Source organism: Okeania sp. SIO2B3, from assembly GCF_010672525.1.
Lineage (GTDB): Bacteria > Cyanobacteriota > Cyanobacteriia > Cyanobacteriales > Microcoleaceae > Okeania.
In genome coordinates this window covers 26,726-84,396 of record NZ_JAAHGH010000014.1, presented here as the reverse complement: position 1 = coordinate 84,396, position 57,671 = coordinate 26,726, and the positions used below count along the sequence as shown (strand labels likewise).

Genomic DNA, 57,671 nt, shown 5'->3' with positions numbered 1-57,671 from the left:
ATTTTTCCTAATTTCTCAACTTTTACAAAATTAATATCTGTGGAAATATAGAAATATTTTTCTCAGTTCATATCTGCTCGTATTTTCCGGTAATAGTCGCCTCTGAAAAATTCTCAATATACTCATTATTAGACATCTCCTCCAAAAGAGGGAACAGGCAACAAGGAACAGGGAGAAATAATTGATAATTTATAGATAATAATTGATTTAATTTTTGATTTTTGGAGATGTCTATTTACCAGATACACTTACTATTTATTGCCATGTTATTGTGCTGGAGTTGAGACAACTTCTGATTTTTTCTCCTCTGGCAAAATATGACTCATTACCTGAGTTACAAAAGATTTTAAGAAATTATTTTGTTGAGTTTGGCTAAATACACTTTGTATAATTTTGCTTAATTTATCTATATTCATAGAATTACTATTTGTTTGAGTTTGAAAATATTCTACTAAACTAATACCTGCAACTCTTGTTAGATAAGCAGCACTTACAGCTTGAACTGCACCGCCAGCTACAAAAGTTACAGTATTACTTTTCAGAATAGTAGTTAATGTTTTTGTCGAAAGTTCTACTAAGCCTAATTTTAGCATTAGCTCTGCAATAGTTCCTGCTACTTGTTTGCCTTGTTCGAGGGAAAATTTTTGCTCATATATAGCACTTAAATCTACTATTAACTGAGAATTTATAGCTGCCGTTGCTAATAAGTCTAAAGCTGGAACTGGATTAGCAAATGCTGTTGCTGCAGCGATCCATTGATACTGTTCAATTATCGGAATAGCACGTTCTCGCCTGACCTGATTTAATATACTCTTGGCTTCCAGTGTAACTATTTGTGCTTTTCTTTTAGTAGTTGCCCAGACTAATTTTTCTGTTTCTTTTTCTAATGTTTGATTCAATTTTTCTATCAATCCAGATATTTCTGGTAATGGTTGTTCTGTAGATTCTTGAATACTCCCATCTGGCTGATGTTTGCGGACTTTAACAGAGTTAGGTTTAGTAGAAATTCCTACTAAATTTTCTTCTGAGTTAATAGTAGATAAAGTCTCTTTCAGTTTCTGTAATATCTGGGGTTTTTGGTCTGGTAAATATTGGTCTTGTTTATTCCAAACTAGGATAAAACTTTGACCGAGAGATGTTAATTTTGATAATGCTTGATATTCTGAATCTGTTAAGTCACCTGTAATAACAAATAAGATGAGGTCGTAAGGTGAAAGAGGATTAAGTTGAATATTTTCATCTTTTGTTATCCATTCTTCCTGCCATGTTAAATCGCTAATTTCTAACTTTTTAGAATTAGTGGATAGCCATTGAGAATTCAATATTTCAGTTAAAGAAGTTTTACCTACTCCTCGATAACCAGTCACTACCATACTTAATTCTTTTCTTTCTAGTTCATTAGTAAGTGTGGTTGCTTGCTGACGTAATTGGCTAATTTTTTCAGATTTATTAGTACTTTTAATTTCCTGAAAAACCTTATCTATAGTAATAACTGATAAAGCGATCGCTTCCTGTGCTGCTTCTTTTGTTGGTGGTGCAATTAGAGTTTGTCTCTGGAGTGTTTTAGACTGTGGTTTTTTTAACAACAAAACTCCTAGACCTGCTGCCATAATTCCTAACATAGTAGCTCCGCCAAATTCTGCCACGGAATGTTGGACACTATCTAATAACCATAACAGTAGAGATAATCCGATGCCTCCTACTAATATTGGTCTTTGTAATTTTATAGTCATTTTTATTATCCTCAGAAACTTCCTTAGTTATTCATTTTATCATGTTCAACTTATTACTATATTAACTCTTCTTCTTCGCTATTTTTATAATCAATCTATGATTAAGTTATTTAGCTGTATTGATAAATGTTTACTAAAAATAGCTAGGGTATTTCTTAGAAGTCAACCCACCCCTACTGCTCCCACGAGGGGAAGTCAGGAGTCAGAATGAAACTTCAGTACCATTTTTTAGGTAGGAATTCTCTTTTTTGTCAAAGAGACATCTCCTGCACTTGTCTTTATAATCACACTTAATTATTCGTAAAATTCTTTTTTCATACAGGGTATTAGTTTAATTTTAACAAGCTCATACCAAGCACAATAAATGTTTGTTACAAATTGTAGGGACGTTGCATACAACGTCCCTATAGATTAGGGGGAAAGAATTTATGTATAGAAGCTATTTGATAGCTATTTAAAAAGATATCAGGAGTATTTTTTTCCCTTGTACCTTCCCTCCACCTTCTGACTCCTGACTTTGTCCTCCTGACTCCTGACAAAAAAACTGAATCGCCGACAAAGATACTAAATTGGTTCTATAATTCTCCGTCCCTCCTGACTCCTACCCTTACCACTCATACTTTTTCAGCAAACCCTAATTAATGGTAAATGGGATATATATCATCTATTTTTTATGGTTGTTCTTAATACCAATTATCAAAAATCATCCAAGACTTTCTTCAAGACTTCAGTTATTAAAAAATAAGTCATAAACGGCAATGTTTTTAACGATTTATTTGCCAAGATTTAAGATATCTTATTCGGTCAAACTCTGCCCCTACTCTCAAGAAGATGTAGCAAAAATGTTGAAATTTGGTATTAATAAATAAAATCTATAGAACAACCTACTCAACTATCTGCAAATATCCCTTTTAATTGTGATATCTCCCACACTATAGCGTCAGCTATAGTGTGGGCTTCTCGTTTGGTAGCCCCGGTATCCCGTCGGGCAAGGGCGTGCTTTAAGGACGTCTGGGCCCTACCGCCCTATTTTTTATATTTATCGCCGCATTTAAGTCGCGGTCTATTACTATGCCGCAATCTAACCAAAATAAGATGGCTCATTACCTGGTTTCCATTTAATATTACAACCTATACTTGGCTTTTGTTCTTCACCTGCAGATTTTCCTGCTAAAACTGCATCTAAAGCTGCTCGTAAATCACTTCCTGTGACTGGTTGATTATTAGTAGGACGACTATCATCTAATTGTCCTCTATATACTAATTTAAAATCAGCATCAAATAGGAAAAAATCTGGAGTACAAGCAGCAGTATAAGATTTTGCAACTTCTTGAGTTGCATCGAAACAGTAGGGAAAATTAAACCCTAATTCTAATGCCATTTCCTTTAGTTTATCTGGAGAATCATCAGGATGAGTTTCAGTATCATTGGAACTAATAGCTACAATTCCTAAATTTTTTGGAACGTAATCTTCTCCAATTTTAGCAAGTTCTAATTGAACGTGTTTCACAAAAGGACAATGACGGCAAATAAACATAATTAAGAGTGCTTTTTTTCCCTCAAATGTTGATAGGGAAATGATTTGCTCGGAAACTACATCTTGTAACTGAAAATTTGGAGCTGGAGTTGCTAATGTCAGCATTGTAGAAGCGGTTAAAACCATAGTTATTCCTGTATATTTTTCTTTCTAAAAAAACTATAGCAGGTAACAGGCAACAGGCAACAGTGGGAAAAGCATTCCTTTGTCTAAGGTTCATCATCAATATAAGTCAAACACCAACTCGTTTCTTGGCATACCACATTTTTAGCAACTTAATCAAAACTAGACAATTTTTATCTTGAGAACTACTGAAATTTTTTTCACTACAACAAATCTCTAATACCAATTATTGCCCCATAAATTCCACAAAAAATCTACGAGAGATTTATTTTGATAAAAACCAGTATCCATCATATTTCTATCTGTAATTTATAGATTTACTCACTTTATTTCTTATTGCTTATTACTTGAAAAATATTTGAGATAATTAAGGTACTAAGCTATTCCTTCTTCCTTCCTCCTTACTTCTTCTTCCTTACTTCTTCCCCCTTACCTCTTACCTCTTCCCTCTTCCCTCTTCCCTCTTCCCTCTTCCTTCTTCCTTCTTCCTTCAAGATACTCTTTGTAATGGAATTTCAACTCTGAAAGTAGTTCCTTTGCCTACTTCAGTTGCAAAATCTATTGTTCCACTATGAAGCTCTACACACTGTTTAACAATTGCTAATCCTAATCCTGTTCCTGCTATTTTACCTACATTACTTGCTCTGTAAAAAGATTCAAACAATTTTTTTTGATTTTCAACTGGAATACCTATTCCTTTGTCTTCGATCAGAAAAATAGCTCTTCGATCATTTAAAGTTAACTGAAAATTAACCTCTCCTCCTCTAGGCGAATACTTAATAGCATTTGATAATAAATTATTTAAGATATGCCGAATTAGTTTCTCATCTATTAAGAAAAATATCGCATCATTCTTGTTCGACTTAGGTGGAGATTTCTGTTTGAATTTTTTGTTAATTGTTAAACTTATTATATGCTTATCGCTAGCAGTAACTTTGATAGATTCAGTAATATGAGAACAGACTTTAATCAAATCAACAGGTGCTGGTTTATATTTCAGTTTTCCAGCATCTGCTTTACCAATAAATCGGACATCATTTAGCAATTCAAGCATTTCTTGTGTAGACTCTTCAATATACACTAAATATTGATCTTTTTCAGCTTCAGTAATTTCAGATTCATAGGATCTTAGTAATTGACTAGATAATAATACTGTATTTAGAGGATTACCAAATTCGTGAGTAACCATTGAAAAAAAACGACCCCTTAGTTCTCTTAAATCTCGTTCTTGTTCTAAAGCTTGACGTATTTCCTCTTCCTCTTTTTTGCGTTCTGTAATATTTCGACCTATATAAACAAAATTATGTATTCCTTCTACATTTGTTTGAATCACTGAACAAGAAAGTTCAACAATAATTTTATCACCTGTTTTATTCTGACAAATTAATTCTACATCTTGAGAAATTTGTTCTTTTAAAAATAAATATTTTTGGCGTGCTTTATGTAGTAATTCTTCCTTGGGAATAACCATAGAAATATTTTGACCTACCAATTCTTCTTTTGTATAATCAAACAAAATTTCGGCTGCACGGTTAACAGTTTTAATTACCCCCGAACTTGTTGTTACTAATAAAGCATCCGCCATAGAAGTAATAATTTTATTGATATAATCCTCAGAAGCAGCTAAAGAACTTAATAAAAGATTAGATTCATTTGAATTTTGAACTAACTGCTGCTGCATTACCATTTTTTCCGTTACATCTTCGACGAATACAAATAAGTTTTTTTCTCGAATATTTTCATTAAAATCTGCAATTATAGATATATTGATATACAGAGGAGATTTCTTTTCCAAAGACCTAGCAACTCCTTCATATTCAAAACTTTCTCTCTGCCCATTAATCACTTCCTCCAGAAATTCTTCAACTCCTGCTAATTCTGGAAAGCTATGACGAATATCTTCACCTAAAACTGCTAATTTTGGAGGAGCGGCAAATCTGTTTAACCCATAAGATACCTCTAAAATTTTTAACTCGGAATTAATTATCAAATACTCAGTTTGACGAGATGCTAAAAGTTTTTTTAATAGGTTAATCATGGGTCTTATCAGTTATCAGTTATCAGTTATCAGTTATCAGTTATCAGTTAGCCTCCTCTGGAGGAACTACACTAACAGTACCTCTGCAATAAGGAGGCTTGATATCAGGAATATTCTCTTTTTTTTATCCCCTTCAAAAGGGAAACTTTAGACCACAATTTCTCAGTAATTTCTATTATTTATTTTTGCATAGATAATTTTATCAAAATAATTGGGTCGCGCAACCCCGTCTTTTAAGGCGAAATATTTTTGGAGAGTTGCTGAAATACCCGTTACAAAAATAACTTCTGACTTCTGACTTCTAACTTCTGACTTCATTAATCATCCTATTTTTTCCAGCATTCTATATGATAATTTTTCAAATATCTCATCTACATTCTCCCCAGTTTTAGCCGATGTAGAATATGTTGCTATAACCCTTTCATCTTCCTGAACCTCGAATTTTGATAATAGTTGATTGATTATTTCTGCATCAACTAAATCAGATTTATTTAAAGCCAATATAACTACACTTTTAGGATTTACTGATAAAAATAAATCTAATCTTTCCGAAAGATTTTCGATAGTTTCTTGGCGAGTGACATCTGCTACAACTATTGCCCCACTAGCTCCTTGTAAATAACTAGGAGCGATCGCCTTAAATTTAGTATGACCTTCTAGATCCCAAATTAATAGCTGCAAAAAATTATTTTTTTCTACTTCTATTTTGGGTAAATCAACTTTTTTACGAGAAATTTTTACCCCTACCGTAGAAAGATATTGGTCACTAAACTGTCGATCGACAAACTTACGAATAAGACTAGTTTTTCCCACACCAAAATCACCAACAAGACAAATTTTTTTCGATATCATATTTCTAGCTAGTTGTCTTTTTCACTTGGTTCAAACAAATCAAATGTTACGCACCTACTCAATAATAATGGTTGATTGTACTCCACACCTTGAGGAGAGTTTGTTTGTCCAGTTACTTCTAATCGTCTGGCATCTACTCCCTGTTTTACCAAAGCATCCCTGACTGTATATGCTCGTTCAAGGGCCAATTCCTCGTTGATATTGGGATTGCCAGTACGATCTGTATGACCTACTATCCTAAGATGTTTTTGAGGATATTGGGTAAGAAATTCTTGAATCTGGGCCATTGTGTCTATGTATACAGGCTTAAGTTGGGCTGAATCAAGCTCGAAGTAGATGCGGGTTTTCAGTTTGAGTGGGCTGAGTTTAGTTGTGCCGATTACTGATTGTACTCCAGGAACTTGCTCAATTTTACTAATAATCATTTGAGAATCTGCCATATCCATCACTGTTCCTTTGACTGTAACTCTACCTTTTCCATATTCAGTGCTGATGGACACACCTTCCATTTGATTTAATACTCTTGTAAGTCTATCTACCTCATCGCTGATTTCTGAAGGTCTTCTCACAGCTATTATTTGATTGTTTACTTCTATTTGATTATTTACTTCTAAATTGTAGAGACTAGCTTCTTCTTTAGCTATTTTTGCTGCTTTATTTCGTAGATTTTTATTTGGCAGTTGTCCAGTTAAAATTAAGGAACCTTGCTCTACTTTTGTATCTATTCTATAAATAGCGAACTCCGGAATATTAGACCAAGCTTCCTTAGTTCTTGCTTCAATACCACGATAAAGTCTACTGTAATATTGATGGATACCCCAAGGTATGAATATTAAGCCCAAAATTAATCCACAAACCATTAACAAAGCAGTGGGAGTTTTGGAAACTTGTAATTTCTGATTTTCTTGTACATCTTCTGTTTCAATTAATGACTTTAATAACAACTGAATTGAGGGAGGAATAGTATCAGAGTCTCCTGCAAAATTTTTAATATATTTACCATAATCAATAATAATGTTACTCAAGACTTGTCGTAATTTTTTGATAAATGATTTGTTTGTTTGCCCTCTTATTACTACTGCTAAATAACAATATCCTGCAACTTCTAAGATGATTTTTGAATCCCCATATTCAATTTCATTTAGTTCAGAAATATCTCCAGACTGAGCAATACAATCATTCACAAAACTCTGAATAGCTGTTAACATTCCTGCTAGCATTTCTGATTCCAATCTATCTCGTCCAGAATGTTGAACTTCAGAAATTACTAAGCCAGATTCTTTGTGGATGAGAAACACTGCTTGGACAGTAAAAATCATTACTTCTGATATTATTAATTCTGCCTCTGAAACTCCTTGTAAAGTTGCTTGAATTTTGCGTCTTATTCCTTTGAAACTAAAGGTATCTGAAATTTTGTCGTTAATTTCTCGAATTGCTTCTGCCATATATTTAGAAATGGTACTGCCAATTACAGGATATAAAGCATCTACTATAGAATTTTGCTCTAAGGTGATTTGATCTTTAATTGCTCTACCCATTTCTGGTGCTAATGCTTGAGAAATTTGTCGCCTATCTATTCTAATTTGTTCTCTAATTGCTGCTCCCATTTCTGGTGCTAATGCTTTGGCAATTTCTTGGGGATAATTCTGTATGGCAGCAGAAATTGCTACTGGCAATAATGGTGCTAATACTTCACTAATTGCCTGTTGGTCTTGCTCTGCTTTTTTGGTAATAATGATGTCTATGATTGGTGCTATTGCATCTGCTATTACTTGAGGTTCTTGTTTGATTTGTGTTTCTATTGAAGGTGCTAATAGTGGTGCTAATGATGAAGTTATGGACTGCTGGTCTTGCTCTGTTTTTTTAGTAATAATGATGTCTATAATTGGTGCTACTGCATCTGCTATTACTTGAGGTTCTTGTTTGATTTGTGCTTCTATTGAAGGTGCTAATAATGGTGCTAATGATGAAGTTATTGCTTGTCGATCTTGTCTAAATCTTTTTTGTATAGCTTGCTCAATAACTGGGGCAATTGTCTCTATAACTTCTGCTTCTGTTTGGCCTAAATTTAAGTTTTCTGATAATAAAGGAGTTAGTACATTATTGAATTCATCTTGATTAGAATTAAAATTTTTTACTCCCTGGCTAGTATTTAGTTTCCGAATTAACCTAGCTAACTGAGAACCAAATAAAATATTTTGTAAAGTTTCAAATGCTTCTAGCTCTGTATCATATTCTTGGCGATTATCTGATAATTCTGACAATTTTTGCGGGACAATTAGTTGTTTTTCTATACCTAGTCCTTGTCCTTGATTATTAGCAGATTTACCTTCTACATCAATAACATTATGCTGATTTGACTCTGGTTCTTTTGTGATGCCCTGATAGATTGAATTCTGATTATTTTCTGTTTGATTAACTTCAGTAATTTCCGGATCATCTATATTTTCTTGAGAGGTAATAAATTCTTCTATTAATTCTAACTGAAAATCAATAACATTATGTTGATTTTGCTCTGGTTCTTTTGTGATGCCCTGATAGATTAAATTCTGATTATTTTCTGTTTGATTAACTTCAGTAGTTTCCTGATCATCTATATTTTCTTGAGAGGTAATAAATTCTTCTATTAATTCTAACTGAAAATCAATAACATTATGTTGATTTTGCTCTGGTTCTTTTGTGATGCCCTGATAGATTAAATTCTGATTATTTTCTGTTTGATTAACTTCAGTAGTTTCCTGATCATCTATATCTTTTTGAGAAGTGATAGATTCCTGAAAATCAATAATATTGTGCTGATTTTGCTCTGGTTCTTTTGTGATGCTCTGATGGATTAAATTCTGATTATTTTCTGTTTGATTAACTTCAGTAGTTTCCTGATCATCTATATCTTTTTGAGAAGTGATAGATTCCTGAAAATCAATAATATTGTGCTGATTTTGTTCTGGTTCTTTTGTGATGCTCTGATGGATTAAATTCTGATTATTTTCTGTTTGATTAACTTCAGTAGTTTCCCGATCATCTATATCTTTTTGAGAAGTGATAGATTCTTCTGTAAAATCAACTAAGTTTAAATCCGCCAATAAATTCAGCAAGCGTCTTAACTGTTCAACCGTTTCTGTATTCAGTTCAACAGATTGATTATTATTTATATTTTGTGAATTATTAGTTGATTTTCCGTTTGAGTAAGCCATCTATCTTCTCATCTCTATCTGATCATCATTGATGATGCTTTTATGATGTTAAAAGCTCTTTTTCTAAATCTTTATCTGCTGCTTTTTTGAGTTCACTGACAAACTCAGTTTTTTTCATTCTCATGCCAACTTCAAACATAATTTCTGCTAAGTCGTCCCGTGATACTTTCACATCATTAAGTAAAGAAAAGCGCTTTTCAAGTTCTTCAAATATTTGGGTTTTCAAATAACTAACATCATTCTGTAATTTCTCTCTTGTTTGTGATAAATCTTCCCGTAGAGAACTTGTTTGATGATCAATAATTTCATTTAATGCTTCTTTAGTCGTAAGAATTTTGCGATTTACTCGCTCAATTTGTTGCTTAGTTTCAACAACATCTTCTTGAGTATTTTGAATATTCAAATTAATATTACTAATCTTTTTCTCTATAGAATCTACTTTAGCCTGAAGTTCCGTAGAAAAAACACTTTTAACCTGTTCTATTTGATTTTTAGTTTCTTGTTTCGCTAAAGATAATTCTGATTCTAGCTTTTCAAAACGATTTTCGTACTCTCTGAGCTTAGAACCAAAGATTATATCACGAATTTTGTCAATATTTCCTAGTCTCTCACGCATTTCTTCTTTGCTTAATTCGGCCATATTTTCCCCTTATGTTACGAACTGCAAAAGTTCTGGATAAATGTTAAAAATATACTTTCTGATTTTACCACTTAGTTTAGTCTTTTACCGGATTGATCTATTTACGATATTATATTAAAGTTAGTCATACTTTTAACTTTAACTGTACAGCTTAATAATGACCAGGAAGAATGAAGAATAAAAAATAACAGGAAAAAAGGTGAAACTTTTACATCCATATCAATGTCTATTTCCAATACAATTTTTTGACAACCTATGAGACAGACGCAAGCGGTCGTTTTGCTGGCCCAGAGCTTTCCTATCGGAATACCACCAACGCTAAAAGCTGGCGCATAACTATGTTAACGGTGAGCTTCTTACAGAGGATCTCAAGCGATCGCCGATGTGGAAAATTCCACATGACAAACTGAGAAATAAGAGCTTCTCATAAGGTGGGAGAGAGAAAATATCAAATCTAAATGATTCTTAGCTTAATGGTCCTGCAAGAGAATGATAAAAAGTATACCAACAATAGTATTGAATTAACGGTTGTAGTTGAAAAATGTCCAAAAGAATATTTGTATATTTGAGACATCTAAATAAGAAATCAAATTAATATATCGCACTATTATTTATCAATTCTTTCCACCTACTAGACTGATACAGCTAAAACCGTGAACTCTTATTTTTGTTTCTAGGTGTCTTTATCCCCCCACCCTCCCAGGGCTAATTCTTTGTCGTAGCGAGAATATTTACAACCCTATATTTTTTTAAGATCCTGTGCTTCCCACACTCCCCACACTCCCCACACTCCCCACACTTTCCACACTTTCCACACTTCCCACACTTCCCACACTTTCCACACTTCCCACTCTCCCCACACTCAACATCTAATCCACCATTTGCACCATTTAAGGTGTGTCAGTCCACTACTCCCTCAGACATCAATCAGTCAGAAGTCAAAAATTAGAAGTTAGTTGGCAATTATCCGATGAAAAATTCGGCTCGCTGTAAACTAGAACTAATGTACCTTTAAATTTTCAATAGCAGTCAGCAGTTAGATGTCAGCGGTCAGCATTAGGACTTTTTTTTATGCCTTGGGGATATCAACCCCGACTCAACTATCCAGCGTATTAGTTGCCGGGGTATAAACCCAAGGTCAAAAAGCTGATAGCTGTTTGCGGAGCATTCCGGTACGGAAAATGCTGAAATGCTGACCGCTAGTTAACTTTTGACTTAATTCAAAAATCTATGACTACAACTGTACAAGTAAAAACAGAGTATGAAGCAATTATTGGTCTAGAAACCCATTGTCAACTTAGTACCCAAACCAAAATTTTCTCCGCTTCATCCACAGAATTCGGTGCCCCACCAAATAGCAATATTGACCCAATATGTATGGGAATGCCTGGAGTATTACCCGTACTTAATCAAAAAGTTCTAGAATATGCGGTAAAAGCAGGACTGGCCCTCAATTGTCAAATAGCACCCTATAGTAAATTTGACCGTAAACAATATTTCTACCCTGACTTACCCAAAAATTATCAGATTTCTCAGTATGACCTACCCATTGCCGAAAATGGTTGGCTAGAAATAGAAATAGTAGAAGAAGATGGCACTGCAACCCGCAAAAAAATCGGCATTACCAGACTACACATGGAAGAAGATGCAGGTAAGTTAGTCCATGGAGGAAGCGATCGCCTATCTGGGTCAACCTATTCAATGGTGGACTATAATCGTGCAGGTGTACCATTAGTAGAAATTGTATCAGAACCGGATATACGTTCTGGACTAGAAGCTGCAGAATATGCTCAAGAGCTACAGCGAATTGTCCGCTACCTTGGTGTGAGCGATGGTAATATGCAGGAAGGTTCTCTACGATGCGATGTGAATGTTTCTGTACGACCTGTGGGCCAAAAAAAGTTTGGTACAAAGGTAGAAATCAAAAATATGAATTCCTTTAGTGCTATACAACGAGCGATCGAATATGAAATTCAACGGCAAACTGAAGCTATTGAAGCAGGGGAAAAAATTGTTCAAGAAACTAGACTCTGGGAAGAGGGTTCTCAACTTACTATTAGTATGAGGGTTAAGGAGGGTTCTAGTGATTATCGTTATTTTCCTGAACCTGATATTCCACCTATTGAAGTTTCGACTCAGCAGTTAGATGCTTGGAAAGTAGAATTACCAGAGTTACCTGCACAAAAACGTCATCGTTATGAGAGTCACTTAGGTTTATCTGCTTATGATACTCGCGTGCTTACTGATGACCGCAAAGTAGCAGAATATTTTGAAGCAACAGTTGCAGCGGGAGGAAATGCAAAACAAGCTGCTAACTGGGTAATGGGGGATATTACTGCTTATTTGAAAAATGAAAAAATTAGCATCACTGATATTGGCCTTAAACCAGAAAATCTGGCCGAGCTAACTACAATTATTGAAGATGGTACTATCAGTGGCAAAATTGCTAAGGATATTCTGCCAGAATTATTATCAAAAGGTGGTTCTCCTAAAGAATTAGTTGAGAAAAAAGGTTTGATTCAAATATCAGATACTAATGCAATAGAAGCAATTATTGATGAAGTTTTAGCAGCACATCCAGAAGAGTTAGAAAAATATCGTGGTGGTAGAACTAAACTTAAAGGTTTCTTTGTTGGGCAAGTGATGAAGAAAACTCAAGGACGTGCCGATCCAAAGATGACAAATCAATTAATTTCTAAGAAGTTAGAAGGGTAAATATTAATTAATAATTAATAATTAATAATTAATAATTAATAATTAGGGTTTGCTGATTAAATCTAAAAGTATTGACATATAAAGGCAAGTGTCTTTTTGGGATCGAAAAAAGTGCAAATTTTTCAGCTTTTTATGCTTAAAAAGTTAGTATTTTAGGCGCATAGTTGGGCAGAAAAATCATTCTTACAATTCTTACTCCTACCTCCTCGCTCCCGAGCCTTTTCTCCTGTCTTCCCCTCCCCTCCTGGGAGGGGCTAGGGGTGGGTTGTCTCCTGTCTCCTACCCTCACCCATAAGACTAGTGAAGCGCAAACCCTAATTATTGCTCTGCTGATTAAATATCAAAGCATTGACTGATATTGCTTTGAGGCAATTTATGTCTGGAAAAAGTATGAGCTTTTCACAAGCTATTGTGAAAAAAGTGAGGATTTTCACTGAAGCAAAAGCCGAAAAATCACTCTGACTATTTTTTTTGCCACTGACTCTGTAATTCCCATTTATTCTACGCCCTAACTACTCCCTACTCCCTACTCCCTAACCCAGCAAAAAGACTTTTTCAGCAAACCCTAATTAATACTTTCTTCTAAAGCCTTTTTCGCTAGTCGGGTTAAATAAATAGTTACTAAAACTGTGGAAATTAAACCAACAATATTAATTATCCATTTAGTTACTTCTACAGTAAAATTTGTGGGTTGTTGAGACGTACCAATTAAAGTAATATCTCCTATTATAGAACCAATATAAACATACATTATTGTTCCTGGAATCATCCCTAAAGAACCCAAAATATAATCTTTTAAAGAAACCTGCATGACACCAAAAGCGTAATTCAAAAGATTAAAAGGAAATAAAGGACAAAGTCTAGTTAAAAAAACAATTTTAAATCCTTCTTTAAGCACAGCTAGATTGACGACTTGAAATTTTGGATGTTGATGTAATTGTTGGTAAACCCAATCGCGAGATATATACCGTCCGATAATAAAAGCTATTGTAGCGCCTAAAGTTGAAGCAAAAAAAACATAAATAGCTCCCCAGATAACTCCAAATATTACTCCTCCTCCTATAGTTAAAACCAAACCAGGAATTAATAGTAAGGTAGCTAAATTATAAATAATTATGAAAGCGATCGGACTCCAAATACCTAGATTTTCAATCCAGATTAATATATTTTTTAAAAGTTCCGGTAGGTTAAAATATTTGGCTACAATAATTAAGCTTATAACTACAAGAAATAACAAAAAAAACTTGCAAAGTTTTTTGAATTTTCTCTGGGCATGAGTATTTCTAAATATATTCATTTCTAAATATTACCGAAAAAATCCATGAATATTTCTGAATATTTTCCCTAAATGTCTTGATGAAGTTTCCCGACTTTACTGATTTTTTATTCCTTCTTCAATAACTCATAACCAAACTTTTAATGTGAATAAATTATAAAATATCATGCTCAAATTATTCTTGTCTTAGTTAACTATGAATTTTTACTGAGAATAATTACTGGAGGAATAAATAACTAAAATCATCCCTCTCCATAGCTTAGTTTCATAAAAATACAATTGCTATACCTAAAATAATTATCACTACCTGTGCAAAATTAGTTGAAAATTTGTAAGTAGGGAGGAGGGAGTAGGGCATAAAAAATATGCTTAAATACTGAATTTTAAGAATATTTGATTAGCGATCGCCTGCCTAAAAATTGTCAATTAAAATACATAAATATAATTATAATAAATCTTTAACCAAAACTTAAATTGATTTTAATTATTATCTGTTACTCTTAACAAAGATTTTTTTTTACAGATTGAAAAAAACTTAACTCAATGAATTTATATTATCGTATTTTCTGGAGTACAGTCTTAATATTAGCTAGTATCTTAACTACAAATAAAACCATCTTAGCTTCTACCAAAAATACCAGCCTTTTGATTGACTCTAATAATAATAACTCTTATAAAAGTCTTGTAGAAAAAGCAGAAAATTTAGCCAAAAATACAATCAATCAAGAATTTAAAAATAATCCCGAAATCACAGAAATTACTATCACTATATTAGGAGAGCGTCAGAGTCAAATAGTACCTATTCTACGTTCAAAAATATCTCGTGCTGAATGGCAAAAAAATGCAGAAATTGACAATTTGACTAGATATTTTGCCGATGCCAAATATTTACTAAAATTTGATAATGATAATCAAGATACACCCAAAACTCAACCTCAAACTCCTGACTCTTCTCCTCAAATTCCAGCCCCACCTCCACCATCACCCAATACTCAACCTATAGTTCCTCAGCCTTCAAAAAAATCTCCCACACCACCTACATCTAAACCTCCAATATTTCCTTCTGATGAAGAAGACTCCGAAATAGATGATTAATAGCAGGAAAGTATTCAACAATTAATAATTAATAATTAATAATTACCTCTTCTTTTCAAGGAGAGGATTTACTCAAAGGAAAAATTTTTATTATTTCTCTTTTAAATAAAGGAAAGGCTTTAAATCTTAATTATTACTCTGCTGATTAAATCTAAAAGCATTAACATATAAATACAAGTGCTTTTTTAGTGTCGGAAAAAGTGCGCCTGTTTCAGTCTAAAACAGTCAAAAAGAAGCGTATTTTAGGCGCATAGTTGGGCATAACAATCTTGGGAAAATTCTTACTCCTACCTCCTAGCTCATTCCTATTTCTCCTGTCTCCCTCTCCCCTCCTAGGAGGGGCTAGGGGTGGGTTGGGAGGTGTTAGGAGTGGGTTGGGAGGTGTTAGGAGTGGGTTGTCTCCTACCCCTACTAAAAGACTGATTTAGCAAATCCTAATTATTAGGTAAACATCAGAATAATATACACTTACTGGCTAAATAATTGCTCAAATTCATTCTCTCCTCAATAACTAAAACCTTCTTCAATTAAGTTCAATAATTAGACTCCATATAACTTTAATCACTCGATAAAATTGAAAGAAAATATAATCAAATATCTTCCCAATACTTGCTCAATTAAATCAATTAACCAAAAATTAAACAAGACTTTAACCAAACTTAAACAAACAATAAACTAACTATAAATTTGTTTAGGTAAACTTCTGAAGGCAGTATAAAAAAAACAACTATATAAACACAATTTCTAGGTAAAAAATACTGCTAGCAATAGATTTAGAAACCGTAATCTACCACCTCTTGCACAGAAGAGAACTCAATAAAATTTTATGTCCAGACTAACTCGTAGAAAACTATTAATGTTTTTCGGATGTAGTGCAGCAGCGACAGCACTATCACCAAAAATTGGCAATTTTTTAGGTAGTAACTCCGAAATAGCTCAAGCTCAAACCGGGGGTCTGAGTTTCACACCACTAAAACTGGCACATCCTTTAGAAGCTTATGAAAATAACCCTAGCTTTGTACCTTTAGGAATAGGTGGAGAAGGAGGTACTATAGAAGCAGGTGTAGATGTAGCACTACAATCCTATCAATACTTCGATGATGTCATAGTACCCCCCGAATATGAAAGGTACGTAATAGTTAGTTGGGGCGATCGCGTATTTCCTAACCCAGAAGAATACTTTGGTTATAACTGCGACTATGTAAGCTTTATCCCTATTAATGGTAATCCTGATGATGGCTACCTATGGGTTAACCATGAGTATGTCTCTTATCCCATATCCTCATTACTAGGCGGTGATGACCTAGCTGGTTTCCCCACAACAGACCAACTTGTACTAGGTTTAGATTTATCTCAAGAGAGCTCCTTCACCCGTGGGGAATTTGCTTATAACCAAGGTGGGTCTATTGTCCGTATCACTAAAGGCGGTAATGGTCGTTATGCTACTGTCGCAGATGATGCTAACCGTCGAGTACACCTCTTATCTGGACTAGGAATTAACTCTGAACGTTCAGATGGTTATCAAAGCGTTACATCTTGGGGTTCAGCTAGCTATCAGACTGGAGACCAAAACTTCTTAATAGGTACTGGACCTGCTGCTACTGATGTATTTCCTCTAAGTTCTGATGGACTAGGTAATAGAATCATTGGTACAGCATTCAACTGTTCTGGTGGTACAACTCCTTGGGGCACAATCTTGACTGCTGAAGAAAACTTCCAAGGTAGCGTTACAGAAGGCGTATTACCTAACGGTACTCAAACTGGTTATGATGAAGATCAAGAGATAGGTTTTATCTTTGGTTTAGTCGGTGAAAAGTATGGCTGGATGGTAGAAATTTCTCCAGCAGACCCAAGTTTCCCAAACAGGAAACATACAGCTTTAGGTCGTTTCCGCCATGAAAATATTGCATTTAGAGTAGAAGCAGGCAGACCATTAGTAGCATATATGGGAGATGACCGTCGTGGTGGCCACACTTGGAAATTTGTGAGTAGTGGTATAGTTTCTAATCCTACTGACCCAAATAATAGCCAATTATTTGAGAGTGGGACCCTTTATGCTGCACGATTAAATCCTGATGGTTCTGGTCAGTGGATACCCTTAGTTCCTAGCACTCCCACTAATCCTCTATCACCAAGCGAGATTGCTCAAGCTGAATTAAACGCTTTTGGTGAAGCTCAAAGAGATGGCCGAATTCGCCTACCTCAACGTGCTGGTATTCCTGGAGCAGAACAGGATGGTGGGTCTTTCATTGTAGACCTGACAAATGAAAGCGTATTATCTAATTATCAGGGAAGGACTCTAGGAGATTTTTACACTAGCCAAGGCGCTATTTTATGTGATGCTTTCTTAGCTGCTAATTTAGTAGGAGCTACTCCTACTTCTCGTCCTGAAGATGTGGAAGTTCACCCTGGTGATGGAAGTGTATTTATTGCCTATACAGATAATGCACCTGGTGGAGATGGATATCCAGATTCCAGAATATTTGTTGTGAGTAAATACTCAGCAGATATTAATGCCGTTCAACAATTTGGCGGTCTGTACCGAATTATTGAAACGAACAGCGATGCTACAAGTCTCACCTTTAGTTGGTCAGTTTTTGAGCAAAGCGGAGAAGATGGTGCTATTAACGGTGCAGGTTTTGCTAATGTGGATAACCTAGAAATTGATACTCTGGGTAATATCTGGGGTGTAACAGATATGTCTACCAGTAATCATAATGGTTTCCGAACTGGTGCTGCTGGAGAGCTAAGAGATATTGACCATACTGCTACTGGAAATGTTTCTAGCCTAACAGGGGTATTTGGTAACAACTGGTTGTTCTATATCCCTGTTGTTGGACCGAATGCTGGATTAGTTGTACCTTTTGCTTATGGTCCTCCTCGTTGCGAAATGACTGGACCATACTTTATCAGAAATGGAAATGTAGATGAGACTCTACTATTAGCTGTACAGCATCCTGGGGAAAGCGCACCTATTGGAGATGGAGTTCAACTAGGTCGGGATATTGAAATGTTAAGTTTGGATGGCACAAGTTTATTCACTCAGCAGCGAAGTGTACCTCGTGGTAGTAATTGGCCTAGTAATACAGGGTACGTAGGTAACCCTGGAGGTAGTTTTAATGGTTTGCTACCGCCAAGACCTTCTGTAATTGGTGTTACTCGTAGGAACGGTGGTGCGTTTGTTTAATATTTTAGCTTGACCCTAGAAGGTCTAGTAGTAGACCGACACAGTTGAAATAGCACTCAGACAGTCAGCGGTCAGCTCTCAAGGCGTATGATGGGGGATTCTCAAGAGAAGCCGCTCCGCGTCTACAAACCTCCATCAACGCACACCACGCCCTTTTTCAAATAAGCTTGGGGGATGTCAAACCCGCCGATTTTAGCTGTTTGCGTAGCATCCCGCAGGGAAGCGCTGATAGCTTGTTAAGCTTGACGCGCCAGTAGTCTCAAACTTATTCCTGGAGATATTTAATCAAAAAAAATATATATATGATTATTTCACTAAAAGTAGTATCATATTAAGATTGATAACTTGTAACAGAAGGAAAAACAAATGGAACTATCTGATTTCATTGAGAAGAAATTGAATGATTATGCAAAATCTATAATTGAGGGAAGTGCAAAAAAAGATGAAATTGCCCTAGGTGAAATGACTTTCTACATGACTTTACGTAGAGCATTAACTGGAAAGGCAACCCTTCAAGATATTGGTATGTTGGATGCTATTAACGATACCTTACAAGAAAAAGGAGTTATCGAACCAGGAAAATCTTTCTACAAATAAAATTTTCAAAGGTTTTATCTGCTGGGGGGAATTTAGAGATTAATAATGCCACTCCTTGAATTTTGCATTAGACATCTCCTCCAAAAGAGGGAGTAGGCAGTAGGCAGTAGGGAGAAATAATTGATAATTTCTGTGTGAGAATTGATTTTATTTTTGATTTTTGGAGATGTCTATTAGAAAAAAGTGGTGAAATTTTGCCATTGCCCAGTTTTAACTTTGTCAGTCCGCTACTTTTGACTTTAAGCACCTAACTAAAATATATTATTTATCCTTAACCTCTTCTTTCATAGGTACAGGAAGTTGAGAAAAATCTGGTAATCTCACAAGCTCCTTTTCCTTTTCTGTAATTGCCAATGGCAGACGTAGAGGTTCAGATTTTTCTTCAATTAAATAAGTAGCTACAGGTAATGTTCTTTCTAAATCATCCAATGCTCTAGGAATTACCATTACAGCATTTAAATCTCCAATTCTTTCTGCTTCGTGCATTCCAGCTTCCACTGCCACTGCCACATTAGAAACCGAACCTCGGACAATAGCAGTACAAAAACCTGCGCCTGTAGTTTCATAAGAAGTCAACTGTACATCGCCAGCTTTGAGCATTGCGTCACAAGCTCCCACCATTGCAGGAAAACCTTTAGTTTCTATTAGACCCACTGCCTTATTTTTAAACTGAGCTGATACTCTACCTTGAGACAATTGAAATAAAAGACTGCCAATAGGTAGTACAGCTTCTAAATTAGCTAAAGGTCGAGGAATCACAGTATGAGAAATCAGTTGTCCAAATTCTTTGGCTGTTTCTGCTCCAGAGTCTATTGCTAAACGAACATCAGCAACACCACCGCGCACTACTGCAGTACAATATCCACTACCAATTTTTTCGTATCCTACCAGAATAACTCCAGATGACTTCAGCATCATATCAGCAGTACCAACTATGGCAGGAAAACTCCGAGTTGTGATTAAACCAAGAGCTGAATCTCCAAAGTTGATTGGGGATTCAAGAGATTCTAGGTTATGGTTATTGTGGGTTTGTATTTTCATTTTCTACCTCTTTATTTCGGCGTAGCAGTGAACCCACCTAAACTCTCTTCAAAATTCTAGCTGATGGTCTTTAGAGCTACTTCAGGAAATTTTTATATGAAATCAAAAATATAAATTAATATAGTTTATCTGATTAGACTTCACTTGAAAAAGACAAAGAGACTTTAAATAATTTTTTGTCCCTGAATGAGAGTCAAGTTTTATCAGTTAGGTCTCTAGGTTTATCAAATTATATTATATTTTTTTTGAAATTAGCAAGCCCTCTATTATCAAAAAATAGTTATATTGTCAACCATCCAATCACTGTTTATCTGCTAAAAATATGCTGCCCTAATACCATGTTCTCAAAAACTTTTCTAAATTGTTTTGAACTGGGGAGTAGGGGAGTAGGGGAGCGGGGGAGAAGTAAACATCAGAATAATTAACATTAAATTTGCTTAAATTAGCAAAAAGGTGTTCAACCTGTGTTAATTACTTAATAACTGAAGTCCTACCTAAGTATAGCATTAATGCATGAAAATTGGTATAAATCATATTGTTTAGTATATCTCAACTAGCATTAATAAACAGTAACAAAAATTGCTATGGCTTTCGGCATCTGCCGCCTCTGTGTTTCTGTTCTTGCTATTAGTTGTCTAATCTTCTTCATCGGGATGAGAGCTAAGAGAATTTTTATGAGGAAATAAAGTTTTCATCATCCTATTTACATGATCTTGTCCGTAGATTGGAGTTTTTGTGGTTTCAGGTGCTTCTTCTTGTAGTTTAGTTTTAGCCTGCTCAATTTTATTTTGAGTTTCTTCTTCATTTTGAGTTTTTTCTTGGTCTGGTGATGAAGAAGTATTTGTTAATTCTTGATTAACAAGGGCATTAGAATTATCATTTTCAGGTTCAGTTTTTTTGAAAAATTGATAATTACTGTTTAGTCCTTGATTATTAACTGGATAATTAAAAGTACTTTTCTGAGCAATATTTTCTTCATCCAATTCATAACTACTGCCTAATTCCTGATTATTATCTGGATAATTAAAAGTACTTTTCTGAGCAATATTTTCTTCACTCAATTCAGAACTACTGCCTAATTCCTGATTATTATCTGGATAATTAAAAGTACTCTTTTGAGAGATTTCTTCCTCACTCAATTCAGAACTACTGCCTAATTCCTGATTATTAACTGGATAATTAAAAGTACTCTTTTGAGAGATTTCTTCCTCACTCAATTCAGAACTACTGCTTAATTCCTGATTATTAACTGGAAGATTAACTGGATAATTAAAAGTACTCTTCTGAGAGAGATTTTCTTCATTCAATTCAGAATTACTGCCTAATTCTTGATGATTATCTGGATCATTAAAAGTACTCTTTTGAGAGATTTCTTCCTCACTCAATTCAGAACTGCTTCCTAATTCCCGGTCTACTGAAAAATCATCATTGCTGTTAGTAGTAGTTGTTATTTGTGGTGTTAAAACTGTTTGAGATAGAGCTGTAGTAGAATTTCCTAAGATTTGTCGTCCAGACTCTCCTATAATAGAAGTCGGTGGTACAACTTGATTTGGTTCAACATCATGTTCTATAATTGTTGTCACTGAACCAATACAGGCATTAGCCCCTATCTTACTCTTACCAACGACTAACACTCCTGCACCAATGGTGACTCCTGACTCGACTTCAATATTGCCCTGGTAAGCATGGAGAATAACCCCCATACCAATACAAACTCCTGTAGCAATAACTATCTGACAATCAGCAGCAGCTTGGAGAATGACGCCAGATGCGATCGCCACATTCGGCTCAATTTTTACATCACCACTAACAAAAGGCTCAGTATTTTCAATTGGTTGTAGTGGTGTAAACTGCATAAATACTGCTCCATAAAACTCCTTTCAAATATCCGACTGAAAGCCATTTCAGTTATCAGTTATCAGTTATCAGTTATCAGTTATCAGTTATGAAAATAATATGGGTCGCACAACCCCGCCTTTTAGGGCGCAATATTTTTGGAGCCTTGCTCAAATCCCCGTTACAAAAATAACTTCTGACTTCTGACTTCTGACTTCTGACTTCGTTAACAGTACCTCATGCAATAGGGAGGCAAGAAAATACTGAAATTGACTTTCTCTTGGTCTCATGGATATGGCGAGGTTTCCTCGCCATCCCTAGACCGCTTTTCATCCTCTGAAAAGGCGAGGATATTGACCTTACTTTTTGGTCTAAAGTTCAAAAAAGTTGTTACTTTTGACTTTTTGGTTTTTTCTTTACTTCGCTTTACCGTTAGGTTGCTGAATAATCATTTCTAAAACACGGCGTTTAGCTTGAGGATCGATACCAATTAAGCGGACATATTCTCCCTCGTGTTGAGCTAGAGTTTCCTCAATAGCTGGGAAAACATCAGCATCACGTTTGCCATTAATTTGAGTATCAGTTTTCCAAGAACTGGTCTTGAAACGGCGTTGGTCTGCATACTCTGTACCTATTTTGTAGCCACTCGCAATCAAAGAGCGAACCTGTTCTACAACCTCTTGAGTTAGCTTCTGGGTACTAGCAGTAGCTGTAACACTACTATATGGTTGATAACTATTACCTACTCCATTAGAAGTTGTAGCTTGAGCGGTAGGAACTACTTGGCGTTTGCCATTTGGCTCCTGAATTAATACTTCTAACACCCGACGTTTGGCTGCGGTATCAACACCAATTAAACGTACATATTCCCCGCTATACTGTGTCAAAGCTGCTTCTAATTCCTCTATTGCTTGTGCAGTAGTCTGTGCCGAAATGGGAGCACTCTGCCAAGAGCTAGTCTTAAAGCGACGTGCATTAGCGTGTTCTATGCCGATGCGATGTCCTTGATTAAATAGTGAACCTACTTGAGCTAAAACTTCCTGACTTAATCCTGTATTGACTGCACTACCTTGACTCGACAAACTGGTTTGAGCAGTATTATAAATAGGAGGCTTACTATTGCCTGCTCCATTAGATGTAACTCCTTGGCGTTTGCCATTTGGTTCCTGAATTAATACTTCCAACACCCGACGTTTGGCAGCAGGATCGACACCAATTAAGCGTACATATTCCCCACTATACTGTGCCAAAGCTGCTTCTAATTCATCTATTGCTTGTGCAGTAGTCTGTGCGGATATGGGAGCGCTCTGCCAAGAGCTAGTCTTAAAGCGACGTGCATTAGCGTGTTCTATGCCGATGCGATGTCCTTGATTAAATAGTGAACCTACTTGAGTTAAAACTTCCTGACTTAATCCTGTATTGACCACACTACCTTGGCTATTTGCAGGAGTTTTAGCAGTGAAAGAGGCAACAGCAGATTGTTTAATTGGGCGATCGCCTGGTTGTTGAACTAATGTTTCTACAACACGACGCCTAGCTACAGGGTCAACGCCTATCAAACGTACATATTCACCGCTATGTTCTGCCAAAAACTGTTCTATAGCTGGCAATACTTGTGAGGCACTGGTTTCTGAAATAGTTGGACCATTTTGCCAAGAGCTAGTTTTAAAGCGACGTTCATTGGCATACTCAGTGCTAATTTTGTATCCTTGAGATAGCAAAGAGTTTACTTGGTCTGCAATTTCTGGAGTTAATCCTGTGGTATTTGTTGTAGCAGACTGACCTCCAAAAGCAGCGGGAACACTATAGTTACCAGTAGTCGATTTTTGAGCAATTTTTTTACCATCAGGCCGTTGAATCATAATTGGAGAAATTCGGCGTTTGGCTTTGGGGTCAATACCAAACAGACGTACATACTCTCCAGCGTGTTCTTCGACACAAGCTTCTAGAGCTGCTACTACTTCTGAGGAATTTTTACTTTGAATTGGAGAACAAGTTTTCCAGGAACCAGTTCTGAAGCGACGAGCATCAGCGTGTTCTGTGCCAATATCATATCCTTGGGATACTAGCTGTCTTACTTGAGCAACTACTTCTGGGCTTAGGGAGCCAGTTGCTACAGAAGATTTGTAACTGTAACCGTTACCGTTACCGTAATTACTATTCATTTCAGTTTTAATAGGTGTAATACAGGAGACATTGTCTGCACAGAGATAACCTTGTCGTAAAGATTCGTTAATTCCCACCACATGATGGCTAAATTCCAGATCTGCTGGTTGTACGTCTGGCAAACGGTCTGCTTGCTGTTGATTTGTAATAATTGCTCCTGAAGGTACATACTTACCAGGAGCAATTTCTACGTCTTGGATGAGAGCATGAAGCATCACGATGCAGCCTTCACCAATACGGGCATTAAATACTGTAGAGCGAAAGCCGATAAAAGACTCATCCCCGATATAGCACGGGCCGTGAATTAGAGCTTTGTGAGTGATAGAAACATCTTTACCTATCCATACAGAATAGTGTTGGTTGTCGTCTCCTACTACTCTTCCTTGTTCTAGGCCGTGGATCACTACTCCATCTTGGATATTGGTTCCTGCACCGATAAAGAAGGGAGTTCCTTCATCAGCACGAATTGATGTACCGGGAGCTACTAATACATGGGAACCGACACTAACATCTCCAATTATGTTAGAACAGTAGTGAACGTAAGCTGTCTTATCAATCTTGGGCTTCGCCAAGTCTTGTGACCAGGGGGTCGGTGGAGCCGCTTCCTTGCGGTGTGGCATATTTTTTTTTCTCCTTAAGCTAAATGTTGGGTGTTGGTATATTTAAGTAAATGTCTTGCAGTTCAAGATTTCAACATCCAACTGTTAAGTTTTAGACAGCATTTTCCTAGACATTTATCGACAACTGTGGACAAAATGTAACGGAAAACGTCTAAATACAGAAGCTCTGCCCGAATTTAGCAACCTACGAGCAACAGTTGGTGTGCAAGGTTGTAATGGTTTTTTGTTTGTATCTATGACAAAAACGTAATTAGTATTAGACATTGTGGTGTCTAGTCCTTTTCAGTAAAGTGTTCCTCGATCATGTTGGCCAGGCTTGTTCATGCTTCTGACACTATCGGTACAAAACCCACTTCCGATTATCGCTATTAAACGATTTCCTTAATCAGGAGCGACTATGAGTATGTTGGAGTTCGCATACGGTAGTCGTGACCTGCCAACGTAGTCAGTACTGACTCGATCTGCAACCTTTGAGAGACAATCTTAGAAATGTCCTTTCTTTGGCTAGGTTTTTCAAAGGTGTTTAACGATATTGGTCTTTTTTACCGTAGATCATGCTATTGTCCACTGTGACTGTGTCAATAATTGCAACTACTCTGGCATCTATAGGCAGTTGTTCGCTACGAGGTATTTCACGAGCTGCTCCGCCGCGACTAACCAGCACCCATTCATCTATTCCGGCTCCGACATTATCGGCAGCTACTTCATATTTAGGCAGTGGATGGCCTTCTTCGTCTATAAATTGCAGCAGAAGTAGCTTTGTTCCTTGTAAACTAGGCTCTTTTTGGGTGCTAACAACAGTGCCACGAACTTTGGCAATTTGCATGATCTCTAATTTAATTACATGATTTCAGATATTAGATTTTAGATTGAAACTTCAAAAGTTGTTTTTCACTCTCAGTTTGATTATGTGCTAGAATTTATTCACTAATATTTCCTGCTTCTACCCAGAAGTTCCAAATTTTTCTAGTCTGTAGGAAGTCATGGTCATGCTTGACTGCCATAACATACCTTTCAGCTTTCAGTCAATATTGACTAATAATCACTGAAGGGTTTGATATATTAATAGCTGCATCCTTAAGATATTTATCACATCTGAAAAATTGCAGCTTTCAGCGATCAGACTAAAAACAGAAACTATTTTACAATTCTACAGTCAGGATTGAGGATTTAATAAACTCCAGAAGTTCACTAATGGAATTATATCTGTTGAAGGTATACTCCATTTAACTCTTGTAGATAATAAAATCCTCATTCCCAGGAATACAGCTTTTCAAAGTAGGAAACTAATCTACTACTGTTTTTCTCTAGGAAACACTTTCTAGGTAAATTATCTTTTTCAGTTCAATCTCAAAACCTGCTATCCACAATCAAGTTATGTTCTGTTTACTGGACGAATAGAAGATGTGCTGTCACGAAATTGTTCTACTTCTTCTGTATAACGAATAGGTAAAACATACTCTAGGTTTTCATGGGGACGAGCGATGATATGGGTAGACATTGTTTGGCCTCCATTCACCCGCTTGACGTTATCAACTCCTGCTGCTACTGAAGCTTGTACTTCAGATACATCTCCGCGAATGATTACAGTTACCCGACCACTACCAATTTTTTCATAGCCAACAAGGGTGACTCGTGCAGCTTTCACCATTGCATCTGCTGCTTCTACGACTGCTGGAAAGCCTAGGGTTTCTACCATCCCGACGGCAATTGACATTATTCTTACTCCGTGATATTCTTTGACTTTACTTGTATATGTATTGACTTTTCCTAGCTATAGTTATTTGGAATAATAATTGCTTTTCCAAATAATACCTTAAGTTGGGGAGCGATTAATTCCTAAATTTACTAGAATTTTAGATGATAATTTTTGCAGGCTTTCCCTGGAATGGGCAATCTCTTGATAATGATTGCCCTAAAATCTTAGGGTAAAGTTGGTGTTTTTTTCTCACAGAACCTAAAGCACGATCTTAAAGCTTGTGAAACTCAAGCATTTTTAGTTACAGATGTATATGTTTTGATCTGCAAAATTACTTAGCTCTAAGACTTTAATCATTATTTTTACTTTTATCTGCAAAAAAAATTTTTTATCTACACAGTTCTAGTCAAAATATTTGTAGTAATTCTCCCTGCCTCAAATGAGTCTTTCTCACTAATAAGTTCGGAACTGATCGACTTCCTCAGTATATCGAATTGGCAATACATATTCTAAGTTTTCGTGGGGACGAGCAATGATATGAGTTGATACTACCTCTCCACCGTTAACTCGTTTGGCTGATTCTATACCTGCAGCAACAGAAGCTTGTACTTCCGATACATCTCCTCGGACAATTACTGTTACACGAGCACTACCAATTTTTTCGTAACCTACCAGAGTAACTCTAGCCGCTTTAACCATCGCATCAGCAGCTTCTACTACTGCTGGAAATCCTCTAGTTTCAATCATTCCTACCGCAATTGGCATTTTTTTTTCTCCTATTGACCAATAGTTAACTTAAGCATTGAGGCCAGTGTTGTCTCCAGATAGTTTTCAAGGGAATTCCCATTATTATGATTAAATCTATCAAATGCTATAATTTTAGCATAGAGAAACATGGCATCGTTGACAATAGCAACTATCATCATAATTCATAATTGCAGCTATATAGAAAAATAAATTTCCTAAGATTGAAATCTTTGGACTTAATTATGAATTCAGCGATCCTCAACCTCCACAGACCAATCCTAAATTTTTTTTTATTACTTTTGAAACCAACCTCCGTAAGCAGAAAAAAATCAGTATATATACTCACTAATAAGTAGAACCTATGTTAATAATATATATTTATTTTTAACAGTAAAGGTAAATAAATAATAAATGATAGAATTTCTGACTGAAAACTGTTGGTGGATACCTTTTTATGGCTTAGTTGGAGCAATTTTGACTATACCCTGGTCAACAGGGATGATCCAACGCACGGGACCACGGCCAGCAGCTTATTTTAATATCTTGATGACTTTAGTGGCCTTTATTCATGGCTCCATTGTTTATCAAGCTGTCTGGAGCCAAGAACCACGAGAAATCATATTCAACTGGCTACAAACGGCAGACCTCAACTTATCTTTTGCCTTTAATATCTCATCTGTAACCGTTGGAGCAATGGATGTTGTGACGGGTTTCAGTCTATTAGCCCAACTTTATGCCTTGGGATATTTAGAAAAGGATTGGGCATTAGCCAGATTTTTTGGACTAATGGGATTTTTTGAGGCAGCAATGAGTGGCTTAACAATTAGCGACTCTTTGTTCATTTCCTATGCTTTGCTGGAAATGCTGACTCTTTCTACTTATTTGTTAGTAGGTTTCTGGTATGCTCAACCCCTGGTCGTTACAGCAGCTAGAGATGCTTTTTTAACGAAGCGGGTGGGAGATGTTTTACTACTTATGGGAGTAGTTGCTATATCAGCTTTGGCTGGAAGTATGAATTTTAGCGATTTATATGAATGGGCTGAAAGAGTAGAACTTTCTCCTATTACAGGTAATTTGTTAGGATTGGCTTTGATTGCGGGGCCAATAGGTAAATGCGCTCAATTTCCTCTGCATCTATGGTTGGATGAGGCCATGGAAGGGCCAAATCCAGCTTCGATTTTGCGGAACACTGTGGTAGTTGCCATTGGAGCTTATGTACTGATCCAAATGCAGCCGATTTTAATTATTGCGCCTATAGCTCTAGATGTATTAGTGGCGATCGGAACTGTAACGGCGATCGGAGCTTCTCTAGTTGCTCTGGCTCAAATTGACCTGAAGCGTGCTTTGTCTCATTCTACTAGCGCTTACCTGGGTTTAGTGTTTATTTCTGTTGGTACACAATGGACTGGTTTTGGCTTGCTATTACTGTTGGCTCATTGCATTGCTAAAGCACTATTATTTATGAGTGCTGGGGGTGTAATATTAACTACTAATAGCCAAGACCTTACAGAGATGGGGGGGTTGTGGTCTCGAATGCCAGTTACTACAAGTTCTTTTTTAGTAGGCACTGCTGGTTTAATAGGGTTATTACCTTTAGGGGGTTTCTGGGCGCTACGACAAGGTTTGGATGTGTTTTGGATTATCGATCCTTGGGTAGTACCTGTTTTGCTATTTGTTAATTTCTTGACTGCTTTAAACTTAACCCGTGTTTACCGTTTGGTGTTCTTAGGTGAATCTCAGCCGAAAACGAAACGCGCACCAGAAGTTCCCTGGCCGATGGCTGTGCCTATGGTATCTTTAATTATCATTACTTTACTGACACCGATAATGATGCAACGGTTATCACTATTACCTGACTGGGGTTATATTAATTTAGCGGTTGTCATTTTGTTAGTTGCGTCTGGTTTGATTGGTGTTATTTTTGGTAGCATGATGGAGTTAGGTAGAAGTTGGTCTCGACCAATATATGCTCCTTTGCGTTTTGTTCAAGATTTGCTTGCTTATGATTTCTATATTGATCGCTTCTACAATGTAACTGTGGTATTTGCAGTTACCCAAATTTCCAGGTTAAATGCTTGGGTTGACCGTTATATTGTTGATGGAGTTGTTAATTTAGTTGGCTTGGCAACGATTTTTAGTGGGGAGGGTTTGAAGTATGGGGTGTCTGGTAAAGGTCAATCTTATGTGCTTACTATTTTGATAGGGGTTGGTGTATTGGGGGTTTTGGCGCTGTGGTTGATTGATTTTAGTTTTTGAAGTAAGGAAGAAGGAAGAAGGAAGAAGGAAGAAGGCAGAAGGCAGAAGGGTTATAGCTGAATTTGAAAACGTTTTGGTATTAGTGCTTTTACTCAAGTTCTTATCCATAAATATTCAAACATTTCTTCCTGTTCCTTATTCCCTATTTTCTGGAGATATCTATTATTAGGACTTATGCAGTAGAACGTATTTCCGTCCGAAGCGACCGACAGGGAAACAATCTCAAATACTACTTTTTTGTATCTCGTGCGTAGGTCCTATTATATTAAACCTAAGTTTTGAGTCTTTATAAAGGTTTTCACAAAGGTAAACTACAAAACTTGTGCCCTCTGCTTTTACAGCGGTTTTCAAATTGATTAACCATATCTTCACACATCAAACCTTGTAGGTATGTTCCATGGAACGTCCCTACTGTGGTCTACCCAAATGGAAACCGCTATAAGCCAAAATATCTGTATTTTACAGCGTATTCCACTTTGATGAGTTACACCTACGCGAGCAAGATGCTCGCACTGATAGGATTTAATTATTAATATCTGTACTTCATATACTTGGAATTTGCTGTATGTTAATTAGGGTTTGCTGATTAAATCTAAAATAATTACCATATAAAGGTTTTAGTCTTTTTAGGTATTGAAAAAGTACATGGTTTTCAGCTCTTCATTCTCAAAAAGTTAGCACTTTTAGCGCATAGTTGGGCAAAAAAATTCTCCCCTACTCCCCCGCTCCCCTACTCCTTAAAAAAGACTTTTTCAGCAAACCCTAATTAAAACTTTCTACTCCCTATTTTTTGGAGATATCTTATGAATAACTTTTCCCCTCAAACTGAAAAACTTAACTTCTGGACTAAATTAGCTTATGGTGCTGGCGATCTAGGTCCAGCAATGTGTGTTAATATCCAGGTATTTTTCTTATTATTTTTCTTTACTAATGTTGCTGGTTTACCTGCTGGTATTGCGGGTAGTATTTTGATGATTGGTAAAATTTCTGATGCTATTAATGACCCGATAATTGGAGTGATGAGCGATCGCACTGTTCATCCTTGGGGTAGACGTTATCCTTGGATGGTTTTTGGTGCTATTCCTTTTGGGATTTTATTTTTTTTGCAGTGGATAGTTCCTAGTACGAATCAGTCTTTTTTATTTTGGTACTATGTGATAATTGCTATTTTATTTAATATTGCTTATACAGTTGTTAATCTTCCCTATGCTGCTCTAACTCCAGAGTTAACACAAAATTACCATGAACGAACAAGTTTAAATAGTTTCAGATTTGCTTTTTCTATTGGTGGTAGTATTTTTTCTTTGGTTCTTGCTCAATTAATTTTTTCTCTTTTCCCAGATAATCCTATTCAACAATATATAGTTTTGGGTATTGTCTGTGCAGTAATTTCTGTTTTACCTATTTATTGGTGTTTTTTTGGAACTCGTAAACGGACGCTTTCTGCTAGTAAAAAACAGGAGGAAGATAATAATACTAATTTACCTATTGTTGAACAAATTCGGGTAGCTTTTAATAACGGTCCGTTTTTATTTGTGATTGGTATTTATCTGTGTTCTTGGTTGGGGGTGCAACTAACGGCTTCGATTTTGCCTTATTTTGTAATTAATTGGATGGGGTTACCAGAAGCGACTTTTCCTCAAGTGGCGATCGCTGTTCAAGGTACTTCTTTAACTATGTTATTTGTTTGGAGTTTTGTTAGTAAAAAACTGGGGAAGAAAGCTGTTTATTTTATGGGTGTTTGTTTGTGGATAATTGCTCAGGGTGGGTTATTTTTTATTCAACCTGAACAAGTTAGTTTATTGTATTTATTGGCAATAATGGCTGGTTTTGGAGTATCAACTGCTTATTTAGTTCCTTGGTCTATGATTCCTGATGTTATTGATTTGGATGAGTTAAATACTGGGCAAAGAAGGGAGGGAATTTTTTATTCTTTTATGGTTTTTTTGCAGAAGGTAGGGTTAGCTATTGGATTGTTTTTGGTAGGGGTAGCTTTGGATGTTGCTGGGTTTATTGAAAGTGTTCCTGGGGAGACTCCACCTATTCAACCGGAGTCTGCACTTTTGGCAATTCGGGTGGCAATTGGTCCGTTGCCTACTGTGTTTTTAATTGTTGGATTATTGTTGGCTTATTTATATCCTATTACACGGGAAGTACATGATGAAATTTTGTTGAAATTGAGAGAAAGAAAAGAATAAAAAGGTGTTAGGTGTTAGGTAGTGGGTAGTGGGTTTTAGGTTTTAGGTGGAAAGTCTAATAGACATCTCCAGAAAAAAGGGAATAGAAAATAGGGGAAAATAATTGATGATTTATGCCTATAATTGATTTTATTTTTAATTGTTGGAGATGTCTAATAGGCATCTGGTGAAAAATCAATAAACCTTTTAATTATAGCAAGTTTTGGGAAGAAAGATTCACCATAAAAAAACATTTTTTGTGTCTTTTTTGTCAACATATATTACCGAAAAATTGTGGGATAAAACCTAATTAATAAATGTTTGCTACAAATAGCTAGGATATTTATTATGAGTCAGGATTCAGGAGTCAGAATAAATGGCTTAATATCATGTCCGGTAGCATGGTTATTGTATAGCTAAGGCAAGGAAGAAGGAAGAAGGAAGAAGGAGGAAGGAAGAAGGAAGAGGGAGGAGGCAGGAAGGCTAAAGTTAAGAGCAAGAAAAAACTTAAATTTCCTATATATATTCATATATTCATGCTTGGGTTTACACAAACGATACAAACGGACATGATATAAATACCATTTTTTAGGTCTTCATTAATGGATAATGAATAATGGATAATGTATAATTACCTCTGGTTAAAACCGTTACGGAATTGAATATAAGGAAATATCCTAGCACTTTTTTTCCCTTAAAAGGGGAGGCTTTCAACCAGAATTATTAATTATTCGGTAAATCATCCTTTTTGTCAAATGACATATCCTGTAAAATATTTTTATTCCTCTTACTATTCGTAAAATTTTTTTTAAAATTGGTCTAAAGCTTCCCTTTTTAAAGGGATAAAAAAAATAGACTATTCCTGATGTCAAGCCTCCTTATTGCAGAGGTACTGATAACTGATAACTGAAATTGCCTGTTGCCTACTCCCGCAAAAAATCTATATCTTTTTCGGAGAAGTCTGATGCTAAAACAAATAACTTTAGAAAATTGGAAAAGTTTCCGTTATGCGGAATTATATATTGACCCTTTAACAGTTTTAATTGGTACTAATGCTAGTGGAAAATCTAATGTTGTTGATGCTTTGGATTTTTTGAATAGTATTATGCAAGGTACTTCAGTAGAAGCAGTATTAACAGGCGATCGCTTTACTTCAGGTATTAGAGGTGGGGTTGAATGGGCAGTTAGAAAACCTGACACAAAATTTAGTTTTCAAGTGTTAGTAGATGGGAAGGATGAAGCGGGTGATTATCTTTATAAAATTACTATAGAAACTCAACCTAATATACAGGTAATAGATGAATCTTTAACATTAATTGATAGTCAAAAACTCTCAGATAGTAATTCATTTCAGCAACTTTCTTTTATCTCCTTCAATCTTGGAAAAAATGGTCAAATATACTTGAATATTTCAAAAAAAGAGAAAGAATATATTGAAAAACTTTATCCCACTTCTAATCCTTGGTTGGGTCGTTCTAAAACACAGACTCCTTTCTATGAATTTGATAATGTTAATCAAATGATGCTTGCCGAAAGTATAGTACCAAATATCCTCAAAAATATTTTTATTTTCAATCCTATACCTTCTCAAATACGGAATTATTCACCTCTATCAAAAAGTTAGAAAGAGATGGTTCTAATATTGCCGGAGTTTTAGCAGCATTACCAGAAAAACAGAAAACGGAAGTAGAAGAATATTTATTAAAATACCTGGCAAAATTACCAGAAGGAGATATGCGAAAAGTTTGGGCTGAAACTGTAGGAAGACTAGGCAGCGATGCCATGCTTTACTGTGAAGAAATCTGGCATCCTAATCAACAACCAATGATAGTTGATGCTCGTGGAATGTCTGATGGAACTTTGCGATTTTTGGCAATTTTAACAGCTATGTTAACTCAGCCAGAAAAAAGTTTAATTGTTATAGAAGAAGTAGATAATGGTTTGCATCCTTCTCGTGCTGGATTACTATTACAAATGTTAAGAGAAATTGGCGAGCAACGCCAAATTGATGTTTTAGTTACAACCCATAATTCTGCTTTATTAGATGAACTAATTCCAAAATTTATTCCTTTTGTGATGGTGACTTATCGAGATAAACAAACTGGAGAAAGTCAGTTAATTCCTTTAGAGGATATTGAAGATTTACCGAAGTTAATGGCATCAGGAACTTTAGGGAAAATTGCTAGTAAGGGTTTGATTGAGAAGAGTCTCAAAGCAGATTAGAAAGTATGAAAAAAGTGCTAATTATTGGTACTTCAATTCTCTGTGTTTATTTGGGTGTGCCAGGAAAGGAAACTTGTGGTTCTGAAGATAATAAATGGGATAAGATTAAAGTCTATGAAATCTTGGAAAAAGAGGAGAAAGCAAAGACTATTTTTGTTTTACCTTTAGCCACAATTATTTAAACAGGTAATCATATTGCTCAAGCAAATAGTAAGCGTTATGAAATAGCTAAAGAATTAGGAAATTTGATGAAACTAACTGCAGATAATCAAACTCCTTGGGCAGCATTTACAGAGCAGTCAAAGTTATGGGATGCAGAAAATTTGAAGGATTTAGCTGATGAATTTCCGAATTTTGCTAGTCAAGGACTTGCATTAGGAGATGCTACAATTAAACGGATTTTTGACTATTATGTTGAGTTAGGATTTGAAGTGGAAATTTTGACTGGGGATAAAGTTTTAAAATCTTATGAACCTCCAAAACCTGAACTTACTCCTCGACGCAGAAAATATAAAAAATAAAGCAGCAATATTTACATTTTTTGTAGATTAATGAGATTTTATTTTTAGCAATAAGCACTATAAAATCATCGTCGATCTAATATTATGTTCGGTTAAATATTTATAATAAAAAACTGGAACTTTGTAGGTTGGGTTGAGGAAGGAAACCCAACAATAATATTGTATTTGTTGGGTTACGCGTTGGCGGAGCCTAGCGGCAGCTATATCGCTTAACCCAAACTACTGTATTATAACTGGAACTTTGTAGGTTGGATTGAGTAAGGAAACCAAATAATCATATTGTATTTGTTGGGTTGCTGAATCAAAGAATGAATCTTTTTTGAAATAGATAAATCTCATATTTAATACTTTTAACTTGTTTTTTCTCCAAGCTTACAATTCATCCCAAAAATATGTAACTCTATCATATTGTATGTTTTGGGTTGCGCTACTGCTTAATCCAACCTACTGTATTATAATAGTTGAAAAAGTTGGTTTAAAGATTCAGGAGTAAAGATGAATGCCAGCTAAAGACTTCTATCACGATATAGTAAAAAATGCCTTGATTAAGGATGGATGGACGATTACCGAAAAATTGTGGTTTAAAGCCTCCCCTTTTAAGGGGATAATAAAGAAAAATTTTCATCTCTTTGTCAATCCTCTTCTTTTCAAGGAGAGGTAATTATTAATTATTAATTATTAATTATTCATTGTTGAATAACGACCCCTATATTTTGAGTATTGGAAAAAGAGATTTGTTTTTTGATTTGGGAGCTGACAAATTACTTTCTGCTGAAAAGGGTTTGAAAAAAATTGCTGTGGAGATTAAAAGTTTTACCAGTTTATCGCGAGTAAATGACTTAGAAAAAGCATTAGGTCAATATATTTTATACTACGATATTATAAAAGATATTGAACCGGAGCGGTTACTATATTTAGCAATTACATAAAGTATTTTCGAGGAGTTTTTTACTGAGCCTATTGGTCAAATATTATTAAAAAATCAACGGCTGAGTTTAATAACTTTTGATGCTAAACAGGAGGTTATTTATCAATGGATACCATAAATAATTATCATCAAATCATTACTGAAATTTTGGGAGAATATGCTAATTTACCTTATGCTTACGGCAACTGAGAACGAAAGTTTATTGTTGGTGAAGACCACAAAAACTATTTATTATTAACAGTAGGATATTTAAAAGGAAAAAGAGTTCATGGTTGTGTGGTTCACTGGGAAATTATTAATGAGAAAATCTGGATTCACGAAGATGGATTAGAAGATGGAATTGCGTTAGATTTAGTTATGGCAGGTATTCCTAAAAATAAAATTGTATTAGGTTTTCATCCGCCAGAAGTGCGACCTTTGACAGAATTTGCAGTGAATTAATGGTAGAAGGAAGAAGGAAGAAGGGGTTAATTTTGAAAAAAAGGGCAAAACGATAGAAATAACTATCTAAAATTAACTGGAACCGCTATTTTTCAGCATTCTTTTTTCGCTCTTGGTACAACAGGCAATGAAGACATAAATCTTTGAAGACTTTTACTGAAGCAATGGATGTTTTTCGTACAGTTATTTATTTCTATTTTTTTTGATTGGTTGATTAACAATACTAACGTATTTGCCTCTGAATAAAGAGAGTTTGGGTTATATTGAAGCTCAAAAGTTGTGCAATGTAATGTCCGGATAATTAGTGATCAAAAAACCTTTTCCCTTTGAAGCTTTCTTTCCCTACTCCCTCACTCCCCCACTCCCCCACTTCCCCCTTAATCACACTCAACTAAATTACCAGCAGAAACAAACCCAGACAGAGGAGAAGTAATTTCTACCCACTTACGTTTTTCTCCATTTCGGTCGGGAATTAAACGATAATTTTCCACAAGGGTAAGCTCACTATCAACAGGAACTTTTCCTTTATATTCGGATCGTCTAGTAGCATTTGTCCGTACTGCTAAACCCCGTGGTGCTTTTTTACTATCAATTTGACGACATAAATTTCGATCTACTTGTGATGTGGACTCTGTAGGAGACGGTGTTTCTGTAGGCAAATTATCAACAGAAGTATTTTGACCAGAAGGTTCCGTTGGAGTTTCTGTAGCTACTTCAGAACATTCTATTAAATTATTTTCATTGCCTGGAAAACCCCTAGACACAAACCCGGAAATAGGAGCAGTAATTTCTACCCAAGTTCGACCCGCTGGACCTCTAATATTGCGATAACCTTCTATTAATTTCACTTGTTGATTTGCATCTACAGTCCCTACTGTAGGAGAGTTTGGGGTTGGTCTTTTTTGAACGATTAAACCTTGTTCGTCATTAACTTGACGACATAAACTAGCAGTTTCTTGAGATGTTTGAGCTATTTTAATGGTTGTAGCGATCGCTCTTTTGGGAACACCGAGGGCGATCATTAATATTAATGTTAGCAATGCCACTGGTTGACGCATATTTTTGTCAAAATTTAAAAGTAATTTCAAACTCAGTAGGTTGGGTTGAGGAACGAAACCCAACATATACTAGGATATAGAACTTACGCAGGTACGTTATACCATTTCTCAAAAACTTTTCTACATTTTGTTGAGTAGGGGACCCACCCCTAACCCCTCCCAGGAGGGGAAATAGGGGAGTGGGGGAGTGAGGGAGAAGCAAACATAAGAATAATTAACATTACCTTAGCTGAAATTAGCAAAAAAGTGGTTTTGCTTGTACCGATCAGTTAACAACTGAAGTCTTGCCCAAGTATAGCAATACTTTTAGGAATTGGTATTACTAAAACCTCATCCCACAGCACCCGGTGCATTAGGTGTAAAATCAACCATTATTTCAGTAGTGGACTGACACATATTCAATGGTGCGTTACGCTGTCGCTAACACACCCTACTGGACTACTGAAGTTACTAGACCGTTTCATCTAAAATGCTGCATTAGGTGTAGGTTGGGTTGAGGAACCGTTAGCGCCAGCTTGTCCATTGGGATAAACCCAACATTAGTAAGGTTTTTTTGGGTTTCCCTCCGGGAAGCTCCGCTAACACTGCCGTACCGCTACTTGGTGTGCAAGCTACAACCCAACCTACATTTTTAGGCGTGTCAGTCTACTACCAATAGCTGAAAGCTGATAGCTGAAATGCTGATAGCTATTTAAAACTGCTGCAAAAAACGTAAGTCGCTGGCATAAACTCGCCGAATGTCATCTATTTGATGCAACACCATGGCAAATCTTTCTACGCCAAAACCTGCGGCAAAACCTGTATATTTTTCCGAATCATAACCTACTGCTTCTAATACATTGGGGTCTACCATTCCACAACCTAATACTTCTAACCATTTGCCATTCCACTGCAAATCTACTTCTGCTGAGGGTTCGGTGAATGGGAAATAGCTGGCACGGAAACGAATGGGTAGGTCTCCAAACATTTGTCTGAGGAATTCTTTGATAGTTCCTTTGAGGTCTGAAAATCTTAGTCCTTCGTCTACTGCTAATAGTTCTAGTTGATGGAATACTGCTGCGTGGGTGGCATCTACTGTGTCCCGTCGATAAACACGACCGGGAGCTATGACTCGAATGGGGGGTTCGTGGTTTTTCATATAACGGATCTGCACTGAAGAGGTATGGGTCCGCATTAAGTTACCGTCTGGTAGGTAGAAGGTGTCTTGCATATCTCTGGCAGGGTGGTCTGGTGGTGTGTTTAAGGCTTCAAAGTTGTAGTAGTCGGTTTCCATTTCTGGACCCGTGGCGACGGTGTAGCCTAAGCCAATGAATATGTCCAGGGCACGGTCTATGAGGTTGTTGAGGGGATGGATTTTTCCTTGGGGACGATATACTCCTGGCATTGATACGTCTAGGGTTTCGGCTTGGAGTTTGGCTGCTATTTCTGCTGTTTTGAGGTTTGTCCGTTTTTGGTCTAGGTTGCTCTGGATGGCTTGTTTGACTTGGTTGGCGATCGCTCCTACTTTTGGTCGTTCTTCTGGGCTGAGTTTGCCCATACCTCCGAGGATTTTGGATACTTGGCCTTTTTTGCCCAGGTAGTTAATTCTTAGTTCTTCTAGTTTTTCTAGGTTTTCTGTTGTGGCGATCGCTTCTGTTGCTGTTTGGCGTAGTTCTGTTAGTTGGGTTTCTATTTCTGTCATTTCAGTTGCCATGGTTTGTTATTTTGTTTGTGCTTTAGTATATAGAATCTTTTTTAGTTGAATAATTAGTCATGCGTAGGGGCGAGTGAATCCCAATGTAACTATTGTATCTGACTTTTTGTTAAAGTTCAACTTGATTTTTGAATCGGCCGGGCTTTTTTTTTGGTGCTTGGCAGGATGAGAGTGGTGAGGATTTTAACTATAGTTTTGTGTCAGTTTTTCAAGGTTTTCTGTTGTGGCGATCGCTTTGTTTGTAGTTTTGCTCTAGCCCTAATATGTAAGTATTGCAAAAGTTCAAGCCTAAGTACGAGTCTGGTGTGGATTTTTCAAGGTTTTTGTTGTGGCGATCACTTCTGTCGCTGTTTGGCGTAGTTCTGTTAGTTGGGTTTCTATTTCTGTTAGTTGAGTTGCCATGGTTTGTTATTTTATTTTGTGGTTTAGTAATAGAATCTTTTTTAGTTGAATAATTAGTCATGCTTAGGGGCGAGTGACTCCCAATATAAGTATTGTATCTGATTTTTTGTGAAAGTTCAACCCGATTTTTGAGTCGGCTGGGCTTTTTTTCGGGTGCTTCCCAGGATGTAGTTGGTCGAGGTGTTAACAACAATATGATTTGTTATTTTTTTTGTGGTTTAGTAATAGAATCTTTTTTAGTTGAATAATTAGTCATGCTTAGGGGCGAGTGACTCCCAATATAAGTATTGTATCTGATTTTTTGTGAAAGTTCAACCTGATTTTTGAGTCGGCCGGGCTTTTTTTTTCGGGTGCTTATCAGGATGAAGCAGATCAAGGCGCTAACCTTGGTTTAGGAGAGTAAAAAGGCAATAACAATCAAAATTAGCAGAAAAATAGTTTCAATCCCTAAGTAGGGATTTGGTTTGGGAAAGACAGAATCTCTATAAAATCTCATGGAGATACTTTTAGTTTCAATCCCTAAGTAGGGATTTGGTTTGGGAAAGTGAGATTACTTTGCAAGAAGCCGCAAGGAAGAAAATGTTTCAATCCCTAAGTAGGGATTTGGTTTGGGAAAGTTTATAACTTTCAGCACTAAAATCTTTGATACAGAAGTTTCAATCCCTAAGTAGGGATTTGGTTTGGGAAAGAGAAAAAAATTTCCGCTCTAGTTTTTTCTCTAGTTTCTAGTTTCAATCCCTAAGTAGGGATTTGGTTTGGGAAAGTCGTGTCGGCGGTTCAAGTCCGCCTCCTGGCACCATCGTGAAGGTTTCAATCCCTAAGTAGGGATTTGGTTTGGGAAAGAGCTACGATCTAGAAGCCCCACAGAGCAAGGGTTCCAGACCCCCCAATATACGCACCCCCTTTGATTAAAATGTCAACAAGGCAAAATTTGCCAAAATGACAAGGCTCAAACCCTTACTACACAAGGCACATACGCAATTCAACGACATAATCAGGGTTTTGCTAACGCAAAGCTTCGCTAACAACGATTCTTGGAGGTGCGTATGTGGGGTACCATGCAAAGATGAAAAACCATCTTTCAACAACTCAATCCACATAAGAATTAACCCAAAAAATACTACTCTTCATTTGTCGAGGTTTTTTATACCTTTGCTCATAACTCCTACCAACAAAATTTGTCAATGAAGTTTTTCGTAGCTTTATCAAGATTTATCTAAAATCTAAAATAATTAGTCCCAAATGGCTCCACTCTTCAACTTTCCGTCATAAAATTGTGTTTGGCGAATAATTCTTGCTTCAATCTTTTTTATTTTTCAAAAATGAAACTATTAATAAGTAACGACGATGGCATTTTTGCAGAAGGTATCCGGAGTTTGGCTAATGGTTTAGCAGCAGTAGGCCATGAAGTTGTTGTAGTTTGTCCTGACAAAGAACGTTCAGCTACGGGTCATGGTTTAACATTACATCAACCTATTCGGGCAGAAATAGTCAAGTCAATTTTTGATGACACCGTCACAGCTTGGGCCTGCTCTGGGACTCCTGCTGACTGTGTAAAACTAGCTTTATTTGCCTTACTAGAAACTCAGCCAGATTTAGTATTAGCAGGAATTAATCATGGTCCCAATTTAGGAACAGATATTTTATATTCCGGTACAGTTTCTGCTGCGATGGAAGGAGTTGTTCAAAACATTCCTAGTATTGCTTTTAGTCTTGGTAGTTATACTTCTAGAAACTTTGAAGTTGCTGTAAATTTTGCTCAAGATTTGGTGAATAAAATTGAAAATGAACCTTTAGCTAATCCCATGTTGCTAAATGTAAATATTCCGGCAGTTAAAGAAACAGAAATAGCAGGGGTAAAAATTACCCGTCAAGGAATTCGTCGCTATACAGATATATTTGAAAAACGGGTCGATCCACGAGGCAAAACTTATTACTGGTTAGCTGGAGAGGTACAGGAAGATGTGGAAGAAACCAACGACCACTCCTCAGTAGAAAAGTTACCAACAGATGTCCAGGCAATGCGTGAAAAATATATTACAATTACCCCCTTGCAATACAATTTTACCTATGGTAAACAACTAGGCTATCTCCAAAAATGGAAGATTGATAATTTTCGTGAATAGCTCACTTTAATGGAATAGAAATTAAGGCTAAACTAGAAAAGAATAGGCAAGATAATCAAAATTGCAGATCGAAAAACTCATCTAGGTGAGTAGTTAACAATTTCGTTGATTGAATAAAAATTTAAATATGAGCGCTCCCACATCTAAGAGTCATTCTGTTACCTGCCCAATTTGTCATCGCTCTAGTGCGACACAACCACTAGAAATATTTAATGGGCTATTTACTTGTCCGTATTGTCATTCCCATCTGGTAATTAGTTGGAGTGGCCATTATGTCAGAGACCCTCTGGCTCTCCAACAGCTAGATATTGGACAAATGCTGAGAAGGCAAAGTAGACCTCTAGCGAGATTACGTCGTGATTTGAGCAGGCAGTATTTACCAATAGTTGTGGCGCTCGGAAGTGTCATATTGTTTGGAGGAGCGATCGCTTGTCTAAGTAAGTTTGATTTTCAATTGGGTATGTTTGATGGGGTATTAGAGTCGGTGCAAGAGAAAGAGGTTTTGAATAATAAAAATGGTCAGTAGTTATTGAAGAAGGAAGAAGGAAGAAGGAAGAAGGAAGAAGGTTTAATTGCTTATGTATAGTCAACGACCTGAAACTTCGCGTCTTATAACCCAAACAGTTTTCAGCACCCCAGTTGACCAATAAATAAGGTCAATAATTTCCCCTTTTAAGCTATCCCTGATCAGGAACTCCTAAAATCCTTTTCTGATAGGAAGTGGAGACTAACTGCATAATTAAGGGCTAAATAAAGTTAGTTTTAGAAATTAATATACTCATGTTAGAAGAAAATGAAATTGTATATGAGATTTTACAGGAAAAAGATTTAGAACAAACTATTAATTGTTTAGTTGATGTATTTCCTAGTTCAGAACCTATGTTCAGCTTGCTTAAAGTTGCTCCTAGTGACTTTTACCCCCTTGCTGAGAAAATTTGCCAAAAAGCTGTAGCAGAAGGATTCTCTCATATTGCCAAAGATTCTGTTACTTCAGAAGTAGCAGGGTTTATTATTTCAGATCATTTATCAAATGAGTCAGACGAAGAAATACTCAAAAATATTCCTCAAAAATTTGACGTTTTTTCCCAAGTTTTAAAAGAACTACATCAGAAGTATGAGATGGAAAAAAAAGTAGTTAATAGCAATATATTTCATGTTTTGTTCTTGGGAGCTAGAGAAAAATATAGAGGCAGAAAGATTGGTGATAAATTAGTTGAAAATAATCTCAAGATGGCAGCTCAAGCAGGATTTTCCACAGCAATAGTAGAAGCTAGTGGAAAGATATCGCAGCACATTTTTCGGAAGTATGGGTTTGAGGATAGAGCTTCTCTAAATTATCAGACTTTTGAATATAAAGGAGTCAAAGTATTTGAGGGAATTAAGGAGCATGAAAGCTGTATTTTGATGGAAAAAGTTTTCGGCGTTGATGAAACACTTATATGATACTAATCTTAATTAGGACTTGCGCTCAAAAGTCTTTTTTAAGCAGTAGGAGAGCGGGGGAGTAAATGAGCAGGAAAGTAATTTTTTTTTGCCAAACTTTTGCCTAAAATGGTAAATTTTTGAGCATTAATAGCTGAAAGCCAAGGTATTTCAGACCCAAAAAGGTTAAAACCAATATCAGTAAATGCGCGTGATATTTAATCAGCAAGTCCTAATTATTTAGAAGTCAGGAGTCAGGAGAAACGGGGAATTTAGAGGAGGTAGAAGTAAGAGTTGTCACTCAATTTTTCTGTCTTTGATTTGCCCAAAATGCTAACTTTTTGAACGTTTTAGACTAAAACAAGGGCACTTTTTTGGAATCTCACGAGGCTAAAACCTTTATTTTTCAATGCTCTGATAATCAGGGTTTGCTGAAAAAGTCTTTTTGTGAGGGTAGGGAGTAGGCAGTAGAGAGTAGTTAGGACGTAGAAGCAATGGGAATTACAGAGTCACTGGCCAAAAAAATAGTCAGAGTGATTTTTCGGCCGTGCTACCCGAAAATCCTCACTTTTTTAACCTCAAAAACTGAAAAGCTCATACTTTTTCCAGACATAAATTGCCTAAAAGCAATATCAGTTAATGCTTTTCGATTTAATCAGCAAGCCCTAATTAATCAGCAAACCCTAATTATCCATTATCCATTATCCATTAATAAACTTCTCTCCTGACTAACGCCCATCCTTTAGTGGTATTCAAAACTTTCAAATTTTCTAGAGTAAGGTTATCCAAATTTGATTCTTGAACTAATAGATATAGTTGAGACTCACTCTGCCATTGTTGTTGAATTTTTTGTGGTCCGACACGCTTGATGAGGCGATCGCTATAAAAGTTTAAAGAGGGGCGGTCTTTGGTATCGAAGGAGTAAATTATCTGACCGGGGGGTGTATATTTCTGAATCATTTCTCCGACTGGTTTGACTGGATAGTCTTCTTGTAATTCCCAGTTCCAATGAGGGGAGTTAACCAGGAGTAGGAGTGAAAGATATGTTCCCCAAATCAAGATTGGCAAAAATTGACGGTCTTGTTGGTTTAATAATATGGTTGCTATTGTCATTGTTAAGGCAATAGTTATTGAGATTAACCGTAAGTACAAATCTAGTTTTGTCTGATTTTCCTCTCCCAGATGAAAAATACCGCTGGAGTAAAGCCAAGTAACCCAAGTTAGTAAGGCGAGGAGTGCAAAAATGGCTACTACTAGACGGTGATAAATAGTGGGGATACCTTTAGGATGTTTTTTATTCTCACCTTGAGTATGAGGATATTGATAAATTGGAAACCGAAAGTATCCCAAATCTACTGGAAATTGATGCCAAATTTCTGTCAGATAAGTACCGACAGCTAGGGAAAAAGCGGGATAAATAGGCAATACATACCAGGGGAGTTTGGTATTCATCAGGGAAATAGCTAATAAATATATTCCGCTCCAGACCAAAACTAATTTTCCCCAACTGAGATTCCGATTTTTCCAACTCAGATATATTCCGGGAAACCAGAAAAGTTGCCAGGGGAAAGTAGATTCTAGAATTTCCAATAAGTAATACCAAATAGGTCCATCGTGACTGCCTACGGGTTGCCAAATACGTTTGAGAGATTGATGGAAAAAGTTGGCATGGAAAAATTCTATTCCGTAATGGAAAAATTGAGCTGTGTACCACAGAAATACTGGGAGCATCCCGAGTAAGATACCGCCCCAAAAATATTTACAACGTAATAGTCGGGGAGTATCCCATAAGAGGAAGAAAAAAGCGATCGCTCCTAAAAGTAATCCTAAAATAATTCCTTTTGTGAGGGAAAGTAGGGCAAAACTCAGGCCAATAGCTAGAGAATAACGGAGGTTACGACGCGATCGTAATACGCACCAAATCATTAGTAGAAAGAAACAAAGTACTGCTCCATCTAACATTGCTAAACGTCCATGTCGCACAACTGGCAATAAAGTTAAGTAGACTAAAGCAGAGAAAATGGCGGGGGTGCGGGGGCGAAATAATTCTCTGGCAATACTATAAATTAAGGGTACAGAGAATGTTGTGAATAAAGCAGGGAATAAACGTGCGGTTAATTCAGTTACTCCGGCGATATTGTAGACAAAAGCGATCGACCAATGTACTAATGGTGGTTTATTCAAATAGGGAGTATTATTGATAGTTGGATAAAGCCAATTCCAATTTTTTCTGGTTATTTCTCTAGCTACTTGAGCGACTATTCCTTCATCCCAGTCTCGCAAAGGTAATGTGTCTAAGTTAGTAGAAAATAGTAATAATGCTGCTAATAATAAGCTGGCAGTTATAAGTAAATCTATATGGGTATTTTTGTTGGTGAAAATTTTATTAAACATTTATTCAATGAAAAAGTCAAAATTAGAATAACAATAATGATTACTTAAAATTAGAGCAGATTTTTTTTATCTCCTTAAAATGGAAGGGTAAGCATTTCCTGCGGAATGCTGCGCAAACAGCTATTAGCTGTCAGCTCTCAGCTCTTGTGATGGGATTTTAATATATAGACTGTATTCAGCCAGCTTTTATACTAAAATTTAATTCTCACTCAATTAGTAAAGCTTTGATCTAGAACTAAAAAGAAGCAATAGCTGAAGTTCGCAGTTCCTCCTGCGGAGGCTGGCTGAGTTCTGATGGCTGAATGCTTACATGGAAGGTTTGAGACCTGATTTTTTTAGCATTATCCTAAACTATAAATAATTTTCAATATTTAATATCTAAACTTCACAAACCAAGAGTAATAAATTTGAGTGATTTGTCCAAAAAAGCCAATAGGTAATTCTGTAGTTTCCCTTGGTTTAGTAATTAACAAGGAAAACTGTACTCTCAAAAAATATAGTATAGTAAATTATATCAATCATTAGAATGTACAATAGTTAATATCAAATAGACTACCAGAAAAAATATAGTATATAAAATAGCTTGATGTAGTCTTTAATTGGTGGAACAAGAATAAAAATGACCGCCGTTTAGCTCTATTTCATTACCAATAATTATTTGCCAGTCTTAGGAGCAACAAATATATGAATACAATCAAAACCTTATATTACAAAAAAACGATATTTACTCAACTATTATTTGATTTAATTTTACTATTTTTACTATTTCCTCTATCGACTAATTTTTTCGGTTCTTTAGTTCTTAGTGCGGGATTTCTTATGACTAATCTTTTAGTAATTAAAACTTTGTATATTCCTAAAAAATGGGTGCTTTTATTAAGGATATTGGCGTTTATCTGTTTTTTTTCTCATGGCATTTACTTCAGCAATAATTCAATTCTCATTGAAACTACAACCTTATTAACCTACCTATCCTATTCTGGTTTTATATGTTTAGCTATTATCGCTATAGGAAGTCATATTTTCACTCAAACCAGAGTCGATGCTGATGTAATTAATGGAGGAATTTCCATCTTCTTACTTTTCGGCTTTTTATGGTTTAGCTTATATAATGTTATCTTAGCAATCGATCCAGGAGCATTTCAAAGTTCATCATTATTAGATGCGGAAAGTGATTATCAACTTTTTTACTACAGTTTTACAACATTAACAACTTTAGGCTATGGAGATATTCTACCCATTAATAAATTTGCTATGACCTTAGCTACTTCAGAAGCGATTGTAGGTTTAATGTATCCTGCTGTTTTTATTTCTAGATTAGTTGGCCTCTATACTACTGAATTAAAAGGCGATCGCCACGAAAGCGAACAATAGTCTGAGGAGAAAAAGAAACAACTTTTTCTATCGCAATGAACCTATTTTTATGAGGAGAAAGTGCTACAAAAAATCAAATAATGGTTAAATATTTGGTAGTCCTGTAGATGTAGTTATTTAGAGTAGAGATAGGGAACGGGGAACAAGGAACAGAGAACAGAAAATACCTTAAATTCTTAGTTTCAAGGAAATTGTATTCCCTGGAATACTTGACTTTTTTTGAGGATATCACGACTTGTAAACCACTAGCAAATATTTATACTAGGAGAATTGTGTTAATAAAATTTAGTAGTAGTTTTAAAGATAGTAATATTCTCAAAAAATGGTGTTTACAATTGGTTGGGGTTTGAGTTCCCATCCATTTTTTCCTCCTTCCTTCTTCCTTCTATCAAATCAATCAAATTAATATGAACTTACCTGTAATTTTAGATATTGCCATTGGTTTAATTTTTATTGGCGTTGCTGAAATGTAATGGTAAGTAGCTGAAGGTAAAATTGAAACACTTATGTTTTACGTTGATCTTAGTCTAAAAATCATTACCATTCAGCAACGCTTTTTTATTTATCTGATTTTTAGTGTACTAGCTAGTGAAATTCAATCAATTTTGACAATAATTTTGCAATGGCGAGCCACCCATTTAAAAAAATCAATTGAAGAGTTAATTGCTGGTGAAACTCATATCAACAAAAATAATTCTAAATCTAGTACAGAAATTGAAAAAGTGCAAAAGCTAACTAAATCTCTGTATCAAAATCAATTAATTAAAAACCTTAACTATAGTGGTGGCAAAGGTCCATTAGAAAGAGTATTTCGGAAAATAATTCATGTGGTTGGTAATTTAAGTCGAGCTGTAGGTGGAATTAATAATATTTTTGATGCAGAAAAAACTGCTCCTTCTCATATCCCGTCAGATACATTTGCTGCCAGCTTAATTGATACTTTGAAGCTGCAAGAATTAATGCAAATGATTAGTGAGGATAAATTAAGAGATTTTACCGATAATATTTTGGTAAAGATCGAGAAAATATTAGATAAATTGAAGATAGAAGATAGCAGTCAGCAGAAAAAGATTCAGGCTGAATTTGAGAATTTGCATCAAGAGTTGAATCAAAATATTCAGGATTATCAAAACAATTTGGCAAATCTTGATTTAACATTAGATAGAACTTTAAATAAGCTAGATTTATACACAGAAAAATCTCTAGAAATTTTGCCAGATAAAGATAGTAAAGAATTTAATAGCCAAATAAATTTAGTCAAACAAGTATTAAAAAATCCCCATGAAAGAAAAGTTTTAGTAACTAAAATGGAACCAAGCTCCTCTAATTTATTCAAGTTTTTGAGAGAGATAATGGAAATGGGAAAAGCTGCGCAAACAGATTTGCAAAATAATAAGAAGGAAATTCACCAAAAAGCTATTGAAATGATTGAATTATTGCCTGAATCTTTACAAAAAAGTTTATATATTTTAGCAAAACAAGCGACAACAAAAATTTCAGCAACAGGTAATGCTTTACATCAGTTTCAGAAAGAAATTGAGAGATGGTTCGATAGTAAAATGGAAAGAGCGGCTGGTGTTTATAAGCGTAATGCTAAAGGAGTTGCTTTTTTGATTGGCGTTACTATTGCTATAGCTGCCAATATTAATACATTAAATATAGTTGATAATTTATCAAAAGATTTTTTGATGCGGGCGACAATTAATAGTTATTCCCAGGAATTAATCAATAATAATTCTAATCCAAATGAGTTAGAAATAGGGGAGATTCAAAATCAGGTAAATGCAGCATTAGATAATTTAGAATTACCTATTGGTTGGGGTCAAGAACAAACAAATAAAACCTCAGTTAGTCAATCAATTACTTATTTAGAAGGATTAAAAAAAATATTGGGTTGGCTAATTAGTGGTATAGCTATATCTATGGGGGGCATTTCTGGTTTAATTTATTAGAAAATATTTATAGAATTAAAAAATAGGACGTTGTTCAATAATTAATAATTAATAATTACCTCTTCTTTAAAACAGATAGGATTGACTAAAAGGAAAATTTTTCTTTTTATCCCCTGAAAATGGCAGTGGGGAGGCTTTCAACCACAATTTTTCGGTAAAGCGCGTGTATGATATTAATCTTAATTATTTATGAGTCAACCCACCCCTAGCCCCTCCCCCTCCCAGGAGGGGAATAATTGATAATTTATGTATAACAATTGATTTGATTTTTTATTATTGGAGATGTCTAATAGCTTAAAATCCTGATTATGACGTTATTGGATCTATGTGCAATTAGGCGGATTTGATATTATACCTCAAATTACCAACGCTAAAAAATAAATAGGAGATAAATATTGAAAAAAAGATAGATATAAATATCTAAAATTAACTGGAGCAGCTATTTTTAAGTATATCATGTCCGGATTTTTACTTCTTCCTTCTTCCCTCTTCCTTCTTCCTTCTAAAAAATAAAAATAACTTGTAAATGCCAATCTAAATCTTGACGAATAATTTCTATCCTACTAATAAATTCGCGTAAGTAAAATCTCCTTTCTGACTCTGATAAATCCCACCAAAATTGGGTTATGCAAACCGCTTTGGCAGTCTCTAATAAATTGACCGGTGGTAACTGGTTAAGTTGACTTTGTAATTGATAAATTTCTGTTCTAATTTTGTAGGTGCGGAGTTCGGCAGTTTCTTGGTCAAAAATGCCATTTGCCGTGAGATTTGGTAGCTGCAAAAGAATGTCTTGTTTCTCAGAAATAGTCTGTTTAATTGTACTCTTAATTCCATCCATATTTGGCATTTCTAAAGCAACGATCGCCGATGGTAAATCTCGACAAATTATTTCTATAGTTTGTGCCAAAATTTGTTGATAATTTAAAGCTTTACATTTTGGTTTGCGGGAACAACTTTTGGGACGCAAATAAAGATATTCTTTCTCTTTGCGAAAAGTAGTCACTTTTGCCGTAATCATTGGAGACTGACATTCTGTGCAGACAACTAAACCGGCTAGAGAATGGGGGGCGCTGGCAGTGCGGGGTGGCATTCGGCGGTTACGTCGGAGCAAACGTTCGACTTGAGCAGCTTCTTCTCTAGAAATTATGGGAAGATGAGTATTGGAGATGACTTCATTATTTTGATATTGTAAGTCACCGCGATAAACGGGGTTGGTTAACCAACGTCGTCCAGTGGTAACGGAGATTTTTTTGCCGTATTTTTTCTGAATATGGCGCACAGCACCGCGCAAGGAAGCAAACAGAAGGAAGTTTTCAAAGAACTCTTTAACAACGGGAGCAGCACTTCTGTCAAGGGTGTAACGGTCTTTACCTCGGCGATATCCATAGGGTGCTTTACCTGGTGGGGGTATGGCTTTGATGCGGTTGCGAGCGTGAGCAGTGCGAATTTTGCGACTGTGCTGGTTTTGGCGAATTTGGTTGAGGAGTCTGAGTAGGTCTATTTTACTTGGCGAGGTTTTGCTTGGTGAGTCGGGGTTGATGTTGATATCTGAGTCGAGGGGAATAATTTGGATGTTGAGAGATTCGAGTTTGTTCAGGCGATCGCATACTTCTTCTACAGAGTCTCCTAATTCTTCAAGTTTACGAATTAACAGATAATTAACTGTTTGAGTTTGACAGTCGAGTAGGAGTTGTTGGAGTTGTTGGCGATCGCCTAAGTCGTGATAAATATGGTCAACTTCCCACCCCCAAGTTGTGGGGTCTGGGGCAGTTTCAAACAGGGGGTTTGTATATGAATAGGCAATAATTCTCACAGGTTATCTTATTGTTGACTTAATTCTATAATATTACCATCTGGATCTTGGGTAAATAATGCAGCTCTACCTGACGCACTCATTTGAATAGGGCAATTATTGGCTAATAGTTGTGATTTTGCAGTATCTATATCAACTACAGAAAATGCTAAATGTCGGTTTCTACCTAATTTTTCTGAGTTAACTAGATCGGGGATTATTTCTGATACTATCAGATGTATTTGGAAGTTGCCTACTTGATACCAAGTACCAGGAAAATTAAGGGAGCGGTCTACTTTTGGGAGTTGGAGAATTTGACCATAGAAATGTTCGGCTTTTTCGAGTTTTGAAACTAATAGAGCAATATGAAGGGGTTGAGTTATTTGCATAGTTTATATTATGGATAAGTAGTTGGCTATTTATTAATTTTTACATCTATATAATACACTACACTTATTTATATTTACAGCACTTTTTAGGAAGCGTGAGGTACAGTTTTAAAATTAATCTTTTTTTTCCCTACTCCCTACTCCCTAAAGTCCTAAAATTTTGTACCTCATGAACTCCAAAACTGCTGTAATTGAGAGAGCAAATCTATTTACTGATAGTGGAATAGATATAGCAGTAAAAACAAAGGGTACGGATATATCAAAAGCTTAAAATTCAGACAACGTGAATTTTTTCCTTCTTCCTTCTTGCTTTTTCCTTCTGCTATAAATATTGATGGAAACTCTTAACAAAAAAAGCACAGGAATTAACACCTATGTCTTTAGTATGAGAAAAAATTTATGCGTAAGTCCTAACAATGTTGATATAGCAATGAGCGCTGGTATATTTACAAATTGCAGGAGAGGCCAAAGAGCTAAAAGTCTTATGTTATCGGCAATTTATTCCCCCTTCCGGAGCTGTTGCCTGCGCACAGTCCTATAACTTGCCGCTCCCAATTTAAGTATAAATGAGATATTACTACTATTTTTTGGGTGTTGCACAGTGACGAATGATTTGACATTTTTGATGAACATAATTTTGGATTTAAGAATTTCTAGAATGACTATATTAGGTTTTTTCGAGTCAAATTCTCAACTAATTTTTGGCAATATCATTCCATAATGTGCAACCCCATTTTTTGAGGTTGTTGGTAGGACTTGCCGACATACAGAAATGCTATCTGCACTGACTCTTTTCATCATTTAGTGCAAAAAAGCCTCCTAGTATTCTTAAAAATATCTAAAGTTTTTTAGACACAAGACTACCAAGAGGTAGAAAGGTTATATTCACAACAAAGTGAGGAAAAAGTTTATGGTAATAGCGACAAGACCAGAGCAACAAGTTAAAATCGGCCCCACCAAACTATTAATTAATAACGAGTGGGTAGAAAGTGTTTCCGGCAAGCGCTTTGAAACAATTAACCCGACAACAGGAGAAGTAATTTGTGACGTTGCGGAAGCAGATGCACCTGATGTAGACAAAGCTGTAATAGCAGCTCGCAAAGCATTTACCAGTGGTGACTGGCCAAAAATGTCCGCTACTAAACGAGGGGAACTTCTATACAAGTTAGCAGATTTGATGGAACAAAATATAGAAGAGTTGGCAAGACTGGAAACCCTAGATAATGGTAAGCCACTCAATGACTCTCTCAATGCAGACTTACGTTTATCCATCGCCTGTTATCGCTACTACGCCGGCTGGGCGGACAAAGTTCAAGGCAAAACTATCCCTATCAATGGTTCCTACTTTTGCTACACCCGCCACGAACCAGTGGGAGTAGTCGGTCAAATCATTCCCTGGAACTTCCCATTATTAATGCAAGCTTGGAAACTTGCTCCAGCATTGGCAATGGGTAATACATTAGTAATGAAAACAGCCGAACAAACACCATTGTCAGCTTTTCGGGTAGGAGAGTTAGCGGTGGAAGCTGGTTTTCCTCCTGGTGTAGTCAATATTTTGTCTGGTTATGGCCCAACTGCTGGTGCTGCCATTTCCCACCATAACGATATTGATAAAGTTGCTTTCACTGGTTCGACCGAAGTAGGTCATTTAATTATGGAAGCTGCTGCAAAGAGTAACTTAAAGCGGGTGACTTTAGAACTCGGTGGCAAGAGTCCGAATATTGTGTTTGCAGATGCGGATATGGATGCTGCTATTGAAGGAGCGCATTTTGGTTTGTTCTTTAACCAAGGTCAGTGTTGCAATGCGGGTTCTCGTTTATTTGTGGAAGAGAAATGTTATGACGAGTTTGTTGCTAAGAGTGTGGAACGAGCAAAACGCCGGATGGTGGGCGACCCATTTGCGACTAGAACTGAACAGGGACCCCAGGTAGATGAAGAACAGTTTAATAAAGTAATGAGTTATATTGAGTCTGGTCAACAGGATGGTGCCCAGATGTTATGTGGTGGGGCAAGAGTTGGCGATCGCGGTTATTTTATTGCACCTACTGTATTTGCTGATGTGCAGGATGGGATGAAAATTGCCAGAGAAGAAATTTTTGGTCCGGTGATGAGCATCATTAAGTTTAAGGATATTGATGAATTGGTGCAACGGGCGAATGATACGATATATGGTCTGGCTGCTGGAGTGTGGACGCGGGATATAGGTAAGGCTCATGCTGTGGCTCATGCTGTTCGTGCTGGTACAGTTTGGATAAATTGTTATCATGTGTTTGATGCTGCTGCACCGTTTGGTGGTTTTAAGCAGTCTGGTATTGGTCGGGAGTTGGGAGAGTATGGTTTACAGCAGTATACAGAGACTAAGACTGTGACTGTGAAGATGTAGTTGATGATTAATTATTACTACTAGATATCTCCGAAAATAGGACGTTCTATGGAACGTCCCTACAAAAATATTTGGGGCTATCAACAGTATTAAAATAACTGTTATCAACTGGTTATTATAGGTTATTAAAAACAGGCAGAAAAATTAACAGCTTTAAATGATATTTTTTGCTGTTTTCTATCCCAATTTTTTTCTAAATTAAAATCTACTTTTAGCTTTTCTTTTCTCAAATAAGGTGGTAAATCTTTTTGTAAAAAGAAAATTCGTTTACCATCATCAGTAATTACAAAACCATGAGATTTATCTTGGGGTAAATAATTAATCATTCCACTTTCTTGAGGCAGATTGAAATAAGCCTGTTTTTTCCAGTCTTTTTGACATAATTTAAGTAGGTAATTAATATTTTTACTTTCAAGTTCAACAGTCTTTTGAGATTTTTCTAATTCTTGGTATATTTGAGAGTCTAGCTGTTGTAAATCTTGCTTAATTTTCCATCCTTCCTGTTCGCGAATAGCTTTAGATAGTTCAATATTTCTGACAGCTATTTCTATATTTCCTGTATCTAAACTTAGTTGAGCAATATTCATGTATAGAGTAACTTTTGCTTTATATTCTCCTGATGCTAAAGCAGCACGACAACTAAATATTATGGCTTTATCTAGTTGGTTTAAACAAGAATAACAATTTGCTAAATCTTGCAATATATACCATTCTATCCTTGGCTTTAAAATAATATTTTCTAATTCATTAATAGCTTTTTCTACTTCTCCATCACCTTTCAAAGCTAAAGCTGCCCAACGATAAAAATGAATTTCTCTGGGATAAAATTTGGCGGCTTTTAATGCCCAAGAGCGAGCTTCTTGCCATAATTTTAATTCAATTAAACTTTTAACTTTAGCAAAAAACCATTGTTCTTGTTTAGATTTTCCTTTACCATTAATTGTGGTGTTATCTATAGTTTGTGGCTCTAATTTATCACACCATTCTGATACTATCTGCCACTCATCTTTTTGTTTTGCTAATTTAACCACAGCCATAACTGTTAATTCTTTAGGCAATTTATCTGGTTGATGACTTAAAATATTGATAGCTGGTTCTATCAACTTATCTATGTGTGCTGCTTCTGAAAAATTCTTAATATGCTTGTCATAATAAGCCCAAATCAATTCATTTTTAATATAATTGTTATCGGGAAATTGTTCCTTAGCTTTTTTTCCTTGTCTGATGGCAGCACCAGGATATCCTGCTTTCCGTAAACAAGATAAATAACGACTTGCAGCATAGCTATTATTTTCTTCTTCCCACAATTTACGAAAAATTTTGCCTGCGGCGGGAAAGTTTTCCTGTTTTAAAAATTGTTGAGCTTGTTCAATTAGATTATTAGACATTTTTTTTAACCCTCATTAATAATATTAAAATGATTGCCATTAACTAATTCTGGAATAATTTTGGCATTTTTGTTAGAGAATAAATGTAAATATTCTTGAGCGCGAGTCATCCCAACATATATTTTTCTCCTTGCTAATATTTCAGCATCACTTTTATTTTTTCCTATACAGTCATCAAATTGTTCTAACCAAATTAATAAAACTGCTTTAAATTCCAATCCTAGAGATGATTCAAAAGTGATTATTCTCACTCCTTTTAAATTGAGATTATACTTTGCTTTACTTTTCCTATCTTTACTAACCCAATAAGTGGGTATATCATATTGATTCATCATGGAAATGATTGATTTTAGCCTAGTGTTATAGCGGTAAATAATTGCTATTTCATTAAAATCTAATCCTGATTTATGAAGTTTTTGAATAGTTTGAATTATACTTTTGTCTTCCTGTTCTGAATTGCTAGCTATATGTAATTGAGGAATTTCTCCTTCTCTCAATGCTTGTGTAGGTTTTATTAGAGGAAAACTTATTTCTTGCTCTTCTGATGATGGATTAACTCTATCATTTATTGGTTTTAAAATTCCTGAAGCTGCTAATAATATTTGTTGTGTATTGCGATAGTTTTTATCTAAATCAAAATTTTTGCTAATTGTTCGACCTTGTGCTTTAACTCCTACATTTTTCCATATAAATTTACTACGTTGATAAAAACCTTGATTACCATCAGCAACAATCATTAAATCCCCATTTTCACTATCTTTTAAAGCACTAACACAACATTTAAACCAACTAGGCACAAAAGTATGAGCTTCATCAATTAAAATAGCATCATATTTTTGCTCAATTGAATAGTTCGATAGTTGTTTTAAAGTTGCCTCGGCGATAAATTCATCATAGTTTTCACGTTGTGTATTTTCTGAATAACCAATAATTGAATTAGCCCAGTTATGAAAATTAGTAACCTCTATATTTTGATATTGGGGATTTTGTGAATCTTGATGTAAAATCGAGCGTAAATAAGCTGCAAGACTGACATTGTAACAAACAACCAAAATTTTATAATTATGGTTATGGTTAACTAAAGATTTTGCCCTGGAAATTAATAGTAATGTTTTTCCTGACCCGGCAACACCAAAGAAAATCCTATGACCATCTCCAATGCTTTTGGCTAAAGTTTCTTGTTGAAAATCAAGTGTTTTTAAGATAGTACCAGCATCAGTTTTTTGCTCTCCAATTACAATTTCAGGATAGATAGAACCTTTGATATCCGTAATTTGATCTGGTGTTAGTTTGGGAAACTCAAATTGAAATTTAAACATTTTTTTTAAACGTTGAATAATTATCTCATTTGGTACTTTTCCTTCTTCCCAGTTTAATAATTTATCTCTATAAATTACTTTTTTTATTGGTAATATTTGTTGGTCAAGTTGATATTCAGATGCTTTTTTATAAGTTATATTAGACATCACCGCCCCAACACTATGAGGAAAAGATAATTTTCCTTGATAATTACCCGATCTATGAGTCAAAATCTGGCGTTTTTGCAGTTGATTAATAAGTTCTAAGAGATAATCTCTTCCTTGAATCAAGGGAGATTTTTCTGTTTTATTTATTTCTCTACCATCTTGCTTCCATTTAATTTCAAAAGAGTATGAACTAGCCTTCAAAATAGAATTAAAATACCATCCTTTCACCTCAATTATTAACACTCCAAAATCAGGAGATAAAATTATAAAATCAGGATAACGCCCATTAATATCAGGTTCATACCAAACCGAGAAATCATCAGGTAGCCTAGATAAAATATTATACAACCGTTTTTCACCAGCACTAGCTTTTGCTGGAATCCTGTCAGGAATAATTTGCGCCATAATTAATTTGGATCGACCAATTAACTGGAAACTTATTTGAACTAATTGATATTCACTATAACACTACAATGTCAATTATTTTTGATTGGTGAATCTAGATTTTTTGCTAACCTAGTCAGGCAGAAACTTTTAATCGCTTAAATTTGAAAATTTAAGTAATTCTTCTGTAATAACAGTAGTTATGTTTAGTCAATAAAGGGTTATAATATGCAGGGTTTATTCAACCTGATACTTAAATATCTAAAGTAAAAATAGACAATAAAAAAAACAAATCTTACACAAAAATACTGATTTTTTTGATTAAATTGATATCAATTTACCTAGTTTTCACTGATGTATACAAAAAATTTTTTTGAGAGTGTACAGTCAATACCTTCCTCAACTAAGAACCAAGCAAACTCTGGATAGTCACTTGCTGCCTGACTTCAATATGTAGCATCTTCTGCTAAAATATAAATCAACCTATCATCATATAATCAGAAGAAATATGTCGGATGTCACCATCAAAGACTTAGAAATAGTGCAAACGCTATTCAACGAAGCTGGTTTAGATTATCAATTAGAATTAGAAGGTGGAAAAATATCAGTTATGGGTCCATCAGATATTGTTTCGAGCGAAGTAGGAGTTCGTTTAATTTCTTCCCTTTATGGGTGGATAAACCCCCGTCGTCTGGGGCGGGTATTCGACTCTGCTGGTGGTTTTATTTTACCCGATAGCAATCTCAAAGCACCAGACGTATCTTTTGTCAAAGCTGATCGCTTGCCACGAAGCATCCGCTACTTTGCAGAAATGGTACCCGATCTAGCAGTAGAAATCAAATCTCAAAGCGATAGAGTTGCACCTCTGAAAAAGAAACTCCTAAAATATATTGAATTGGGGGTGCAAGTCGCAATATTAATCGATCCCGATGAAGAAACAGTAATAATTTATCGCCCCACAGGAGAACCCATTGAACTTAAAGAAGATGATATATTGAGCATTCCCGAACTATTCCCTGGTTGGGAAATATCAATTTCCGAACTTTGGCCGCCCGTCTTTGCTGAGGAAGAATAGATCGACCAATATCGTTCCTTTTTACTACATAGAATCTATATTTAACAAAAAGAGCGATCGCTCGTTTCTACACAAAAAAGGAATCAATACCTTCCTCAACTAAGAACCAAGCAAACTCTGGATAGTCACTTGCTGCCTGACTTCAATATGTAGCATCTTCTGCTAAAATATAAATCAACCTACCATCATAATAATTGCTGAGGAAATATGTCGGATGTCACCATCAAAGACTTAGAAATAGTACAAACGCTATTCAACGAAGCTGGTTTAGATTATCAATTAGAATTAGAAGGTGGAAAAATATCAGTTATGGGTCCATCAGATATCGTTTCGAGCGAAATAACTATGCGTTTAGGCGCTTCCCTTTATGCTTGGATAAACCCCCGTCGTCTGGGGCGAGTATTTGACTCTGCTGGTGGTTTTATCTTACCTGATAGCAACCTCAAAGCACCAGATGTTTCTTTTGTCAAAGCTGATCGCTTGCCACGAAGCATCCGCTACTTTGCAGAAATGGTACCCGATCTAGCAGTAGAAATCAAATCTCAAAGCGATAGAGTTGCACCTCTGAAAAAGAAACTCCTAAAATATATTGAATTGGGGGTGCAAGTCGCAATATTAATCGATCCCGATGAAGAAACAGTAATAATTTATCGCCCCACAGGAGAACCCATTGAACTTAAAGAAGATGATATATTGAGCATTCCCGAACTATTCCCTGGTTGGGAAATATC

At 35.8% G+C, this 57,671-nt stretch carries 44 protein-coding genes and 1 CRISPR repeat array; of the genes, 22 read left to right on the top strand and 22 right to left on the bottom strand.

Annotation, left to right across the window (positions count from 1 at the left end; all coding sequences use genetic code 11):
- Positions 1-266 precede the first annotated feature (266 nt).
- The 6 genes from F6K15_RS14460 to F6K15_RS14435 all read right to left on the bottom strand — a co-directional run bounded on the left by F6K15_RS14460 (position 267) and on the right by F6K15_RS14435 (position 10,117).
- Positions 267-1,733, bottom strand: a complete 1,467-nt coding sequence (locus tag F6K15_RS14460; protein WP_293061791.1) for a DUF697 domain-containing protein — start codon at positions 1,731-1,733, stop codon at positions 267-269.
- A 1,081-nt stretch (positions 1,734-2,814) separates the two neighbouring features.
- On the bottom strand, positions 2,815-3,396 hold the full coding sequence (locus tag F6K15_RS14455) for a thioredoxin family protein (protein ID WP_293061789.1): 582 nt from the start codon (positions 3,394-3,396) through the stop codon (positions 2,815-2,817).
- A 487-nt stretch (positions 3,397-3,883) separates the two neighbouring features.
- Complete coding sequence (locus F6K15_RS14450) at positions 3,884-5,431, bottom strand: ATP-binding protein (protein ID WP_293061788.1); 1,548 nt, start codon at positions 5,429-5,431, stop codon at positions 3,884-3,886.
- A 321-nt stretch (positions 5,432-5,752) separates the two neighbouring features.
- Positions 5,753-6,283, bottom strand: coding sequence for a Rab family GTPase (locus tag F6K15_RS14445; protein ID WP_293061786.1), 531 nt, complete (start codon positions 6,281-6,283; stop codon positions 5,753-5,755).
- 8 nt (positions 6,284-6,291) lie between these two features.
- Positions 6,292-9,477 carry an OmpA family protein gene (locus tag F6K15_RS14440; protein WP_293061784.1) on the bottom strand — a complete coding sequence of 1,062 codons (3,186 nt, stop codon included), beginning with the start codon at positions 9,475-9,477 and terminating at the stop codon, positions 6,292-6,294.
- Positions 9,478-9,517: 40 nt separating this feature from the next.
- Positions 9,518-10,117, bottom strand: coding sequence for a hypothetical protein (locus F6K15_RS14435; protein ID WP_293061783.1), 600 nt, complete (start codon positions 10,115-10,117; stop codon positions 9,518-9,520).
- Positions 10,118-11,347: 1,230 nt separating this feature from the next.
- Here F6K15_RS14435 and gatB point away from each other — a divergent pair.
- On the top strand, positions 11,348-12,832 hold the full coding sequence (gatB, locus tag F6K15_RS14430; RefSeq protein WP_293061781.1) for an Asp-tRNA(Asn)/Glu-tRNA(Gln) amidotransferase subunit GatB: 1,485 nt from the start codon (positions 11,348-11,350) through the stop codon (positions 12,830-12,832).
- A 565-nt stretch (positions 12,833-13,397) separates the two neighbouring features.
- Here gatB and F6K15_RS14425 read toward each other — a convergent pair.
- On the bottom strand, positions 13,398-14,129 hold the full coding sequence (locus tag F6K15_RS14425) for a TVP38/TMEM64 family protein (protein ID WP_293061779.1): 732 nt from the start codon (positions 14,127-14,129) through the stop codon (positions 13,398-13,400).
- Between the two features lie 522 nt (positions 14,130-14,651).
- Here F6K15_RS14425 and F6K15_RS14420 point away from each other — a divergent pair.
- The 3 genes from F6K15_RS14420 to F6K15_RS14410 all read left to right on the top strand — a co-directional run bounded on the left by F6K15_RS14420 (position 14,652) and on the right by F6K15_RS14410 (position 18,987).
- Positions 14,652-15,203, top strand: a complete 552-nt coding sequence (locus F6K15_RS14420) for a hypothetical protein (protein WP_293061778.1) — start codon at positions 14,652-14,654, stop codon at positions 15,201-15,203.
- Between the two features lie 826 nt (positions 15,204-16,029).
- A complete protein-coding gene (locus F6K15_RS14415; RefSeq protein ID WP_293061776.1) occupies positions 16,030-18,390 on the top strand; it encodes a PhoX family phosphatase in 2,361 nt (786 codons plus the stop codon).
- 366 nt (positions 18,391-18,756) lie between these two features.
- Positions 18,757-18,987, top strand: a complete 231-nt coding sequence (locus tag F6K15_RS14410; protein ID WP_293061774.1) for a hypothetical protein — start codon at positions 18,757-18,759, stop codon at positions 18,985-18,987.
- A 261-nt stretch (positions 18,988-19,248) separates the two neighbouring features.
- On the opposite strand, the gene F6K15_RS14405 is transcribed toward F6K15_RS14410, so the two are convergent.
- From F6K15_RS14405 to F6K15_RS14365, 8 genes are all read right to left on the bottom strand, one after another.
- Positions 19,249-20,028, bottom strand: a complete 780-nt coding sequence (locus F6K15_RS14405; RefSeq protein ID WP_293061773.1) for a carbon dioxide-concentrating mechanism protein CcmK — start codon at positions 20,026-20,028, stop codon at positions 19,249-19,251.
- Between the two features lie 635 nt (positions 20,029-20,663).
- Positions 20,664-21,884 carry a hypothetical protein gene (locus F6K15_RS14400; RefSeq protein WP_293061772.1) on the bottom strand — a complete coding sequence of 407 codons (1,221 nt, stop codon included), beginning with the start codon at positions 21,882-21,884 and terminating at the stop codon, positions 20,664-20,666.
- A gap of 396 nt (positions 21,885-22,280) precedes the next feature.
- A complete protein-coding gene (locus tag F6K15_RS14390; protein ID WP_363267962.1) occupies positions 22,281-24,650 on the bottom strand; it encodes a ribulose bisphosphate carboxylase small subunit in 2,370 nt (789 codons plus the stop codon).
- A gap of 114 nt (positions 24,651-24,764) precedes the next feature.
- Complete coding sequence (locus F6K15_RS14385) at positions 24,765-24,914, bottom strand: RRXRR domain-containing protein (protein ID WP_375341066.1); 150 nt, start codon at positions 24,912-24,914, stop codon at positions 24,765-24,767.
- Positions 24,915-25,173: 259 nt separating this feature from the next.
- Complete coding sequence (locus F6K15_RS14380; RefSeq protein ID WP_293061770.1) at positions 25,174-25,476, bottom strand: EutN/CcmL family microcompartment protein; 303 nt, start codon at positions 25,474-25,476, stop codon at positions 25,174-25,176.
- A gap of 549 nt (positions 25,477-26,025) precedes the next feature.
- Positions 26,026-26,367 (bottom strand): carbon dioxide-concentrating mechanism protein CcmK, encoded by a 342-nt coding sequence (locus tag F6K15_RS14375; RefSeq protein WP_293061769.1) that lies wholly within the window; start codon positions 26,365-26,367, stop codon positions 26,026-26,028.
- Between the two features lie 435 nt (positions 26,368-26,802).
- Positions 26,803-27,114, bottom strand: a complete 312-nt coding sequence (locus F6K15_RS14370) for a carbon dioxide-concentrating mechanism protein CcmK (RefSeq protein WP_124146612.1) — start codon at positions 27,112-27,114, stop codon at positions 26,803-26,805.
- 11 nt (positions 27,115-27,125) lie between these two features.
- On the bottom strand, positions 27,126-27,275 hold the full coding sequence (locus tag F6K15_RS14365; RefSeq protein ID WP_293061765.1) for a hypothetical protein: 150 nt from the start codon (positions 27,273-27,275) through the stop codon (positions 27,126-27,128).
- A 232-nt stretch (positions 27,276-27,507) separates the two neighbouring features.
- On the opposite strand from F6K15_RS14365, the gene F6K15_RS14360 reads away from it, so the two are divergent.
- The 10 genes from F6K15_RS14360 (at position 27,508) to F6K15_RS14315 (ending at position 35,642) form a co-directional block, all read left to right on the top strand.
- On the top strand, positions 27,508-29,352 hold the full coding sequence (locus F6K15_RS14360; protein ID WP_293061763.1) for an NAD(P)H-quinone oxidoreductase subunit F: 1,845 nt from the start codon (positions 27,508-27,510) through the stop codon (positions 29,350-29,352).
- Positions 29,336-29,521 carry a hypothetical protein gene (locus tag F6K15_RS14355; protein ID WP_293061761.1) on the top strand — a complete coding sequence of 62 codons (186 nt, stop codon included), beginning with the start codon at positions 29,336-29,338 and terminating at the stop codon, positions 29,519-29,521. The genes F6K15_RS14360 and F6K15_RS14355 overlap by 17 nt, the downstream gene beginning before the upstream one ends.
- Before the next feature lie 634 nt (positions 29,522-30,155).
- Positions 30,156-31,550, top strand: coding sequence for an MFS transporter (locus F6K15_RS14350; RefSeq protein WP_293061759.1), 1,395 nt, complete (start codon positions 30,156-30,158; stop codon positions 31,548-31,550).
- A 943-nt stretch (positions 31,551-32,493) separates the two neighbouring features.
- Positions 32,494-33,153 (top strand): AAA family ATPase, encoded by a 660-nt coding sequence (locus F6K15_RS14345; RefSeq protein WP_293061757.1) that lies wholly within the window; start codon positions 32,494-32,496, stop codon positions 33,151-33,153.
- Between the two features lie 110 nt (positions 33,154-33,263).
- Entirely contained in the window at positions 33,264-33,752 is a 489-nt protein-coding gene (locus F6K15_RS14340) for an AAA family ATPase (protein WP_293061756.1), read from the top strand.
- A gap of 5 nt (positions 33,753-33,757) precedes the next feature.
- Positions 33,758-33,934 (top strand): hypothetical protein, encoded by a 177-nt coding sequence (locus F6K15_RS14335; RefSeq protein WP_293061755.1) that lies wholly within the window; start codon positions 33,758-33,760, stop codon positions 33,932-33,934.
- Positions 33,935-34,000: 66 nt separating this feature from the next.
- Positions 34,001-34,273: a hypothetical protein gene (locus F6K15_RS14330; RefSeq protein ID WP_293061753.1), complete on the top strand. Its 273-nt coding sequence runs from the start codon at positions 34,001-34,003 to the stop codon at positions 34,271-34,273.
- A 499-nt stretch (positions 34,274-34,772) separates the two neighbouring features.
- Positions 34,773-34,934, top strand: coding sequence for an element excision factor XisH family protein (locus tag F6K15_RS14325; protein WP_293061752.1), 162 nt, complete (start codon positions 34,773-34,775; stop codon positions 34,932-34,934).
- Between the two features lie 28 nt (positions 34,935-34,962).
- Positions 34,963-35,202, top strand: a complete 240-nt coding sequence (locus F6K15_RS14320; protein ID WP_293061750.1) for an element excision factor XisH family protein — start codon at positions 34,963-34,965, stop codon at positions 35,200-35,202.
- Between the two features lie 200 nt (positions 35,203-35,402).
- The gene (locus F6K15_RS14315; protein WP_293061838.1) at positions 35,403-35,642 is read left to right on the top strand and encodes a XisI protein; all 240 of its coding nucleotides are present in this window, start codon (positions 35,403-35,405) and stop codon (positions 35,640-35,642) included.
- 377 nt (positions 35,643-36,019) lie between these two features.
- Here the strand turns inward: F6K15_RS14315 and F6K15_RS14310 are convergent, their stop codons facing one another.
- A complete protein-coding gene (locus tag F6K15_RS14310; RefSeq protein WP_293061748.1) occupies positions 36,020-36,730 on the bottom strand; it encodes an SH3 domain-containing protein in 711 nt (236 codons plus the stop codon).
- A gap of 661 nt (positions 36,731-37,391) precedes the next feature.
- Entirely contained in the window at positions 37,392-38,393 is a 1,002-nt protein-coding gene (pheS, locus tag F6K15_RS14305; RefSeq protein ID WP_293061747.1) for a phenylalanine--tRNA ligase subunit alpha, read from the bottom strand.
- Positions 38,394-39,232: 839 nt separating this feature from the next.
- Positions 39,233-39,638: direct repeats of the CRISPR family, unit length 36 nt; unit sequence GTTTCAATCCCTAAGTAGGGATTTGGTTTGGGAAAG.
- A 479-nt stretch (positions 39,639-40,117) separates the two neighbouring features.
- Here pheS and surE point away from each other — a divergent pair.
- From surE to F6K15_RS14290, 3 genes are all read left to right on the top strand, one after another.
- Positions 40,118-40,921 carry a 5'/3'-nucleotidase SurE gene (surE, locus tag F6K15_RS14300; protein WP_293061745.1) on the top strand — a complete coding sequence of 268 codons (804 nt, stop codon included), beginning with the start codon at positions 40,118-40,120 and terminating at the stop codon, positions 40,919-40,921.
- A 109-nt stretch (positions 40,922-41,030) separates the two neighbouring features.
- Complete coding sequence (locus F6K15_RS14295; protein WP_293061743.1) at positions 41,031-41,447, top strand: hypothetical protein; 417 nt, start codon at positions 41,031-41,033, stop codon at positions 41,445-41,447.
- A 254-nt stretch (positions 41,448-41,701) separates the two neighbouring features.
- Positions 41,702-42,364, top strand: a complete 663-nt coding sequence (locus F6K15_RS14290) for a GNAT family N-acetyltransferase (protein WP_293061741.1) — start codon at positions 41,702-41,704, stop codon at positions 42,362-42,364.
- 687 nt (positions 42,365-43,051) lie between these two features.
- On the opposite strand, the gene F6K15_RS14285 is transcribed toward F6K15_RS14290, so the two are convergent.
- Positions 43,052-44,737, bottom strand: coding sequence for a glycosyltransferase family 39 protein (locus tag F6K15_RS14285; protein ID WP_293061739.1), 1,686 nt, complete (start codon positions 44,735-44,737; stop codon positions 43,052-43,054).
- 684 nt (positions 44,738-45,421) lie between these two features.
- On the opposite strand from F6K15_RS14285, the gene F6K15_RS14280 reads away from it, so the two are divergent.
- Together F6K15_RS14280 and F6K15_RS14275 are read left to right on the top strand one after the other, a co-directional pair.
- Positions 45,422-46,111, top strand: a complete 690-nt coding sequence (locus tag F6K15_RS14280) for a potassium channel family protein (protein WP_293061738.1) — start codon at positions 45,422-45,424, stop codon at positions 46,109-46,111.
- A gap of 506 nt (positions 46,112-46,617) precedes the next feature.
- Entirely contained in the window at positions 46,618-48,063 is a 1,446-nt protein-coding gene (locus tag F6K15_RS14275) for a hypothetical protein (protein ID WP_293061736.1), read from the top strand.
- A 502-nt stretch (positions 48,064-48,565) separates the two neighbouring features.
- Here the strand turns inward: F6K15_RS14275 and F6K15_RS14270 are convergent.
- Positions 48,566-49,876, bottom strand: coding sequence for a recombinase family protein (locus tag F6K15_RS14270; protein WP_293061735.1), 1,311 nt, complete (start codon positions 49,874-49,876; stop codon positions 48,566-48,568).
- Positions 49,877-49,884: 8 nt separating this feature from the next.
- The gene (locus tag F6K15_RS14265) at positions 49,885-50,244 is read right to left on the bottom strand and encodes a VOC family protein (RefSeq protein WP_293061734.1); all 360 of its coding nucleotides are present in this window, start codon (positions 50,242-50,244) and stop codon (positions 49,885-49,887) included.
- A gap of 910 nt (positions 50,245-51,154) precedes the next feature.
- Between F6K15_RS14265 and F6K15_RS14260 the strand changes: the two genes are divergently transcribed.
- Positions 51,155-52,627, top strand: a complete 1,473-nt coding sequence (locus F6K15_RS14260; protein ID WP_293061732.1) for an aldehyde dehydrogenase family protein — start codon at positions 51,155-51,157, stop codon at positions 52,625-52,627.
- Between the two features lie 125 nt (positions 52,628-52,752).
- On the opposite strand, the gene F6K15_RS14255 is transcribed toward F6K15_RS14260, so the two are convergent.
- Complete coding sequence (locus F6K15_RS14255; RefSeq protein ID WP_293061731.1) at positions 52,753-54,015, bottom strand: DUF7017 domain-containing protein; 1,263 nt, start codon at positions 54,013-54,015, stop codon at positions 52,753-52,755.
- Between the two features lie 5 nt (positions 54,016-54,020).
- A complete protein-coding gene (locus F6K15_RS14250) occupies positions 54,021-55,886 on the bottom strand; it encodes a nuclease-related domain-containing DEAD/DEAH box helicase (RefSeq protein ID WP_293061729.1) in 1,866 nt (621 codons plus the stop codon).
- Positions 55,887-56,373: 487 nt separating this feature from the next.
- Between F6K15_RS14250 and F6K15_RS14245 the strand changes: the two genes are divergently transcribed.
- Together F6K15_RS14245 and F6K15_RS14240 are read left to right on the top strand one after the other, a co-directional pair.
- Positions 56,374-56,940 (top strand): Uma2 family endonuclease, encoded by a 567-nt coding sequence (locus F6K15_RS14245; protein WP_293061727.1) that lies wholly within the window; start codon positions 56,374-56,376, stop codon positions 56,938-56,940.
- Positions 56,941-57,147: 207 nt separating this feature from the next.
- The coding region (locus tag F6K15_RS14240; RefSeq protein WP_293061725.1) for a Uma2 family endonuclease at positions 57,148-57,671 on the top strand (524 nt) is incomplete at its 3' end.

Bases quoted from the DNA above. Each gene is read 5' to 3' on its own strand.
- F6K15_RS14460 (WP_293061791.1), bottom strand. From the start codon at position 1,733: ATGACTATAAAATTACAAAGACCAATATTAGTAGGAGGCATCGGATTA.
- F6K15_RS14455 (WP_293061789.1), bottom strand. From the start codon at position 3,396: ATGGTTTTAACCGCTTCTACAATGCTGACATTAGCAACTCCAGCTCCA.
- F6K15_RS14450 (WP_293061788.1), bottom strand. From the start codon at position 5,431: ATGATTAACCTATTAAAAAAACTTTTAGCATCTCGTCAAACTGAGTAT.
- F6K15_RS14445 (WP_293061786.1), bottom strand. From the start codon at position 6,283: ATGATATCGAAAAAAATTTGTCTTGTTGGTGATTTTGGTGTGGGAAAA.
- F6K15_RS14440 (WP_293061784.1), bottom strand. From the start codon at position 9,477: ATGGCTTACTCAAACGGAAAATCAACTAATAATTCACAAAATATAAAT.
- F6K15_RS14435 (WP_293061783.1), bottom strand. From the start codon at position 10,117: ATGGCCGAATTAAGCAAAGAAGAAATGCGTGAGAGACTAGGAAATATT.
- gatB (WP_293061781.1), top strand. From the start codon at position 11,348: ATGACTACAACTGTACAAGTAAAAACAGAGTATGAAGCAATTATTGGT.
- F6K15_RS14425 (WP_293061779.1), bottom strand. From the start codon at position 14,129: ATGAATATATTTAGAAATACTCATGCCCAGAGAAAATTCAAAAAACTT.
- F6K15_RS14420 (WP_293061778.1), top strand. From the start codon at position 14,652: ATGAATTTATATTATCGTATTTTCTGGAGTACAGTCTTAATATTAGCT.
- F6K15_RS14415 (WP_293061776.1), top strand. From the start codon at position 16,030: ATGTCCAGACTAACTCGTAGAAAACTATTAATGTTTTTCGGATGTAGT.
- F6K15_RS14410 (WP_293061774.1), top strand. From the start codon at position 18,757: ATGGAACTATCTGATTTCATTGAGAAGAAATTGAATGATTATGCAAAA.
- F6K15_RS14405 (WP_293061773.1), bottom strand. From the start codon at position 20,028: ATGAAAATACAAACCCACAATAACCATAACCTAGAATCTCTTGAATCC.
- F6K15_RS14400 (WP_293061772.1), bottom strand. From the start codon at position 21,884: ATGCAGTTTACACCACTACAACCAATTGAAAATACTGAGCCTTTTGTT.
- F6K15_RS14390 (WP_363267962.1), bottom strand. From the start codon at position 24,650: ATGCCACACCGCAAGGAAGCGGCTCCACCGACCCCCTGGTCACAAGAC.
- F6K15_RS14385 (WP_375341066.1), bottom strand. From the start codon at position 24,914: ATGTCTAATACTAATTACGTTTTTGTCATAGATACAAACAAAAAACCA.
- F6K15_RS14380 (WP_293061770.1), bottom strand. From the start codon at position 25,476: ATGCAAATTGCCAAAGTTCGTGGCACTGTTGTTAGCACCCAAAAAGAG.
- F6K15_RS14375 (WP_293061769.1), bottom strand. From the start codon at position 26,367: ATGTCAATTGCCGTCGGGATGGTAGAAACCCTAGGCTTTCCAGCAGTC.
- F6K15_RS14370 (WP_124146612.1), bottom strand. From the start codon at position 27,114: ATGCCAATTGCGGTAGGAATGATTGAAACTAGAGGATTTCCAGCAGTA.
- F6K15_RS14365 (WP_293061765.1), bottom strand. From the start codon at position 27,275: ATGATGATAGTTGCTATTGTCAACGATGCCATGTTTCTCTATGCTAAA.
- F6K15_RS14360 (WP_293061763.1), top strand. From the start codon at position 27,508: ATGATAGAATTTCTGACTGAAAACTGTTGGTGGATACCTTTTTATGGC.
- F6K15_RS14350 (WP_293061759.1), top strand. From the start codon at position 30,156: ATGAATAACTTTTCCCCTCAAACTGAAAAACTTAACTTCTGGACTAAA.
- F6K15_RS14345 (WP_293061757.1), top strand. From the start codon at position 32,494: ATGCTAAAACAAATAACTTTAGAAAATTGGAAAAGTTTCCGTTATGCG.
- F6K15_RS14340 (WP_293061756.1), top strand. From the start codon at position 33,264: ATGCGAAAAGTTTGGGCTGAAACTGTAGGAAGACTAGGCAGCGATGCC.
- F6K15_RS14335 (WP_293061755.1), top strand. From the start codon at position 33,758: ATGAAAAAAGTGCTAATTATTGGTACTTCAATTCTCTGTGTTTATTTG.
- F6K15_RS14330 (WP_293061753.1), top strand. From the start codon at position 34,001: ATGAAACTAACTGCAGATAATCAAACTCCTTGGGCAGCATTTACAGAG.
- F6K15_RS14325 (WP_293061752.1), top strand. From the start codon at position 34,773: ATGCCAGCTAAAGACTTCTATCACGATATAGTAAAAAATGCCTTGATT.
- pheS (WP_293061747.1), bottom strand. From the start codon at position 38,393: ATGGCAACTGAAATGACAGAAATAGAAACCCAACTAACAGAACTACGC.
- surE (WP_293061745.1), top strand. From the start codon at position 40,118: ATGAAACTATTAATAAGTAACGACGATGGCATTTTTGCAGAAGGTATC.
- F6K15_RS14290 (WP_293061741.1), top strand. From the start codon at position 41,702: ATGTTAGAAGAAAATGAAATTGTATATGAGATTTTACAGGAAAAAGAT.
- F6K15_RS14285 (WP_293061739.1), bottom strand. From the start codon at position 44,737: ATGTTTAATAAAATTTTCACCAACAAAAATACCCATATAGATTTACTT.
- F6K15_RS14280 (WP_293061738.1), top strand. From the start codon at position 45,422: ATGAATACAATCAAAACCTTATATTACAAAAAAACGATATTTACTCAA.
- F6K15_RS14275 (WP_293061736.1), top strand. From the start codon at position 46,618: ATGTTTTACGTTGATCTTAGTCTAAAAATCATTACCATTCAGCAACGC.
- F6K15_RS14265 (WP_293061734.1), bottom strand. From the start codon at position 50,244: ATGCAAATAACTCAACCCCTTCATATTGCTCTATTAGTTTCAAAACTC.
- F6K15_RS14260 (WP_293061732.1), top strand. From the start codon at position 51,155: ATGGTAATAGCGACAAGACCAGAGCAACAAGTTAAAATCGGCCCCACC.
- F6K15_RS14255 (WP_293061731.1), bottom strand. From the start codon at position 54,015: ATGTCTAATAATCTAATTGAACAAGCTCAACAATTTTTAAAACAGGAA.
- F6K15_RS14250 (WP_293061729.1), bottom strand. From the start codon at position 55,886: ATGGCGCAAATTATTCCTGACAGGATTCCAGCAAAAGCTAGTGCTGGT.
- F6K15_RS14245 (WP_293061727.1), top strand. From the start codon at position 56,374: ATGTCGGATGTCACCATCAAAGACTTAGAAATAGTGCAAACGCTATTC.